At 70.7% G+C, this 55,313-nt stretch carries 51 protein-coding genes, 1 tRNA gene and 1 pseudogene (2 of these 53 cut by a window edge); 27 read left to right on the top strand and 26 right to left on the bottom strand.

Going from position 1 to position 55,313, the window contains the following annotated elements; genetic code table 11:
- The 8 genes from MMB17_RS00535 to copM form a co-directional block, all read left to right on the top strand.
- Positions 1-1,484, top strand: the 3' portion of a protein-coding gene (locus MMB17_RS00535) for a sensor histidine kinase (protein ID WP_241100692.1). 376 nt of this gene lie to the left of the window's left edge; only the last 1,484 of its 1,860 coding nucleotides appear in the window; its start codon lies off the left edge, out of view; it ends in the stop codon at positions 1,482-1,484.
- On the top strand, positions 1,474-2,826 hold the full coding sequence (locus MMB17_RS00530) for a sigma-54-dependent transcriptional regulator (protein ID WP_241100691.1): 1,353 nt from the start codon (positions 1,474-1,476) through the stop codon (positions 2,824-2,826). The genes MMB17_RS00535 and MMB17_RS00530 overlap by 11 nt, the downstream gene beginning before the upstream one ends.
- 5 nt (positions 2,827-2,831) lie before the next feature.
- On the top strand, positions 2,832-3,677 hold the full coding sequence (locus MMB17_RS00525; RefSeq protein WP_241100690.1) for a beta-keto acid cleavage family enzyme: 846 nt from the start codon (positions 2,832-2,834) through the stop codon (positions 3,675-3,677).
- 43 nt (positions 3,678-3,720) lie between these two features.
- The gene (locus tag MMB17_RS00520) at positions 3,721-4,146 is read left to right on the top strand and encodes a hypothetical protein (RefSeq protein ID WP_241100689.1); all 426 of its coding nucleotides are present in this window, start codon (positions 3,721-3,723) and stop codon (positions 4,144-4,146) included.
- A gap of 180 nt (positions 4,147-4,326) precedes the next feature.
- Positions 4,327-6,021: an efflux RND transporter periplasmic adaptor subunit gene (locus MMB17_RS00515; RefSeq protein WP_241100688.1), complete on the top strand. Its 1,695-nt coding sequence runs from the start codon at positions 4,327-4,329 to the stop codon at positions 6,019-6,021.
- An 11-nt stretch (positions 6,022-6,032) separates the two neighbouring features.
- Entirely contained in the window at positions 6,033-9,161 is a 3,129-nt protein-coding gene (locus MMB17_RS00510; RefSeq protein WP_241100687.1) for an efflux RND transporter permease subunit, read from the top strand.
- A gap of 32 nt (positions 9,162-9,193) precedes the next feature.
- Entirely contained in the window at positions 9,194-9,559 is a 366-nt protein-coding gene (locus tag MMB17_RS00505; protein WP_241100686.1) for a hypothetical protein, read from the top strand.
- 23 nt (positions 9,560-9,582) lie between these two features.
- Positions 9,583-9,978 carry a CopM family metallochaperone gene (gene copM, locus MMB17_RS00500; protein ID WP_241100685.1) on the top strand — a complete coding sequence of 132 codons (396 nt, stop codon included), beginning with the start codon at positions 9,583-9,585 and terminating at the stop codon, positions 9,976-9,978.
- Between the two features lie 29 nt (positions 9,979-10,007).
- Here the strand turns inward: copM and MMB17_RS00495 are convergent, their stop codons facing one another.
- Positions 10,008-10,760, bottom strand: coding sequence for a 16S rRNA (uracil(1498)-N(3))-methyltransferase (locus tag MMB17_RS00495; RefSeq protein WP_241100684.1), 753 nt, complete (start codon positions 10,758-10,760; stop codon positions 10,008-10,010).
- 243 nt (positions 10,761-11,003) lie between these two features.
- Here MMB17_RS00495 and MMB17_RS00490 point away from each other — a divergent pair, with 243 nt between their 5' ends.
- Together MMB17_RS00490 and ubiA are read left to right on the top strand one after the other, a co-directional pair.
- A complete protein-coding gene (locus tag MMB17_RS00490; RefSeq protein ID WP_241100683.1) occupies positions 11,004-11,606 on the top strand; it encodes a hypothetical protein in 603 nt (200 codons plus the stop codon).
- A 216-nt stretch (positions 11,607-11,822) separates the two neighbouring features.
- The gene (gene ubiA / locus MMB17_RS00485) at positions 11,823-12,755 is read left to right on the top strand and encodes a 4-hydroxybenzoate octaprenyltransferase (protein WP_241100682.1); all 933 of its coding nucleotides are present in this window, start codon (positions 11,823-11,825) and stop codon (positions 12,753-12,755) included.
- A gap of 9 nt (positions 12,756-12,764) precedes the next feature.
- On the opposite strand, the gene MMB17_RS00480 is transcribed toward ubiA, so the two are convergent.
- Positions 12,765-13,283 (bottom strand): DUF6101 family protein, encoded by a 519-nt coding sequence (locus MMB17_RS00480; protein ID WP_420847310.1) that lies wholly within the window; start codon positions 13,281-13,283, stop codon positions 12,765-12,767.
- 274 nt (positions 13,284-13,557) lie between these two features.
- On the opposite strand from MMB17_RS00480, the gene MMB17_RS00475 reads away from it, so the two are divergent.
- Positions 13,558-14,382 (top strand): 3'(2'),5'-bisphosphate nucleotidase CysQ, encoded by an 825-nt coding sequence (locus tag MMB17_RS00475; protein ID WP_241100681.1) that lies wholly within the window; start codon positions 13,558-13,560, stop codon positions 14,380-14,382.
- An 18-nt stretch (positions 14,383-14,400) separates the two neighbouring features.
- Here MMB17_RS00475 and MMB17_RS00470 read toward each other — a convergent pair whose 3' ends face one another.
- Positions 14,401-14,625, bottom strand: a complete 225-nt coding sequence (locus tag MMB17_RS00470) for an AsnC family transcriptional regulator (protein WP_238309838.1) — start codon at positions 14,623-14,625, stop codon at positions 14,401-14,403.
- A gap of 183 nt (positions 14,626-14,808) precedes the next feature.
- Complete coding sequence (locus MMB17_RS00465; RefSeq protein WP_238309839.1) at positions 14,809-15,018, bottom strand: cold-shock protein; 210 nt, start codon at positions 15,016-15,018, stop codon at positions 14,809-14,811.
- A 273-nt stretch (positions 15,019-15,291) separates the two neighbouring features.
- On the opposite strand from MMB17_RS00465, the gene MMB17_RS00460 reads away from it, so the two are divergent.
- The 3 genes from MMB17_RS00460 (at position 15,292) to MMB17_RS00450 (ending at position 16,342) form a co-directional block, all read left to right on the top strand.
- Entirely contained in the window at positions 15,292-15,681 is a 390-nt protein-coding gene (locus MMB17_RS00460) for a preprotein translocase subunit SecD family protein (RefSeq protein WP_241100680.1), read from the top strand.
- Positions 15,682-15,774: 93 nt separating this feature from the next.
- Positions 15,775-16,059, top strand: coding sequence for a BrnT family toxin (locus tag MMB17_RS00455; RefSeq protein ID WP_241100679.1), 285 nt, complete (start codon positions 15,775-15,777; stop codon positions 16,057-16,059).
- Positions 16,013-16,342, top strand: a complete 330-nt coding sequence (locus tag MMB17_RS00450; protein ID WP_238309842.1) for a BrnA antitoxin family protein — start codon at positions 16,013-16,015, stop codon at positions 16,340-16,342. Before MMB17_RS00455 ends, MMB17_RS00450 begins: the two co-directional genes overlap by 47 nt.
- 68 nt (positions 16,343-16,410) lie before the next feature.
- On the opposite strand, the gene MMB17_RS00445 is transcribed toward MMB17_RS00450, so the two are convergent.
- Entirely contained in the window at positions 16,411-16,632 is a 222-nt protein-coding gene (locus MMB17_RS00445; protein ID WP_238309843.1) for a hypothetical protein, read from the bottom strand.
- Positions 16,633-16,840: 208 nt separating this feature from the next.
- Between MMB17_RS00445 and MMB17_RS00440 the strand changes: the two genes are divergently transcribed.
- The 3 genes from MMB17_RS00440 to MMB17_RS00430 are packed head-to-tail and all read left to right on the top strand — an operon-like array spanning position 16,841 to position 19,751.
- Complete coding sequence (locus MMB17_RS00440; protein WP_241100678.1) at positions 16,841-17,584, top strand: (Fe-S)-binding protein; 744 nt, start codon at positions 16,841-16,843, stop codon at positions 17,582-17,584.
- Positions 17,581-19,161, top strand: coding sequence for a lactate utilization protein B (locus MMB17_RS00435; RefSeq protein ID WP_241100677.1), 1,581 nt, complete (start codon positions 17,581-17,583; stop codon positions 19,159-19,161). Before MMB17_RS00440 ends, MMB17_RS00435 begins: the two co-directional genes overlap by 4 nt.
- Positions 19,158-19,751, top strand: a complete 594-nt coding sequence (locus MMB17_RS00430; RefSeq protein ID WP_241100676.1) for a LutC/YkgG family protein — start codon at positions 19,158-19,160, stop codon at positions 19,749-19,751. The genes MMB17_RS00435 and MMB17_RS00430 overlap by 4 nt, the downstream gene beginning before the upstream one ends.
- A 33-nt stretch (positions 19,752-19,784) precedes the next feature.
- On the opposite strand, the gene MMB17_RS00425 is transcribed toward MMB17_RS00430, so the two are convergent.
- The 3 genes from MMB17_RS00425 to MMB17_RS00415 all read right to left on the bottom strand — a co-directional run bounded on the left by MMB17_RS00425 (position 19,785) and on the right by MMB17_RS00415 (position 22,511).
- A complete protein-coding gene (locus tag MMB17_RS00425; protein WP_241100675.1) occupies positions 19,785-20,171 on the bottom strand; it encodes a response regulator in 387 nt (128 codons plus the stop codon).
- A 92-nt stretch (positions 20,172-20,263) separates the two neighbouring features.
- Positions 20,264-20,416 (bottom strand): hypothetical protein, encoded by a 153-nt coding sequence (locus MMB17_RS00420; RefSeq protein ID WP_238309848.1) that lies wholly within the window; start codon positions 20,414-20,416, stop codon positions 20,264-20,266.
- Between the two features lie 412 nt (positions 20,417-20,828).
- Entirely contained in the window at positions 20,829-22,511 is a 1,683-nt protein-coding gene (locus tag MMB17_RS00415; protein WP_241100674.1) for a porin, read from the bottom strand.
- Between the two features lie 296 nt (positions 22,512-22,807).
- Between MMB17_RS00415 and MMB17_RS00410 the strand changes: the two genes are divergently transcribed.
- Entirely contained in the window at positions 22,808-23,380 is a 573-nt protein-coding gene (locus tag MMB17_RS00410) for an NUDIX domain-containing protein (RefSeq protein ID WP_238309850.1), read from the top strand.
- 13 nt (positions 23,381-23,393) lie between these two features.
- Here the strand turns inward: MMB17_RS00410 and MMB17_RS00405 are convergent, their stop codons facing one another.
- The 6 genes from MMB17_RS00405 to MMB17_RS00380 all read right to left on the bottom strand — a co-directional run bounded on the left by MMB17_RS00405 (position 23,394) and on the right by MMB17_RS00380 (position 32,684).
- Positions 23,394-25,820 (bottom strand): hybrid sensor histidine kinase/response regulator, encoded by a 2,427-nt coding sequence (locus MMB17_RS00405; RefSeq protein ID WP_241100673.1) that lies wholly within the window; start codon positions 25,818-25,820, stop codon positions 23,394-23,396.
- A gap of 510 nt (positions 25,821-26,330) precedes the next feature.
- A complete protein-coding gene (locus tag MMB17_RS00400) occupies positions 26,331-26,558 on the bottom strand; it encodes a hypothetical protein (protein WP_241100672.1) in 228 nt (75 codons plus the stop codon).
- Between the two features lie 327 nt (positions 26,559-26,885).
- Complete coding sequence (locus MMB17_RS00395; RefSeq protein WP_241100671.1) at positions 26,886-27,752, bottom strand: WecB/TagA/CpsF family glycosyltransferase; 867 nt, start codon at positions 27,750-27,752, stop codon at positions 26,886-26,888.
- A 7-nt stretch (positions 27,753-27,759) separates the two neighbouring features.
- Positions 27,760-29,238 (bottom strand): GumC family protein, encoded by a 1,479-nt coding sequence (locus MMB17_RS00390; protein ID WP_241100670.1) that lies wholly within the window; start codon positions 29,236-29,238, stop codon positions 27,760-27,762.
- Between the two features lie 330 nt (positions 29,239-29,568).
- Positions 29,569-30,666 (bottom strand): glycosyltransferase, encoded by a 1,098-nt coding sequence (locus MMB17_RS00385; protein WP_241100669.1) that lies wholly within the window; start codon positions 30,664-30,666, stop codon positions 29,569-29,571.
- Entirely contained in the window at positions 30,663-32,684 is a 2,022-nt protein-coding gene (locus MMB17_RS00380) for a glycosyltransferase (protein ID WP_241100668.1), read from the bottom strand. The genes MMB17_RS00385 and MMB17_RS00380 overlap by 4 nt, the downstream gene beginning before the upstream one ends.
- Before the next feature lie 278 nt (positions 32,685-32,962).
- Here MMB17_RS00380 and MMB17_RS00375 point away from each other — a divergent pair, with 278 nt between their 5' ends.
- Positions 32,963-34,930, top strand: a complete 1,968-nt coding sequence (locus MMB17_RS00375) for a putative bifunctional diguanylate cyclase/phosphodiesterase (RefSeq protein WP_241100667.1) — start codon at positions 32,963-32,965, stop codon at positions 34,928-34,930.
- Between the two features lie 144 nt (positions 34,931-35,074).
- On the opposite strand, the gene recA is transcribed toward MMB17_RS00375, so the two are convergent.
- The 8 genes from recA to flgB form a co-directional block, all read right to left on the bottom strand.
- The gene (gene recA / locus MMB17_RS00370; RefSeq protein WP_238309858.1) at positions 35,075-36,166 is read right to left on the bottom strand and encodes a recombinase RecA; all 1,092 of its coding nucleotides are present in this window, start codon (positions 36,164-36,166) and stop codon (positions 35,075-35,077) included.
- Positions 36,167-36,418: 252 nt separating this feature from the next.
- A complete protein-coding gene (cckA, locus tag MMB17_RS00365; protein WP_241100666.1) occupies positions 36,419-39,100 on the bottom strand; it encodes a cell cycle histidine kinase CckA in 2,682 nt (893 codons plus the stop codon).
- Positions 39,101-39,230: 130 nt separating this feature from the next.
- The gene (gene flhB / locus MMB17_RS00360; RefSeq protein ID WP_241100665.1) at positions 39,231-40,298 is read right to left on the bottom strand and encodes a flagellar biosynthesis protein FlhB; all 1,068 of its coding nucleotides are present in this window, start codon (positions 40,296-40,298) and stop codon (positions 39,231-39,233) included.
- Positions 40,299-40,324: 26 nt separating this feature from the next.
- Positions 40,325-41,089 (bottom strand): flagellar biosynthetic protein FliR, encoded by a 765-nt coding sequence (gene fliR, locus MMB17_RS00355; RefSeq protein ID WP_241100664.1) that lies wholly within the window; start codon positions 41,087-41,089, stop codon positions 40,325-40,327.
- A gap of 29 nt (positions 41,090-41,118) precedes the next feature.
- Positions 41,119-41,385, bottom strand: a complete 267-nt coding sequence (gene fliQ / locus MMB17_RS00350) for a flagellar biosynthesis protein FliQ (protein ID WP_276518052.1) — start codon at positions 41,383-41,385, stop codon at positions 41,119-41,121.
- A gap of 11 nt (positions 41,386-41,396) precedes the next feature.
- Positions 41,397-41,711 carry a flagellar hook-basal body complex protein FliE gene (gene fliE / locus MMB17_RS00345; RefSeq protein ID WP_238309862.1) on the bottom strand — a complete coding sequence of 105 codons (315 nt, stop codon included), beginning with the start codon at positions 41,709-41,711 and terminating at the stop codon, positions 41,397-41,399.
- A 5-nt stretch (positions 41,712-41,716) separates the two neighbouring features.
- Positions 41,717-42,127, bottom strand: coding sequence for a flagellar basal body rod protein FlgC (flgC, locus tag MMB17_RS00340; RefSeq protein ID WP_238309863.1), 411 nt, complete (start codon positions 42,125-42,127; stop codon positions 41,717-41,719).
- A gap of 21 nt (positions 42,128-42,148) precedes the next feature.
- Positions 42,149-42,568 carry a flagellar basal body rod protein FlgB gene (gene flgB, locus MMB17_RS00335; protein WP_238309864.1) on the bottom strand — a complete coding sequence of 140 codons (420 nt, stop codon included), beginning with the start codon at positions 42,566-42,568 and terminating at the stop codon, positions 42,149-42,151.
- Positions 42,569-42,841: 273 nt separating this feature from the next.
- Between flgB and MMB17_RS00330 the strand changes: the two genes are divergently transcribed.
- The 3 genes from MMB17_RS00330 (at position 42,842) to MMB17_RS00320 (ending at position 45,487) form a co-directional block, all read left to right on the top strand.
- Entirely contained in the window at positions 42,842-44,134 is a 1,293-nt protein-coding gene (locus MMB17_RS00330; RefSeq protein WP_241100663.1) for a hypothetical protein, read from the top strand.
- Between the two features lie 81 nt (positions 44,135-44,215).
- A complete protein-coding gene (gene fliP / locus MMB17_RS00325) occupies positions 44,216-44,971 on the top strand; it encodes a flagellar type III secretion system pore protein FliP (RefSeq protein ID WP_238309866.1) in 756 nt (251 codons plus the stop codon).
- Positions 44,972-45,079: 108 nt separating this feature from the next.
- Entirely contained in the window at positions 45,080-45,487 is a 408-nt protein-coding gene (locus tag MMB17_RS00320; protein ID WP_238309867.1) for a DoxX family protein, read from the top strand.
- A gap of 3 nt (positions 45,488-45,490) precedes the next feature.
- Here MMB17_RS00320 and MMB17_RS00315 read toward each other — a convergent pair whose 3' ends face one another.
- Positions 45,491-48,829 carry a hypothetical protein gene (locus MMB17_RS00315; RefSeq protein WP_241100662.1) on the bottom strand — a complete coding sequence of 1,113 codons (3,339 nt, stop codon included), beginning with the start codon at positions 48,827-48,829 and terminating at the stop codon, positions 45,491-45,493.
- Positions 48,830-49,107: 278 nt separating this feature from the next.
- Between MMB17_RS00315 and MMB17_RS00310 the strand changes: the two genes are divergently transcribed.
- The 3 genes from MMB17_RS00310 (at position 49,108) to MMB17_RS00300 (ending at position 51,408) form a co-directional block, all read left to right on the top strand.
- A tRNA-Leu gene (locus tag MMB17_RS00310) sits at positions 49,108-49,193 on the top strand.
- A gap of 191 nt (positions 49,194-49,384) precedes the next feature.
- On the top strand, positions 49,385-50,038 hold the full coding sequence (locus tag MMB17_RS00305; RefSeq protein WP_241102295.1) for an ABC transporter ATP-binding protein: 654 nt from the start codon (positions 49,385-49,387) through the stop codon (positions 50,036-50,038).
- A 119-nt stretch (positions 50,039-50,157) separates the two neighbouring features.
- The gene (locus MMB17_RS00300) at positions 50,158-51,408 is read left to right on the top strand and encodes a KpsE/RkpR family capsule polysaccharide export protein (protein ID WP_241100661.1); all 1,251 of its coding nucleotides are present in this window, start codon (positions 50,158-50,160) and stop codon (positions 51,406-51,408) included.
- Positions 51,409-51,432: 24 nt separating this feature from the next.
- Here MMB17_RS00300 and MMB17_RS00295 read toward each other — a convergent pair whose 3' ends face one another.
- Both MMB17_RS00295 and MMB17_RS00290 read right to left on the bottom strand, forming a co-directional pair.
- The gene (locus tag MMB17_RS00295; RefSeq protein ID WP_241100660.1) at positions 51,433-52,179 is read right to left on the bottom strand and encodes a glycerophosphodiester phosphodiesterase family protein; all 747 of its coding nucleotides are present in this window, start codon (positions 52,177-52,179) and stop codon (positions 51,433-51,435) included.
- Between the two features lie 2 nt (positions 52,180-52,181).
- Entirely contained in the window at positions 52,182-52,655 is a 474-nt protein-coding gene (locus MMB17_RS00290; protein WP_238309871.1) for a RidA family protein, read from the bottom strand.
- A 228-nt stretch (positions 52,656-52,883) separates the two neighbouring features.
- On the opposite strand from MMB17_RS00290, the gene MMB17_RS00285 reads away from it, so the two are divergent.
- Both MMB17_RS00285 and argF read left to right on the top strand, forming a co-directional pair.
- Positions 52,884-54,074 (top strand): aspartate aminotransferase family protein, encoded by a 1,191-nt coding sequence (locus MMB17_RS00285; RefSeq protein ID WP_241100659.1) that lies wholly within the window; start codon positions 52,884-52,886, stop codon positions 54,072-54,074.
- A 138-nt stretch (positions 54,075-54,212) separates the two neighbouring features.
- Positions 54,213-55,166: an ornithine carbamoyltransferase gene (gene argF, locus MMB17_RS00280; protein WP_238309873.1), complete on the top strand. Its 954-nt coding sequence runs from the start codon at positions 54,213-54,215 to the stop codon at positions 55,164-55,166.
- A 111-nt stretch (positions 55,167-55,277) separates the two neighbouring features.
- On the opposite strand, the pseudogene MMB17_RS00275 reads toward argF, so the two are convergent.
- Positions 55,278-55,313, bottom strand: a pseudogene (locus MMB17_RS00275) (VOC family protein); it runs 387 nt beyond the window's last position.

Below are 55,313 nucleotides of genomic sequence, written 5' to 3'. Positions count from 1 at the left end.
AGAGCTATGTCGGGGTCGATTTCAACTACAGGCCCTATTTCACCGAGGCCATGCAGGGCCGCATCGGGCGCTTCTACGCCGTCGGCACCCTCACCGGCATTCCCGGCTACTTCATCGCCGCCCCCGTCGTGATCGACGGCCAGGTCCGCGGCGCGGTGGCGACCAAGGTCACCCTCGACGCCCTCGAGGCGGTCTGGCGGGAGGGGACCGATCGGGTGCTGGTGACGGATGCCAACGGCATCGTCTTCCTCGCCTCGGACCCGGCCTTCAAGTTCCGCGCGACCCGCCCCGTCGAGGCGGAGGCCCGGAAGGCCATCGCGCGGACGCGGCAATACGAGCGGGAGGACTTTGCCCGCCTGCGCCTGGGCGAGGCCGAGGCGGGCGGCGTGCCCCTGGTGACGAACTCCGACGTCGCGCCCAAGGCGCGGCTGATCGCCGAGGAGAAGGCGCTGCCCCTCTACGGCTGGCGCCTGCTGCTCTTCGCCGATGCCGCCCCCATGGCGCTGGCCGGCCGCAGCGCCCGGCTCGGCATGACCCTCGCCCTGGTCGTGCTCGGCCTGATCGGCCTGTACTGGCGCCAGCACCTGCGCCGCGCCCGGGAGAGCCGGGCGGCCCGCACCGCCCTGGAGGCGGCCCAGCGGGAGCTCGAAGCCAAGGTCGCCGCCCGCACCGCCGATCTCAGCGCCGCCAACGCGAAGCTCGCCGGCGAGATCGAGGAGCGCCGCCGGGCCGAGGGCGAGTTGCGCGCCGCTCAGGACGAGCTGGTCCAGGCCGCCAAGATGGCGACGCTTGGCCAGATGGCCGCCGGCATCACCCACGAGCTGAACCAGCCGCTTACCGCCATGCGGGGCCTCGCCGAGAATGCCGGCGCCTTCCTGCGCCAGGGGCGGACGGAGGAGGCGGAGGCCAATCTCGGCCGGATCACCACCCTGGTGGACCGGCTGGGCAAGATCACCGGGCAATTGCGCGGCTTCGCCCGGCGCTCGGCCCCGGAGAAGGTCGGCGTCGACCTCGCGGGCACCTTGAGCGAGAGCCTCGCCATCCTGGCCCCGCGCATCCGCGCCTCCGGCGCCCGGGTGACGACCGACCTCGATCCGGAGGCCGCGCGGGTCGCCTTCGAGCCGATCCGGCTCTCGCAGATCCTGGTGAATCTCGTCGGCAACGCCCTCGACGCGGTGAAGGGCCGGCCGGGGGCGGAGGTGGCGGTGCGCTCCCGGCGCGAGGGCGGGCGCGTCGTGCTCACCGTCGCGGATAACGGCCCCGGCCTGCCGCCGCCGACGCTCGCCCGGGTGTTCGACCCGTTCTTCAGCACCAAGCCGGCGGGGGAGGGGCTCGGCCTCGGCCTGCCGATCTCCCTCGCCATCGCCCGCGAATTCGGCGCGACCCTGCAGCCGCGCGTCCGGCCGGAGGGCGGCCTCGCCTTCGACCTGACCCTGGAGGCCGAGGCGCCCTCCCATCCCGAGAGGCTCCGCCATGTTTCCTGAGGAGGCCGGGCGCCTGCCGGCGCGGCCGAAGGTGGTGCTCGTCGACGACGAGGAGATGATCCGCCTCACCATGGAGCAGACGCTCCAGCTCGCCGGCCTCTCCGTCGAGACCTTCGCCAGCGCCGAGGAGGCCCTGCCCGCCATCGGTCGCGACTTCCCCGGCGTGGTGGTGAGCGACGTGCGCCTGCCCGGCCGCGACGGACTCGAACTGCTCGCCGACGTGCGCCGGCGCGACCCCGAATTGCCGGTGGTGCTCATCACCGGCCACGGCGACATCGCCATGGCGGTCTCGGCCATGCGCGAGGGCGCCTACGACTTCATCGAAAAGCCCTTCGTCGGCGAGGCCTTCGTCGAGATCGTCCGGCGCGCCCTGGAGAAGCGGGCGCTGGTGATGGAGAACCGCCGCCTGCGCACGGCCCTGGACCGGGGCGACGCCGTCGAACGCTGCCTCGTCGGCCAGTCCCCGGCCATGCGGCGCCTGCGCGACGACGTCACCTCGCTCGCCTTCACCGCCGCCGACGTGCTCGTGCTCGGCGAGACCGGGGCGGGCAAGGAGCAGGTCGCCCGCGCCCTGCACGAGGGCGGCAACCGCCGGGACAAGCCCTTCGTCGCCGTCAATTGCGGCGCCATCCCCGAGAGCATGTTCGAGAGCGAGATGTTCGGCCACGAGGCCGGCGCCTTCACCGGGGCGGGCAAGCGCCGGATCGGCAAGGTCGAGCATGCCAGCGGCGGCACGCTCTTCCTCGACGAGGTCGAGAGCATGCCGCTCTCGATGCAGGTGAAGCTCCTGCGCGTGCTCCAGGATCGGCGGGTCGAGCGCCTGGGCTCGAACACCCCCGTCCCCATCGATCTGCGGGTGGTGGCGGCCACCAAGGAGGATCTCGGCGCCCTCGCCGAGGCGGGGCGTTTCCGCAAGGACCTGTTCTTCCGCCTCGACGTGGTGAAGCTGACCCTGCCGCCGCTCCGCGAGCGGCGGGAGGACGTGCCCCTCCTGTTCGAGCTGTTCCTCGTCCAGGCGGCGGTGAAGTACCAGCGCCCGGTGATCGAGGTGCCGCCGTCGCTTCGCCGCTCCCTGATGCTCGCCGACTGGCCGGGCAACGTGCGCGAGCTCAAGAACGCCGCCGAACGCTTCATGCTCGGCTTTCTCGGCCCCGATTTTGCGGGAGGCACCGCGCCGGCCCCCGGCCTCGACGCCCTGCTCGACCGGGTGGAACGCCTCGTCATCGAGGACGCGCTCAGGGCCGCGGGCCAGCGCGTCGCCGAGGCGGCGCGGACCCTCGGCCTGCCCCGCAAGACCCTCTCCGACCGCATGAAGCGCCTCGGCCTCACCCAGAACGACTGATCGAAATGACGACCACGACGCAGAGCCCCGTTAGCTGGCAGCCCCTCATCCTGGCCAACGCCCCGAACGGCGCGAGCCGCGGCAAGGCGGACCATCCGAACCTGCCGATCACCCCGGCGGAGCTCGCCCGCACGGCCTCGGAGATCCGGGAGGCGGGTGCTTCCCTCATCCATGTCCATGTCCGCGACCGGGACGGCCGCCACCTCCTCGATGCGGAGGCCTACCGGGAGGCGAGCGCCGCCATCCGCGTCGAGGTCGGCGACCGCCTCGTCCTCCAGATCACCTCCGAGGCGGGAGGGCGCTACGCCGCCCCCGAGCAGATGGCGGTGGTGCGTGCCGTGCGGCCGGAGGCGGTCTCGCTCGCCCTGCGCGAGCTGGTGCCGGATGCCGCCTCCGAGCCGGCGGCGGCGGATTTCTTCGCCTGGACGCGGCGGGAGCGCATCTTCCTGCAGGTCATCCTCTACAGCGCCGAGGAGGTGACGCGGTACCGCGCGCTGAAGGCCCGCGGCGTTCTGGGGGAGGGGCAGGACTTTCCGCTCTTCGTGCTCGGCCGCTACACCGCCGGACAGGTCTCGCAGCCCTCCGACCTGCTGCCCTTCCTCGCGGCGGCCGGGGAGGGGACGGCGCCGCTCTGGTCGATGTGCGCCTTCGGGCCGAAGGAGAATGCCTGCGCCCTGGTGGCGGCGGGGCTCGGCGGCCATACCCGCATCGGCTTCGAGAACAACCTGTTCGCGCCGGACGGCCGCCGCGCCGAGGGCAATGCCGACCAGATCCGCCGCGCGGCAGAGGGCGCCCGCCTCCTCGGCCGGCCCCTGGCCGACGCGGATGCGGCCCGCGCGCTGATGGCGTGAAGGGCATTCCGCCCGGCCATTCCCCCGTGCTAGGCTGGCCCCGATGAGCCCGGAGCGCCCCCTCGCACGTCTGCTGGCGGCGGTGATCGTGATGATCGCCGCCTGTCTCGGCGTATCCGCGGCGCAGGCCCATGACGGGCATGTTCATCAGGGCCACGCCCATCACCCGGCCGTGGCCTCCGCGCCGCTCGCCGGTTCGACGCTCGCGGCGCAGGAGACCGTCACGCGCGCCGCGCCGCGCTTCGCCGAGGCGGCTTTGCGCGACGGCCGCGAGGCCGGCGACGATCAGCCCTGCGGCGGTCAATGCTGCAGCCGCGGCATGACCTGCTGCCATTCGGCCCTGACGCCGGGCCTCCTCGTCACCGGCCCGGCGCCGACCCCGTCCGCCCCGGTCGCCGCCCTTCAGCAGATCCAGCCTCCGGGCCTGCCGCCCGAGGCGCTGCCCAAGCCCCCCCGATCCCTCGCCTGACACCGTTTCCGGCTGCCCTGCGCGGTTGAAGCGCACGCTCCGTCATGGCGAGCGGCGCGACCGCTCCGCGCAGGGCCGTGTCCCCGCGCCCGCGGGGACTCCGCCCCACCGGAAATCCGGTGAGACCCCTGCGCGCCATCGCGTGCGGCCGTCCGCTCCTCCGGCGAGAGATCCCGTTCCATGTCCGTTTTCCTGGCCGCCCGCTGCGTGCCGGTCCTGGCCCTGGCCCTGTTCCTGGTGAGCCTCGCCCCGTCGCGTGCTCATGAGGGGCACGACCACGGCGCCCCCCCGCCGCCCCTGACCGCCAACCTCGCGCCCCGCGGCGAGGCAGCCTCGGAAGCCTTCGAGCTGGTCGCGATCCTGCGCGGCGGCGCCCTCACGCTGTTCCTCGACCGCTTCCGCACGGCCGAGCCGATCGCGGATGCGACCGTCGAGATCGACACGCCGGAGGGTCCGCGGCGGGCCGAGCCCATGGCGGAGGGCAGCTACCGGCTGCCGGCGCCCTGGCTGCGGCCCGGCCGTCACGATCTCATGGTCACGGTGACGGCGGGGGAGGACATCGACGTCCTGCCGGTGAGCCTCACCGTCCCGGAGCCCGCCGCGGAGACCGGCTCGGCCGCCTCGCCCCTGTCGCAGGGCGGCCCAAGACGAATCGCGACCCGCGACCCCGTCCTGCTCGCCGTCGCCTCGGGCAGCTTCCTGCTCGGCCTCGGCGCCATGCTGCTGGCGGTGCGCCGCCGGCGCGGCACGGCCCTGGCGCTCGTCGTCTTCGCCGGAACCGTGCTCGCCTCCGCCGCGGCCTTCGCCCATGGCGACGATGATCACGATCACGGGGCCATGCCCGCCGCCCTGAGCCGGCCGGGGGAGGGGGCGGCGGATCTCGCCCGGCGCCTGCCCGACGAGGCGGTGTTCGTGCCGAAACCCACCCAGCGCCTGCTCGCCCTGCGCACCGCGGTCACCGAGATCGGCCGCTTCCGGCGCAGCGTCGGCCTGCCGGGCCGCGTCATCCCCAACCCGAATGCCAGCGGCGTGGTCCAATCCTCCGTGGGCGGGCGGCTGTCGCCCCCGGCTTCGGGGCTGTTCCCCCGCCTCGGCAGCGTCGTCGCGAAGGGGGAGGTGCTCGCCAGCGTGACCCCGCCCGTGCAGCGGGTCGACGTTTCCGACATGCGCCAGCGCCAGGGCGAGCTCGACCAGCAGATCGCCATCGTGAAGCGCCGGGTCGAGCGCTATGCCCGCCTCGCCCAGTCCGGCGCCGTCGCCCAGGTGCAATACGAGGAGGCGCAGGACGAGCTGAAGGGATTGCAGGACCGTCGCGCCGCCCTCGACGCGATCCGTACCGAGCCCGAGCCCCTGATCGCGCCGGTGGACGGGGTGATCGCCGAGGCCTCCGCCACCGCCGGCCAGATGGCGGCGCCGGGCCAGATGGTGTTCCGCATCGTCGATCCAAAGAATCTCTGGGTCGAGGCCCTGAGCTTCGACGCCCTGATCCCGGGGCAGCAGGCCAGCGCCCGCCTGCCCGATGGGCGCAGCGTCGCCCTGACCTACCAGGGCGCGGGTCTGGCCGACCGCAACCAGGCGATTCCCGTGCAATTCGCGATTCAGGGCGATGCCGCGGGCCTGCGCCTCGGCCAGTTCCTCACGGTGCTCGCCGCCACCGATGCCGAACTCTCCGGGCTCGCCCTGCCGCGGGCGGCGGTGGTGCGCACCGGCAACGGGCAGGACGTGGTCTACGAGCATGTCGCGGCCGAGCGCTACGAAGCCCGGCCCGTGCGCGTCGATCCCCTCGACGGGGAGCGCGTGCTCGTCGCCGGCGGCCTCGGCCCGGGCCGGCGCGTGGTGGTGCAGGGCGCCGAACTCCTCGATCAGGTCCGGTAGGGGGCGCCGCGATGTTCGAAGCCATCGTCCGCCTCGCCCTGCGCAACCGCATGCTGGTGCTGGCGCTCGCCGCCGTGCTGGTCGTCGCCGGCGCCTTCTCGGTCGGCCATCTGCCCGTAGACGTGTTCCCCGACCTCAACCGGCCCACGGTCACGATCATGACGGAAGCCGAGGGCTATGCCCCCCAGGAGGTCGAGCAGCTCGTCACCTTCCCCCTGGAGACCCGCATCAACGGCCTGCCCGGGATCAGCCGGGTGCGCTCCGTCTCCGGCGTCGGCCTCTCCATCGTCACGGTGGAGTTCGACTGGGGCACCGACCTCTACCGCAATCGCCAGCAGGTGGCCGAACGGCTCGCCCTGGCCCGGGACCAGCTGCCGCCGAACGTGACCCCGCAGATGGGGCCGGTCTCCTCGATCATGGGGCAGATCCTGCTCGTCGCGGTCACGGGCGAGCAGGCGAGCCCGATGGAGGTGCGGGAGGCGGCGGATTTCGTGATCCGCCCGCGGCTCCTCACCCTCCCCGGCGTCGCGCAGGTCATCCCCATCGGCGGCGAGGTGCGCCAGTTCCGCGTGAGCCCGAATCCGCCGGCCATGCGGGCGCTCGGCGTCACCAATGCGCAGCTGGAGGCCGCCCTGCAGGCCTTCGGCACCAATGCCGGCGGCGGCTTCACCGATCTGCACGCCCGGGAATACCTGATCCGCAACATCGGCCGCACCATGAGCCTCGACGACCTGAGGAGCCTCGTCGTCGCGCAGGTCGGCGGGGCGCCGGTCTATCTGCGCCAGATCGCCGACATCGCCTTCGCCGCCAAGGTGAAGCGCGGCGAGGCCGGCAGCCAGGGCCGGCCCGCGGTGATCGTCTCGGTCGAGAAGCAGCCCGACATCGACACCGTGGCCCTGACCCGCTCCCTCGAGGCGGCGCTGAAGGATCTCTCCGCCGCCCTGCCGCACGGCATCCGCGCCGATACGGTCCTGTTCCGCCAGGCGGATTTCATCGAGACCTCGATCCGCAACGTCGAGCGCGTGCTCGCGGAGGCCATGCTCGTCGTGGCGGTGGTGCTGTTCGCCTTCCTGCTCAACGGGCGCACCACGGCGATCTCGCTGGTGGCGATCCCGGTCTCGATCCTGGCCACCGCCCTGGTCTTCCGCTTCGCCGGGCTCTCGATCAACACGATGACCCTGGGCGGCCTCGCCATCGCCATCGGCGAGCTGGTGGACGACGCCGTGGTCGACGTGGAGAACATCTTTCGGCGCCTCGGCGAGAACCGGCGGGCCGGCAGCCCGAAGAGCGTGTTCGCCGTGGTGGTGGAGGCCTCCGGCGAGGTCCGCTCCGGCATCGTCTACGCGACGGCGATCATCGTCCTCGTCTTCGTGCCGCTCTTCGCCCTCTCCGGCATCGAGGGGCGGCTCTTCGCGCCGCTCGGCCAGGCCTACATCGTCGCGATCCTGGCGAGCCTCGTCACCGCCGTCACCCTCACGCCGGTCCTGGCCTTCTGGCTGCTGCCGGGGCTGAAGAGCCTGGAGCAGCACGACAGCCGGCTCCTGATCGCGCTCAAGCGCGGCAACGCGGCCCTGCTCGGCCTCGCCTTCCGCCACCCGGGGATCCTCGTGGGAAGCGTCGCCCTCGCGGTGCTCGCCGCGGGCCTTGCCGCCTGGAGCCTGCCGCGGGCCTTCCTGCCGCCCTTCAACGAGGGCAGCTTCACCGTGAACATGACCTTCACCCCGGGCATCTCGCTGGCCGAGAGCCACCGGGTCGGCCTGATCGCGGAGCGGCTGCTCCGTGACATCCCGGAGGTCGCCAGTGTGGGCCGCCGCACCGGCCGGGCGGAGCTCGACGAGCATGCCGAGGGCGTGCACGCCTCCGAGATCGACGTGGCTTTGAAGCCCGGGGCCGCCCGCCCCAAGGATGTCCTGGTGGCCGAGATCCGGGGCCGGCTCGCGCAGCTTCCCGTCGCGGTCAATGTCGGCCAGCCGATCTCGCACCGGCTCGACCACATGCTCTCCGGCGTGCGCGCCGAGATCGCCCTGAAGGTCTTCGGCGAGGATCTCGACCAGCTCCGCGCCACCGCCGACGCCCTGCGGGAGCGGCTCGCCAAGATTCCCGGTCTCGCCGATCTCCAGGTCGAGCGGCAGGTGCGCATCCCGCAGCTCGACATCCGGGTCGATTACGCCCGGGCGGCCCTCTACGGCGTCCAGCCCGCGGCAATCATCGACCAGATCAGCCGCCTCTCGAACGGCCGCGTGGTCTCGACGGTCGTCGACGGCTATCGCCGCTTTGACGTGCTGATCCGCCTGCCGGAGGACCGGCGCACGACCACGGGCCTCGGCGACCTCCTGCTGGAGACGCCCTCCGGCTGGGTGCCGGCCCGGCAGGTCGCCGATATCCGCGAGACGGACGGCCCCAACCAGATCCTGCGGGAGAACGGCCGCCGCCGCATCGTGGTCCAGTCCAATACGGACGGCACGGCCGACACCCGCCGGATCGTCGAGGCGATTCGCGCCGGCATCGCCGCCGAGCCGCTGCCGCCGGGGGTGTTCACCAGCCTGGAGGGCACCTTCCAGGCGCAGGAGGACTCGGCCCGCACCATCGGCCTGCTCTCCGGCCTGTCCCTCGCCCTGGTCTTCGCGATCCTGTTCAGCCGCTACCGTTCCGCGGCCCTGGCGCTGATCGTGATGGGCAGCATCCCGCTCGCCCTGATCGGCGCGGTGATCGCCCTGTGGTGGGCCGGGCAGCCGCTCAGCGTCGCCTCGATGATCGGCTTCATCACCCTGACGGGGATCGCCGCGCGCAACGGCATCCTCAAGATCAGCCACATGCTGAACCTGTCGCTGCACGAGGGCGTGCCCTTCGGCCCGGATCTGGTGCTGCGCGGCAGCCAGGAGCGGCTGACCCCGGTGCTGATGACCGCGCTCTCGGCGGGCGTCGCCCTGGTGCCCTTGCTCCTCGACGCCGCGAGCCCGGGCAAGGAGATCCTGCACCCGGTCGCGGTGACGATCTTCGGCGGCCTCGTCAGCGCGACCCTGCTCGACGCGGTGCTGACGCCGCTCCTGTTCCTGCGCTTCGGCCGCACGCCCCTGGAGCGCCTGCGCGCGGCGCAGGCCGGCGAGGGCGCCGAACCGGCCGCGCGGGCCGCCTTCTGAGACTGTTTCGCCAACCGACAAGGAGACCGACCATGCGTCCCCCGCTTCCCGCCCTCGCCCTGTTGCTCGCGGCCGGCCCGGCCCTCGCCCACGAATCCGGCGGCCAGCATGGTGGCCGCATCGCCGATGCCGGGCCCTACCACCTCGAACTGGTGACCCGGGATGCCACGGTCGAGCTCTACATCCTCGACGGGCGGGCGAAGCCGCTTCCCGCGGCCGGCTTCAAGGGCCGCGCGACGCTCGTCGCCGACGGCAAGGCCGCCCGCATCCCCCTCGCGCCCAGCGAAGACGGCAGCCGGCTGACCGGCAAGGCCGAAGCCCCGCTCCCCGCCCGGCCGAAGGGCGCCGTGCAGGTCACCGCCCCGGACGGCGCCACCGCCACCGGCACCTTCAACTGATCGAGACCAGGACGATGTCACCCATGAGCACCCCGCGCCTCGCCCTCATCGCCCTCCTGGCCGCCGGCCTCGCCGGGGCCGCCCTGGCCCAAGACGCGCACGAGCACGCGCACGAGCATATGGACCATGCCGGCCGCCATCCTTTGCCCGCCGCCCAGGGCGACAGCCCGGCGACCAAGGCCTTCCGGGACATCGACGGGCAGATGCACCGGGCCATGGACATCCGCTACACGAACGACGTCGACGTCGATTTCGTGCGGGGCATGATCCCCCATCACGAGGGCGCCATCGGCATGGCCAAGGTCGCCCTGCAATATTCGAAGGATCCGGAGATCCGGAAGCTCGCCGAGGACATCGTCAAGGCGCAGGAGGCCGAGATCGCCCAGATGCAGGCCTTCCTGAAGCGCAAGGGGCCGTAACCCTTCGCAACCACCGTGGCGACGATGCGCTAGCGCGCGTCGCCGAGCACCGCCTGGACCAGGGCTAGCACCGCCACCGCGGCGGTGTCGGCCCGCAGGATGCGCGGGCCGAGCGACAGGGCGACGGTGTTCGGGCGCGCTGCGATCAGCGCGCGCTCCTCCTCGGCGAAGCCCCCCTCCGGGCCGACCAGCACGGCGAGCGGCGGCGGCGCGGCGGGGTCGGCCGCCCCGCGCAGGGCCGCCACCGGATCGGTGACGGGGGCGGCCTCGTCGCAGAAGACGAGGAGCCGGCCCGCATCGAGGGCGGCCAGAGCCTCGGACAGGCGGGCCGGCTCGGCGATCTCCGGCACCGCCAGGATGCCGCATTGCTCCGCCGCCTCGATGGCATTGGCGCGCAGGCGGTCGAGCTTGATCCGTTCCCCTTGCGTGAAGCGGGTGAAGACCGGGCGGATCGTGCCCGCGCCCATCTCCACCGCCTTCTGGGCCACGTAGTCGAGCCGCCCGGTCTTGAGCGGCGCGAACAGGTAGTGGAGGTCGGCGGGCTCCGGCTGGGCGCGCGTGCGCTCGACGAGTTCGAGATCGGCGCTCTTGCGCCCGTTCGGCCGCAGCCGCCCCCGCCACTCGCCGTCGCGGCCGTTGAACAGGAGGACCGGATCCTCCTCCGAGCGGCGCAGCACCGTGAGCAGGTAATGGGCCTGGGCCCGGTCGAGGGGCAGCACGGCGCCCTGCGCCAGGTCCGATTCGACGAAGAGGCGGGGGGCGGTGAAGTCGTAGGCGGCCATGCCGGCTCGTCGCCCGCGTCTTGTCCGCTGTCAACGCGGGAAAGGTGGTGCCTGCCTGCAACAAGGGCAAGCATTCGGGAAACTATCCGCAATCCTTGCCGATCGGAGCGGAACCGTTCGATTGACGCCACAATCCTGTGCGGACTCCCTCTGATCGAACGAACACGCCACGGTGAGCGCCACGGCCAGCCCGGATGCGGTCGCGCACCCGTCGGCAGAGCGGGCCGGGAGAGGGACTACAGGATGCCGACCAGACAGAGCCAGATTGCCGCGGCCGTGCTGAGCGCCGCCCTTCTCACCAGCGGGGCCGCCTTCGCCCAGGGCGCCTTCTCCACCGCGCCCTCGCCGACCATGTCGATTACGGCCGAGACCCCCCCGGCGCCCGCGGTGCCGGCCCCCGCCATTCCCGCGCCGGCGGCCACCGCGCCGGTGCCGCAGGCCCAGGCCGTGCCGCAGGGCGGCTCGGATTGCGGCAGCATCCAGAAGACGCTGATCGAGCGGAAGAACCTCGTCGCCAAGGCGAACGCGGCTTCGAACTCGAAGAAGAAGATGACCCCGCAGGAAGCCTGCGCCCTGTTCGGCAAGCTCCAGGCCAACGGCGCCGAGGGCGTGAAGTGGATCACCGCCAACAAGGAATGGTGCTCGATCCCCGATTCCTTCGCCGAAGGCTTCAAGGCCGACCACAGCAAGGTCGCGCAGATCCGCACCAAGGTCTGCGGCATGGCCGCCCAGGCGACCAAGATGGAAGCCCAGGCCCGCGCCCAGGCCCAGAACGGCGGCGGCGGCGGCCTCCTCGGCGGCCCCGGCCTGACCGGCTCCTTCAAGATGCCGCAGGGCGCCCTCTGAAGATTTCCGCTCGGTCCGGGGCCCTCTTCCTCCCCCATCGGGGGAGGGGGCCGCGCAGCGGACGGAGGGGCGGCACTGGAGTGGCCGGCATAAAGGCTCGCGTTCCCACGCCACCGCCTTGCGCGCGGTCCCCCTCGCCGGGGGCGAGGGGCGGCACGGCGACCGCTTCCATCGTCCGGAAACGGTATGAGACCTCGCGGTACCCCGAGTGATTCCATGAACGGCAACGTCGCCGATGCGGTGGCCGGCCACTGGGCGGACCGGATCGCGCCCGCGCGGTTGCGGCCCTATCTGCGCCTTGCGCGGATCGAGCGGCCGATCGGCTGGTGGCTGCTGCTGCTGCCCTGCTGGTGGTCGGCGGCGCTCGCGGCGGATGCGGCGGGCGGCGCCTTCCCCCATCCCGGCCATCTCGCCCTGTTCTTCGTCGGCGCCGTGGCCATGCGCGGGGCGGGCTCGACCTACAACGACATCGCCGACCGGGATCTCGACGCCAAGGTCGAGCGCACCCGCTCGCGCCCGCTGCCCTCGGGGCAGGTGAGCACCAAGGCGGCGGCTGCCTTCCTGATGCTCCAGGCGCTGATCGGCCTCGCGGTCCTCCTCCAGTTCAACGGCACGGCGATCCTCGTCGGCATGGCCTCGCTGCTGCCGGTGGCGATCTACCCCTTCATGAAGCGGGTGATGCCGCTGCCGCAGCTGGTGCTGGGGCTCGCCTTCTCCTGGGGGGCGCTGATGGGCTGGGTCGCCCTGTTCGGGCGCCTCGAAGCCCCGGCCTACTGGCTCTATGCCGGCACCATCGCCTGGGTGGTGGGCTACGACACGATCTACGCGGTGCAGGACATCGAGGACGACGAGATCGCCGGCATCCGCTCCTCGGCCCGCTTCTTCGGCGCGCGCATCCGCCTCGCGGTCGGGCTCTGCTACGGGCTTGCCGCCGCGCTGATGCTCGGGGCCCTGGTCACGGCCAAGGCCGGTCCGGTGGCGCTGGTCGGGCTCGGTCTGTTCGCGGCCCATCTCGGCCGCCAGGTCCTGCGGCTGCATCCACGTGACGGGCACGGGGCGCTCGCCCTGTTCCGCTCCAACCGCGATGCGGGGCTCATCCTGTTCGCGGGCCTCGTCCTCGACGGGCTGGTCCGCGCGGTCCTCGCGTAAGCGCCTCGTTCAGCTGCGGGCGATGATCTCGTTCTCGCCGCGGTGGATCTGCGGGCGCGCCGGGAGGCGGGCAGTCTTGCGGCGCACCAGGAAGCGGGGGCGGCGGCCGTTGAGCAGGCCGACCCGGCGGCGCTGGCGCGAGCGGCCGAGGCTGAGCCGGCCGATCTGCCGGGAAACCTCGGCGAACTGACCGTCCTCGCGCAGGATCATCCGGGGCAGACCGGTGCGGGCGGCGCAATCGCGCCAGATCGCCACCACGTCCTCCTCCGTGAAGGGCCCGAGGCGGGCGAGCACGCCGTCCTGCGCGTCAACGAGGAGCAGCGCGAAGCGGTCCTCGCCGCAGGCGTCGCTCTCGTCCTCGGCGAAGGCCAGAGCCACGCCGACGGCCTGGGCGGCCCCCGTGATTCGGCCGATCATCGGCAGCGCGGTCGCCACGAAGGAGAACCCGCGGATCTGAACGCCGTCCTGCACCGGAGCCTCCTGCGACGAAGCGGGGAAATCCGTGTTCATATTCGCGAAAGTAATCATCTGATTGACGCCCTGTTGCAAGTGGCGGCCTCTGTCGGGCCGTCCGTTATGCCAAGCAGAATTGCGTCTAGACTCCTCGTAGCGCCTTAATTGGCAGCGTTAAGCGAATCTGGATGCCGGAGATGCTCAACGGATCCTTGCCGCGATCCGTGAAAGTGCGGGATATGCCGCAGCGGCGCCGGACGCGCCGCCTTGTGGTCGTGCCCTTTCGCGCTCTACAACGGGACCTCTTCCCGCGCGTCCCCGCACGGGCGCCCAGCTTTCTCAAGAGCGCATGCCCGATCCCGTTTCACCTGCCGGCCGGCAGGGCCCCGACGCGCTGCTCGGCCCCCTACGGGAGGCGATCCGCGAGGCGGCCGCCCTGGCGATGCCCTTCTTCAATGCGGGGGATCAGACCAGCGCCCGGGTCTGGTCGAAGGCCGGCGGCTCGCCGGTGACGGAGGCCGACGTCGCCGTCGACACCTTCCTGAAGATCCGGCTGAGCGAGATCGACCCCTCCGCCGCTTGGCTCTCGGAGGAGACGAGCGACGATCCGGTGCGGCTGAACAGTGACCGGGTCTGGATCGTGGATCCGATCGACGGCACGCGCGCCTTCCTCTCGGGGCACCCGGACTGGTCGATCGCGGTGGCGCTGCTGGAACGGGGGCAGCCGCTGCTCGGCTTCGTGCATGCCCCGGCGCTCGGCATCTTCTACGAGGCGGCGTCGGGCCGCGGGGCCACGCGCAACGGCGCCGGGATCGCGGTCTCGCCGCGCACGGCTTTGCCCGGCGCCGGCATCACCGGGCCGAAGCCGATGGCCGACCGCTTCGTGCGCGGTGCCGGGCAGGACGATTTCACCCGCATCCCGCGGGTGCCCTCCCTGGCCCTGCGCGTGGCGCGGGTGGCCGAGGGGGCGATCGATATCGGATTGGTCTCGCGGGATTCGCGGGATTGGGATCTCGCTGCCGCCGACCTGATCCTGCGGGAGGCGGGCGGCACGGTCTGCACCCTCGACGGGGCGCCGGCGGTCTACAACCGGCCGGAGCCCAAGCACGGCGAGCTGATCGCCGTGCCCAATGCCTTGAAGGCCGCCACTCTGAAGGCGCTGGCGGCCGGCTGAGCCGGCCGCGTTCCGTCCTCAGGCGTGCTCGCGCACGGAGACCTTGGCCGGCGCGAGGCCGAAGCGGTCGGCGAGGTGCCAGCGCAGCTCGCGCGGCGACTGGTACTCGTAGGACGGGTCGATCAGGTGGCTGAGGTCGGAGCCCTTGCGCTCCGAAATGCCCGTCAGGCGCTTGACCCGGAAGGTGGCGGCGCCGGTCACGGGGGAAAGCGCGCCGGAACGGCGCGTGTACTCGAACTGCATCGTTTCTTGTTTCTCTGTTCTGGTCCGTGATCCCGCACGCAGCGGGGCCCGGAGTCGTTTCTGGTTGTTGTCACATCGGGCGCCGCGATCCCCGGAGACCGGGAATCGCGGCCGCCGACGCCCTCCCGGGGCGCCTGCTGGCATCGGCCGCTCCTTGGGAGAGCCGATGCTGAAAAGCGACGGTCAGGCCGTCTGCAGGTTGCCGGCGGCGTCCTTGCCGCTGCGCTTGTCCGTGAGGATGTCGTAGGTGATCTTCTGACCTTCGACGAGGTTGCGAAGCCCAGCGCGCTCGACGGCCGAGATATGGACGAACACGTCCTTGCCGCCATCGTCGGGCTGGATGAAGCCGTAGCCCTTGGTTTCGTTAAACCACTTTACGGTTCCGGTATTCACGCAATCGTCCTTAGTGCGAGTTCTCGAGGCAACAGGCATCGTTGCGGATGCCGGCCGCCTGTTCTCTTTCCGCTGATGTGACGGATCGAAGCGGGACCTTTTCGGGACGTGCGATCTATCCACGCTCCCGTCGTCTCGATGCCCGCGAATCCCTATGTAGGCCGAGGATGGGGCCGCAACAAGGCAGCCGGTTGTGTTTGTGCTGGGGCGCCCTGTGGCCTTCCGTCCTCCGGATGCGTATTAAAAGTGAAGCTCCAGGCGGTTAGGCAATCCATGGCCGGTATCTCGGTTTCTCTCGAAGGCGCCAACATCCAGCTCTCCTTCCAGAAGGACGACCAATCGACGGCCGTCGTGATGGATGCGCGTGCGGCCCGTGCCCTGGTGCGCGCGGTCGGCCAGCTGCTCACGGCGATCGACGACGGGGAGGAGCCGGACCTGGCGGAGGAGATGGGCGACGAGGACATCGCCATGCTCGACGTGACCTCCTCGGCGATCGAGGTCGGCACCGACGAGCAGGGCCAGGCGGTGGTCGCCCTCCAGGCCGGCGCGCTGCCTCCCTTCCAGCTCCGCCTCACCGACGAGGAGGCCCGCCACGTCGCCGCCTCCCTCGCCGAGATCCTCGCCTCGCCCCGGGACGTGCGCACGTCCCACGGGGGGCATTGATCCGGTCTCAGGCCGCCGCAGGGGCCGGGAGAGGGTGGCCCGTCCCCCTGAAACCGCCTTCAAAGAACCACGTTTTGTCGTTACATTCGAACCATGGGCTTCCAGTGGGATCCGGAGAAGGATGCAGCCAATCAGGCCAAGCACCTCGTCGGCTTCCGGCAGGCCGCCGAGATCTTCCGCGGGTTCCGACTGACCCGGCCGGATACGCGGCGCGATGACGGCGAGGACCGGTTCATCGCCCTGGGCGTCTACGACAACGAGGTGCTGCGGGTGGTCTACACGCTCCGCGACGGGGACATCCGCATCATCTCCGCATGGAAGGCGAGCCGACATGACCGACAAGCCTACGCGCAAGCGTGCCAAGCTCGTCCGGTTTGACAGCCTGGACGAGATGCCCCCGGCCGAGCCGCTGAGCCGGGCCTTCAAGACCCTGGGCGAGGAGGAGGCCGAGCGCCGCGCCGCGGACGATCCCGATGCGGGCCTGATTCCCGCCGGCTTCTGGGACACGGCGGAGCCCGTCGCGGCGGAGAACAAGGAGCAGATCACGCTGCGGCTCGATGCCGACGTGCTGCGCCATTTCCGCAGCGCCGGCAAAGGCTACCAGTCCCGGATCAACGCGGTGCTCAAGAGCTACGTGCGCGCGAAAGAGAACGCGGACTGAGCCCCCACAAGAAAGACACGCCCGCATCCTCTGCGGGCGTGCCGAAATCCGTCCTGGAAAAATCGATCCTAGAGCCGGATGCCCGGGTCGGTCGGGCCGCCGGGGAGGTAGTCGGGCTCCGAGCCCGGGCCCTTGGGCTCGTCGATATCGGGATCGTCGACCGGGTAGGGCGAGCGCGGGCCGGTCGGGCCGATATCCGGCAGCTCGTCCGGCTGCGGCGGGGGTGGCAGGTCGCCCGGAATGTTTCCGCCGGGCCCCGGATCGGGGTTCGGGATGCCGGGATTGGCCATGGGCCGCCTCCTTGGCTGGTTGCGGGGATGCTGGACCAACACAGCCCCGGCCGGAGTGTTCCGCTCCCGTTCCGCCTCCGGCCCGCGCCTTCCGGACGCGGGTGCGGCCGGCGTCTCGCCAAGCGGGCCGGCATTCGTTAGAGCGCGTTCAGGCTGTAGGAATTCCAGATCGCGCGGCCGCGGCCGCGCCCGCGAAAGACACGAACCGATGCGGATCGGGCTGTTCGTCCCCTGCTATGTCGACGCCTTCGAGCCGGAGGTGGGCATCGCCACCCTGGAACTGCTGGAGCGCCTGGGCCTCACGGTCGAATATCCCTACGACCAGACCTGCTGCGGCCAGCCTATGACCAATACCGGCTGCCACGCCGAGGCGGCGGCGACGGAAGCCCTGTTCGTGAAGAACTTTTCGGGCTTCGACTACGTGGTGGCCCCCTCCGGCTCCTGCGTGCACCAGGTCCGCGCCCATCTCACCGCGATCCCGCAGACGGACGAGGTCCGAAAGGTCCGCGCGAGCACCTACGAGCTCGTGGAGTTCTTGCACGACGTCCTGAAGATCGACGCGCTGCCCTGGGCGGAATTCCCGCACAAGGTCGCCTATCACTCGAACTGCAACGCCCTGCGCGGCATCCACCACGCCAAGCCCTCGGAGCTGAACGCGCCGTACTTCTCCAAGCCCCTGAACCTCCTCAAGAAGGTGAAGGGCCTGGAGCTGGTGGAGCTGGCGCGGCCCGACGAGTGCTGCGGCTTCGGCGGCACCTTCTCGGTGTTCGAGCCCGCGGTCTCGGCCAAGATGGGCTATGACAAGGTCACCGATCAGGCGAAAGCCGGCGCGGATTACGTCGTCTCGGCGGATTCCTCCTGCATGATGCACCAGAAGGGCTGTGCCGAGCGCCTCGGCCTCCCCCTCAAGTACATCCACATCGCCCAGGTGCTGAACGGAGCCGCCGCATGAGCGCCTCGGATCTGAACCAGGACCTGAACCCGCGCGAGGACCGGCTCCACCCGGAGGTGCGGCCGCCCGACGACGAGAGCGAGCGGAGCCAGGACGGGGAGCGCCTGCAGCATGCGGAGGCCGCCTCGCGGCCGATCCGCGCGCCGGCCCCCCGCGAGCCGCAGCCCCGCGGCGCCAGGATCCGCGGCGACAAGCCGATCGACCAGGCGGAGGCCGCCGAGCGCTTCATCGCCGCGCCGCTGCACCAGGCGGCCCACGATGCGAGGCTCTGGGACGTCCGGCGCAAGCGCGACGCCGCGACCCAGGCCATCCCCGAATGGGAGGTGCTGCGCGACCTCGCCTCCCGCATCAAGACGCACACGCTCAGCCATCTCGACCGCTACCTCGAGCAGTTCGAGGCGGCGGCCAGGGCGAACGGCGTGCACGTGCACTGGGCCGAGGACGGGGCCGCGCATAACCGCATCGTCCTCGACATCCTGAAGAGCCACGGCGCGAAGCGGCTGATCAAGTCGAAGTCGATGCTCACCGAGGAATGCGGCTTCCGCCACTTCATGGCCGCCCACGACATCGAGATCATCGAGACCGATCTCGGCGAGCGCATCCAGCAGCTCGACGAGGAGGAGCCGAGCCACGTGGTGATGCCCGCGGTGCACAAGACCCGGCTCGACGTGGCCGAGGTCTTCGCCCGGACGCTGGGCACCGATCCCGAGAACGACGACGCCCATTACCTCGCCGAGAGCCAGCGCGAGACCACCCGGCCGCTGATCCTCTCGGCGGATGCGGGCATGACCGGCTGCAACTTCGCCATCGCCGAGACCGGCACCGTCGTCACCTGCACCAACGAGGGCAATGCCGATCTCTCCGGCAACGTGCCCCCGCTCCAGATCCACTCGATCGGCATCGAGAAGCTGATCCCGCGCATGTCGGACCTCGGCGTGTTCCTGCGGGTGCTCGCCCGCTCGGCCCTGGGCTCGCCGATCACCCAGTACACCTCGCATTTCACCGCGCCCCGCAAGGGCTCGGAGATGCACATGGTGCTGGTCGATAACGGCCGCTCCGCCCGGCTCGGCATGGAGGCGTTCTGGACCTCGCTGAAATGCATCCGCTGCGGGGCCTGCATGAACACCTGCCCAGTCTACCGGCGCTCCGGCGGCCTCTCCTACGGGGCGACCTATTCCGGCCCGATCGGGCTCATCATCGACCCGACCTACAACAAGCGGAAATACTCGACGCTGCCCTTCTCCTCGACGATGAACGGCTCCTGCACCAATGTCTGCCCGGTGAAGATCAACATTCACGAGCAGATCTTCGCCTGGCGCAAGGTGCTGGCCGAGGAGCACCAGATCCCGCTCCTGAAGCAGGGCATGATGAAGGCCGCCGGCGCGGTGCTGAGCCGGCCCGCGGCCTATCGCGCGGCGATCGGCGCGGCGGATTCCGCCCTGAAGGTGCTGCCGCGCTTCGCCGTCTACAATCCGGCCAACACCTGGGGGAAGGGCCGCGAGATGCCCGACGCCCCGCGCCAGAGCTTCCACGCCTGGTACAAGCAGAACCGCATGAGCAAGGACGGCGCGAAATGAGCGCGCGCGAGGCGATCCTGGCCGCGATCCGGGCGAACCGCCCCGCCGGCGACTTCCCCCTGCCGGAGGTGCCGGATTTCGCTCCCCTCGTCGGGGACGACCGCGTCGAGGCCTTCGGCGAGACCCTGAAGCGCATGGGCGGGCGCATCGAGCGCCCCGCCCCGGGCGCCGACCCGCTCCTGCCGGTGCGCGAACGCATCGCGGGCGCCAGGGTGCTGGCCTCCGCCGTGCCGGAGGTGACCGGAAACCGCGACCTCTCCACCGTGGCGAACCCGCGCGACCTCGCCGATGTCGACGTGGCGGTGGTGCGGGCGGTCTTCGGCATCGCCGAGACCGGCTCGGTCCTGTTCACCCAGTCCGAGCTGATCGTGAATGCCGTGGCCTATCTCGCCCAGCACCTGATCGTGCTGCTCGACCCGGCCGACATCGTCGTGAACGTGCAGGCCGCCTATCGCCGCCCGGATTTCGGCCGGGCCGCCTATGCGGTGCTCCATACCGGCCCCTCGGCCACCGCGGATATCGAGGGCGTGCTGATCCACGGTGCGCAGGGGGTACGCTCCCTCACGGTGGTGCTGCTGCCGCGGGGATAGGGCGCCCGGCGAAGCGCTCCGCCCTGCCGGCCCCTATCCGACCCGCGGCGTCGCGCCGAGGATCCGGGCGAGGGAGCCGACGATCTGCTGGTAGTCGGCCGGCTTCTGCAGGCGTGCCACGCCCTCGAATTCGGCCGGGATCGCCTCGTCGTCGTAGCCGGTGATGAACACGAAGGGCGTGCCGCGCGCCCTCAGGATTCGCGCGAGGCCGAAGGACGGGCCGTCGCCGAGATTGATGTCGACCACGGCGGCGGTGGGCGTCGCCTGCTCCATCTCGGCGCGCGCCGCCTCCTCGCTCGGACAGGGACCCAGGATGTCGGCGCCGGCACGCTGGAGGGCGCGGGCCGTGTCGGTGGCGAGGAAGTAATCGTCCTCGACCACCAGGATGCGGTGACCGCGCAGGTCGGCTTCGCCAATCATGTCGAGCGCTCCTCTCGGGTCCCCGCGACACGGCGCGGCGTCGACCGTCCGAGGATACGCTCTCGGGCTGCGGGCGAAAACTCCGGGCGGGGTCAGCGCGGCCGGCGGCTCGGGCGCGGGTCCCAGCGCCGGGATCCCTCTCTCTCCAGCCTGTCGCGCACGGCGCCGAGGGCGGCCGCGTTGGCGAGCGAGAGGCCGAACAGCGCCAGCCCGGTATAGAGGGAGAAGGTGGTCGGAAACAGCATGGATCCTCGTGCGGGCGGGGGCGGCCGGCCTTGCGGGCGGCGCTCTGGGTCTCCGGGAAGCGGTCCGTCGCGGCGGCGGCGCCGCGGCGGGCCTGGGGTTTCGGGCCGAACTTGCGCGGGAAGCGGAGCCGGCGTCGGTTTCCTTGCGCACGAGCGGATCGGCCCGCCCGCAATCCCGGCTGTGGTCTTCGGTCGCGGCACGGGGCGGCGCGGCGAGGGCGGTGCGGCGAGGGCAGGCGGAACCATGGAAAAAGGCCCGGCGTCGCCGCCGGGCCAGTCGCTTCTGGAGTTTCCAAAAAGGCACCTGGACGCTGGGGGCTCCCCGCCGTTGGAAGGGCGCGGAGGTGGGACTCGTCCAAGCGATTCCGGATCCCGGTGCGGCGGGAGCCGGAATGGGGGTCGGGCCGCGCCGTCAGAAGTCGCGTTGCACGCGGAAGCGGGCCTGGAAGGTGTCCTCGGCGCTCACGGGATAGAGCGGGACGCTGACGCCGTTCACCGTGACGGTGCCGGTCTTGTCGGCGTTGTAGGCCTTGCCGCTCTTGAGGGCCGTGCGGATGTACTGGCCCTCCACGCCGATATCGAGGTCCTTGACCGGCGACCAGATCAGGCTGGCGCCGGTCACGATCTGGCTCGTGTCGCGCAGGGCCGCGCTGTAGCCGTAGCCCAGGGCGTTGGTCAGGTAGGAGGCCGGCGCCACGGTGTTGGCGGCGCCGATCAGGGCGGCGGTCTGGCTCACCGCCTGCCGCGCGGCCTGGCTGAAGGCGATCTCGCCGTAGCTGCCGTAGAAGGCCGAGCGCCATTCCGGCGCCCAGTAATGCAGGTAGGACGCGACCACCGTGAAGCTCGTCGAGAGTTCGAGCTTGCCGGTCAGCGGGTTCACGATCGCGTCCGACAGGTACTGGTTGAAGGCGTTGCCCGGGAAGACGGTAGCGTTGCTGAGATAGCTGCCGGTGAAGGAGGTGATGCCGGTATACATCGCCGAGCCTTCGCCATAGGCGCCCTGCAGGTAGAGGCCATCGCCGGGGGCGATGAAGGGCAGGTTCAGCTTCAAGCCGCCCTGGATCGCCCAGCCGTAATCGGTCTGCGCGCCGGAGCTGATGCCGCGGGCGGCGTAGAGCGCCGCGGCCGTGGCGCTGGAGAGGGTCGTCGCCGTGGCGTAGGTGCCGCTCGCCGAGTAGAGCGTCTGCCCGGTGAAGCCGCCGATGCTGATCGCCCGCACCGCGCCGGAGATCTGGGCCGAGCCCCAGGGGGCGTCGTAGCGCAGGGCGCCGACGAAATCCGGCATGCGCGTGCGCTCGACCGCATCGACGAAGGCGACCGCCGTGGCGTTGCCGGCGGCGTTGGTGCCGAGGATGATCGGCGTCGGCGCCGTGGTCGCCGTCAGGGCGCTCGCGGCCGAGCCGGCGGTGGTGCTCGCCGCGTAAGAGGCGGAATAGACCGGGTTCTTGCGGAAGCTCGGATCCTCCATCGACACGGTAGCCGAGAAGCCCTCGCCGAAGAGCTGCGTGTAGGCGAGCAGGTTGGTCGAGGCGACGTCGGAGCCCAGCGACGAGCCGATGATCTCGTAATCGTGGGCGTAGAAGTCGAAGAAGGACGAGGCCCGGCCGGCGGTCAGGCCGGCGAACTGCACGAAGGCCTTGTCCGGCACGATGTAGGTCTGGGTCCGGCCGTACTGGTCCTGGCCCGTGGCGGTGTAGGCGTTGCCGATGCGCAGCTGCGTGCCGGAGGCCATCTTGCTCTCGCCGGTGCGGCTCGCCGCCTCCAGGCGCAGGAAGGCGCGCAGCGTGCCGTAGCTGGTCTGGGTGCGGGCATCGAGGCTGAAGCGGGCGAGGCCGCGATACTGCGTGGTGTCGCCCGCCCCGGCGGCGTTGCGGCTGCCAGGGGATAGGTAGCCCATCTCGTAGCGGGCGCGGCCCGAGACGCGCAGGCAGGTCTCGGTGCCGGGGATGTAGAAGAAGCCGGCGCCGTAGGCGGTGCAGACCCGGACATACTCGATCGGCACGGCGGCCTTGATCGGGAGATCGGCGGCCCGCGCGACGCCCGTGGCGGCGAACAGGGCGGTGGATCCCAGAAGAACGCGCTGGATGTCGCGCATGGGTGGAAACCTCCGAAACGAGACCCTCGGGACCGGGCTCTGCCCGGGAGTCCCCGCTCGCCCCCGGCTTCGGCGAGGCCTCTCGCCGCCCGGGATGTCCGGAGGACCGGGCCGCTATGGGACGCCGGTGTTTCCCAATTTTGTGGGAATATTGCCCACATGTTGCTCCGGACGCTTCGGCCCGCCGCGGGGCGCGCTCGTGGGCCGGTGTGGTCCGCGGGGCACACTGTCCGGATCCGCCCCGGCGTGGCATGTCCCGCCGGACGCGTTCGGAACCGTGACGGCAAGGAGACCCCATGACCCAGGAGATCCGCGGCACCCGCCTCGTCCATGACGGCTGGTGCCGCCTGCTCCTGGCGGAGATCGGCCTGCCGGACGGCACGCGCATGACCCGGGAGATCGAGGATCACGGCCGCGCCGTCTGCGTGCTGCCCTACGATCCCGTGCGCCGGGTCGCCCTGCTGATCCACCAGTTCCGGGTGCCGCCCTTCTACGCCGACGGCACCCGCGACCTGATCGAGGCGCCGGCCGGCCTGCTCGACGAGGAGGACCCGGAGGAGGGCGCCCGGCGCGAGGCCTTCGAGGAGGCGGGGGTGCGGCTGTCGCGGCTGGAGCCGGTGGCGAGCGCCTGGGCCATGCCGGGCATCTCGACGGAGCGGATGGACCTCTATCTCGGCGCCTATGCGCGCGAGGACCGGCACGGTCCCGGCGGCGGCCTGGCGGAGGAGGGCGAGGACATCACGGTGCTGGAGATGCCGCTGGCCGAGCTGGCGGCCCGGTCCGATGCGGGGCAATTGCCCGACCTGAAGACCCTGACCCTGGTGCTGGCCCTGCGCCTGCGCCACCCGGCTCTGTTCCAGCCGGCCTGAGGAGAGCCGCGCCCTAGCGGGCCAGGATCTCGCGCATGCGGGCGGCGAGGGTCTCCACGCCGAAGGGCTTGGTCAGCACCGACATGCCGGGTTCGAGGCGGCCGTCCCGCAGCAGGGTGGTCTCGGCGTAGCCGGTGATGAACAGCACCTTCAGGTCCGGGCGGCCCACCCGGGCGGCGTCGGCGAGCTGGCGCCCGTTCATGCCCCCCGGCATGCCGACATCGGTGACGAGCAGATCGATCCGCGCCTCCGTCTGCAGCAGCTTGAGGCCGGCGACGCCGTCCGCGGCCTCGATCGCCCGGTAGCCGAGATCCTGCAGCACGTCCGACACCAGCATGCGCACGGTCGGCTCGTCGTCCACGATCAGGACGGTCTCCCCGGAGCCGATCGGGGCGACGGGGGCGCCCTCCGCGCCGCCGGTCTCCGTCTCGGCCGCGCCGTGGAAGCGCGGCAGGTCGATGGTCACCGTCGTGCCCCGGCCCACTTCGGAGCGGATCCAGACCTGCCCGCCGGATTGCTTGGCGAAGCCGTAGATCATCGAGAGCCCGAGACCGGTGCCCTCGCCGAGGGGCTTGGTGGTGAAGAAGGGGTCGAAGGCCTTGGCCATCACCTCGGGGGTCATGCCGGTGCCGGTGTCGCGCACGCTGAGCGACATGTAGGGCCCCTCGGCCAGCTCGCCCTGCCGGGCGGCGGCCCCGCCGATCCAGCGGTTCCGGGTCTCGATGACGATGCTGCCGCCCTCGGGCATCGCATCCCGGGCATTGATGCAGAGGTTGAGCAGGGCGTTCTCGAGCTGGGAGGTGTCGACCAGCGTGGTCCAGAGCCCCGGAGCGGCGACGCTGTCGACGCGGATCCCCGGCCCCACGGTCCGCTGGATCAGGTCGAGCATGCCGCCGACGAGGTGGTTGGTGTCGGTGGGCTTCGGGGCCAGGGTCTGCCGGCGGGAGAAGGCGAGCAGGCGGTGCGTCAGCGCGGCGGCGCGCTTCGTCGCCCCCTGCGCCGCGCGCATGTACTTGTCGATCTCGGTGACCCGCCCCTGGGCGATCCGCGTGCCGATCAGCTCCAGGCTGCCGGAGATGCCGGCGAGCAGGTTGTTGAAGTCGTGGGCGAGGCCGCCGGTAAGCTGGCCCACCGCCTCCATCTTCTGCGACTGGCGCAGGGCCTCCTCCGCCCGCTCGCGCTCGGCGATGGTGGAGGCGACGCGGCTCTCCAGGGTCTCGTTGAGTTCCCGCAGCCGCGTCTCGGCCTCGTGCTGGCGCGTCACGTCGCGGGAGACGGCCAGCAGCTTCTCGGGCTGGCCGTCGGGACCGTTGATGGGCGTCACCGCCACGTCCCACCAGCGCGGGCTGCCCTTCATCGTGCAGGCGAAGCCCTCGAAGCGGGCGATGCCGCCGGCGCGCCCCGTCTCCAGGGCGGCCAGCACCTTGCCCCGCTCATCGCCCTGCCAGAAATCCGCCCAGCAGGCGCCGGCGATGGCGCCGTAATCGTCCACCTCCATCACGCACATGCCGCCTTCCGACATGAATTCGAGGTGGCCGTCGAGGGAGATCACCTTGATGCAATCGGCGGAGCTCTCGATGATCCGCCGGCCCAGCTCCTCGCTGGCGCGCAGGGCCTGCTCCGCCCGCCGCCGCGGCGTGACGTCGTCGAACAGGATCGCCACGCGCCGGTCCTGCGGATCGCCGGTGCGGAAGGCATAGACCTCGAACCACCGGCCCAGGGCCTCGGACCCCGCCTCGAACCGCGCCGGCTCGCCCGTCAGCGCCACCCGGCCGTAGGTCTGGTACCAGTGCTCCTCCAGATTGGGCGCGAAGGTGCGCAGCCACCGGCCCCGGGCGCCGATCAGCCCGGTCTGCCGCTCGAAGGCCGGATTGGCCTCCACCACCCGGTAGTCGATCGGGTACTCCGCCGCGTCGAACTTCACCTCGACGATGCAGAAGCCGGAATCGATCGAGTCGAACAGGGTCCGGTAGCGCTCGTCGCTCTCCTGCTGCTTGATGACCTCCGCCGTGGTCTCCCGGCAGATCACGAGCACGCCGCCGATGCCGTTCGGCGCGGCCTCGTCCTCGATCGGGCTGCAACCATAGGTCCACCAGGTCGGCTGCTGCGCGCCGTGGCGGAAGACGGGCATGCACTGGTCCTGGTGCCAGGTCGCCGCGCCGCCGGCGAGGACCTGGTCGATCTGCGGGCCGATCAGCTCCCAGATCTCGGGCCAGGTGTCCTGCGCCCGCGTGCCGAGGGCGGCGGGGTGCTTCTCCGGGCCGAGGGAGGCGGCATAGGCGTCGTTGTAGAACTGGATGTGGTCCGGCCCCCACCAGATCAGCATCGGATGCCGGGTGTTGAGGAGCAGGCGGAGCGCGCCGATCAGGCTCTGCGGCCAGCGCTCCATCGGCCCCAGCGGCGTCGCCGCCCAGTCCCGGGCGCGGACGAGCGCGCCCATGGCTCCGCCGTTGCGGATCACGGGGCTCAGGCCCGGCCGCGCGGGACCGGGCTCGACCCGGGCATCGCTGGGAGGGTGCGGAGGGGCAGGCTCGACATGCGGGTCGCGCTCACACGGGGCACCGGGATTGTCAAACCGGAATGTCATCCAGGCCAGAAAGCATTCGCCCCGTGAAGGTTCCAGACGAAGAGGCCCTCTCACCAAAAAAACAGCGCCGCATGACGGCACAGGCCCGGTCCTTTACGATCACAGATGCGATAGTTGTTTATTATAAAAACTATAGGTTGCCGAAGCGATCCTGTCGGGCGACGCGTCGGGACATGATGGGAGGTGCCGGGAAGATCAGACCGAGACCCGTTCCGGTCGTATGGTAAAGAGAACCTGTCGCTGTCGCTGTCCTCGTGACGCGACAACGAGGCGATCGGCCGGACATCGTAAGAGAGGGATTGGAAGAGGCCCGGACTCGGCGTGTCCGGGCTCCCGGCATGCGCAGAGGCGGCGACGGCTCCCTCAGTTCCGGAAGAGGCTGGCGACGTTCTTCTTGAGGAAGTTGGCCACGATGGCAGGCCCCTTCGGCCGATAATCCGGCCGCTTCGGCGTTTTTCTCCTATGAGCAGCAACGTCGAAGACAGTTTCTTCAAGCTTGGACATATCGGTCCAGAAGCCGCCATTGATGACCGCGAGATCCTCGTCCTTCAGGCGGATCGGTGCAACTTGCCCGGCAGATTGGGGCGTCATAGCAAAACTCCTGGTTGATGTTTCCAGGAATGCAGATTTTGCATCCGGAACACAGGATCGATCCTGAAGAGTTTCAGGTTCCGGCCTGCGTCGGAGGGATTTCTACTGGTTATGGACGTATCGATTCCGTGTGTATCGACACGCCGTGCCGGCGGGGAGAGGTCTGCCACCTCGACGGCACCCGGCCCAATGGCACCGTGCCGGCGGCGGCTCTCGATTCGCGCGACACCGCGCCATCCTCCGACGAATCGGGGTCACTTCGCCGGAAGGCGCCCCGACAGAGCGCATATTCCGCCTCCGGCCTCGGCCCGTATGCGGGTTCCTGCGTCACGGGAGACGGTGTGCGGAAAAAATCGCCCGGCGGCGGGGGCCGGCGAGGATCCAGAGGAAACGCCAGGAGCGCAGGAAGTAGCGCGCGAAGAGCCGCCGCGGGGCACGGGCGAAGCGGAACAACCATTCGAGGCCGATAGGCTGCATCCAGGCCGGTGCGCGCGCGGCGAGCCCCGCCGCGCCGTCGAGGGCCTCCCCCACGGCGAGCACCACGGGATCGCCGAGAAGCGCCCCGTGCCGGTCGACCCAGATCTCGGATTTCGGGGCGCCGACGCCCATCACCAGAAGCGTGGTGCCATGGTCCGCGATCCGGGCGGCCAGCGCCTTGGAATAGGCCTCGTTCGCCTCGAAGCCGAAGGGTGGCACCTCCCAGGCGATCGCCTCCGGCGGCAGCCCCTTGTCGACGAAGCGGCGCGCCAGCGCCTCCGCGCCCGCCGCCGAGGCGGCGATCAGGAAGATCCGGCGGCCGGGCGCCTGGGGCTGCGCCAGGGCGCTCGCCATCAGGTCGTGCCCCGTGATCCGTTGGGCGCCGGTCGCGCCCTTCAGCCGGGCGAGCCAGACCAGGGGCATGCCGTCGAGGGTGCGCAGGGTCGCGCCGGCATAGGCCCGGCGGAAGGCCGCGTTCTCGGACAGGACGACGATGTGGTCGACATTGGCGGTCACGATCAGCCGCGGGCGGCTGCTGCGGCCGGAGGCGGCCAGGGCGAGCGCCTCTTCGGCGGAGCCGGTGAAGAAGCTCGCCCCGAAGAGAGACAGGCCCAGGCCGGCGGGGCGCCGAACAGACCAGGCCGGGGAGGCCGGCGCCGGGCCGGCCACGGCGCTCCGTTCCGGCCTCGTGCAGCCGGGGAGGGCGAAGTCGGGCATCGCCTCGTCAGACATCGGCGGCCCGCAGGCTGCGCGCCGCGGGAACCGGCCGCTTCTGCGGGCGGGCGCGGCGGCGGTCCCGGTCCGCCCCGAGCATCAGGGCGATCCCCGCGCCGAGGCCGAGGCCGAGCACCAGGGCCAGCGGCAGGATCAGCTTCGGGCTCGGCGGCCAGGAGCGCTGCCGAGCCGGGGTCGCGCTGGAGATGATGCGCACATTGGTGTTGTTGAGGCGTTCCTGCTCGCCCGCCTCGCGGGAGCGGCGCAGGAAGGTTTCGTAGACGGATCGGCGGGAATCCACCTCGCGCTCCAGTTCGCGCAGCCCGACGGTGGCGCGCTCGTTCACGGCCATATCCGTCTTCACGCGGTCAAGGTTCCGGCGGATCGCCGTCTCGCTCGCGGCGGCACGCTCGTAATCCTTCTGCGAGGTGTCGATGATGCGCTCCTTCTCCCGCTGGATCAGGCGCTGCAGGTCGCGCTGCTGCGCGTATTGCTCGGCCATGGCCGGGTGGCGGGCGCCGAGCCGGGTGGCGAGCTCGGCGGTGTTGCGCGAGAGCGTGGCGTATTGCTGCCGCAGGGCCTGCATCTCCAGGGATTGCAGCATCTCGGGCAGCGCCGTGCTGGCATCGCCCGCCCGCATCGCCCGGGCCTGGTCGAGCCGGGCCTTGGCCTCGGCGGCGCGGATCTGCGCGGCGACCAGCTGCTGGTTCAGGTCGCCGAGCTGCTGGTCGTTGAGCAGGCGGCCGCTCGAGGTGGTGAGGCGGTTCTCCTCCCGGTACTTCACGACCTTGCCCTCGGCCTCCTCGACGCCCTGGCGCAGGGCCGCGAGCCGGGAGGACAGGGCGTCGGAGGCGCGGCGGGCGGCCTCGGTGCGGGCGGCGGTCTCCTCGGCGAAATAGGCGTCGCCCACCGCATTGGCGATGTCGGCGGCCTTCTGCGGGTCCTTGGACTGGACGGAGACGTCGATCACGAAGGTGCGCTCGGGCCGGCGCACGGTCATCTTGGTGCGCAGGGTGTCGAGGGCGATGTTCACGGGGTCGCGGCTCGCCGGGGGCGGCATCATGCCGAGGGCGTGCTTGACCGCATTGGCCACCGGGTTGGTGCCGTCGGGCTTGGCGAATTCGTCGTCCTTGTCGAGGCCGAGGCGCTCGACCACCCGGCGCAGCACGTTGTCGGACTGGATCACGCGGACCTGGCTCTCGGCCAGGGACACGCCGGCATCGGCCTGGGGGGCGCGGGCGGTGACCTCGTTGTCGACGACGCGCAGGTCGGACGGGTCGATCAGCACCTGGATGCCGGAGGTGTAGGACGGGGTCATGAGCCCCAGCACCGCCACCGCGGCGGCGACCATGAACAGCGCGCCGAGGACGACGAAGCCCGCCCCCGCCCAGAGGCGGCGCAGGAGCGTGGCCGCGTTCGGGCCGGCTTCGCCCTCCACCACCTCGATCCGGACCGGCTCGCCCCGGAAGGGGCTCGCGAAGTCGAACATCTGTCTCGTCCTTCATGGCCCGAGGCCGGGCCCGGGAAACGCTCTCTCCCCGGGTCGCCGTCCCGCTCCGGCACAGCGGCGCAAGGAATGGGTAACCAACCGCAACCGCGATGCCAGATGCCGGCCCCGCGTCCTCCGACATATCCACCAAATCCGCGCGCCGTTGCATGCCGCAGATCAGGTCTCAGCCGATTTACCTCTCGGTAATCTTAATGTTCGCACCGGAGGCGGCCCCGTTCAGCGCGACTTGTTGGCGAAATCAGGACCGGAGGCGCGGTTGCGGCGGCCATCCACCGCGACCGTCGGTAGCAGAACGGGACGGCGGGGCGGTCAGCGGCGCCGGCTGTCCCGCGGCGGAACGCTCGCTGCGGGATCTTCCCCGTAGACGGAGGGGCCCCGGCTCAGGAAGGCGCGGAAGCGTTCCGCGTCGGCGGCGGCGAGCGCGTTCCAGCGGGCGACATTGGCCCGCGCCGCCCGCCCGTGGCCCGGCGCGCCGGCGAAGGCGAGGAGCGCCGCGGCGCTCGCCGCCGGGTCGCGCGGGTCGATCAGCAGGCCCGACCGGTCCAGCACCTCGGCGAAGACGGCGCCGCGGGGCGCCGCCACCGGCAATCCGCCATGCTGCACCTCGAGCAGGGGCAGGCCGAGCCCCTCCGCCTTCGAGGTCGAGAGCAGGAGATGCGACCGGGCGACCAGCGCCCGCAACGCCGCATCCGCCAGGTAGCCGTGATGGTGCAGGAAGGGCGGCGGCGCATCGAGGAAATCCGCCGCGCCCCAGCCCCGCCGCCCGACGATGTGCAGCTCCGCCTCCACGCCGCCGGCCCGGAGCGCCGCGGCGAGGGCGAGGGCGGCGGGATAGTCCTTGCGCGGCTCCACCGTGCCGATGGCGAGGAGGCGCAGGGTCTCCCCGGGCCGGTGGGGCGCGGGGTCGGGCAGGTCCGCGAGGCCGAACACGTCGCGCACCGGCGGGCGCAGCAGCGCCACCAGCGCGTCGGCCCGGCAGCGCGCCCGCAGGGCCTCGCCGGTGGTGCGCGAATTGACCAGGAAGCGCCGGCCGAACCGCATCGCGAGGGCGAAGCTCGGCGCCATATAGGCCCTGGCCCGCCAGTTCAGCTCGTCCGGCCGGTCGAGCAGGAAGGTGTCGTGGACATAGGTCAGGCAGCGCGCGCCCAGGAGCAGCGCCAGCGGCCCCGGCGGGAAGCCGGGGAAGACCAAGGCCGCCGCCCGGTCGCGCCATCCGCGGGCCGGGATCCCGATCTGCTGCTTGAGGATCATCCCCGGCAGGGAGCGGCTGCGCAGGCACCGCACGGGATGGGGCGCCAGCCGCTCCGGGGCGAACAGATCGAGGGCGACGCGCTCGAGTCCCGTCACGTGCCCGCGCACATGGCTGAGATCGAGCAGGACGGGCCGGGGCGGGAGCGCCGCGCTCATGGGGCCCCCGTCAGCCGCCGCCGCGCCAGGGCGGCGAGGTAGAGCCCGCGGCGCAGGGGCAGGGGCAGGCGTTCGCCGAACAGCCGGCGCTTGAGGCCGCGCAGGCGGCGCAGCGGGGCCGGGGAGGGGACATCGACGGTGCCGGTCGCCCCCGGATCCCGCTCCGCGGCGAAGGCGAAGCGCGCGAGCAGCTCCGGCCCGAACACGAGCCGCCCGTCCCGGGTCAAAGCCGGCCCCGCGCCCCAGTCCCGCAGGGCCTCGTGCAGGGAGAGCACGGCCGCGGCGTGGCTATGCCGGCTCTCGAACAGCAGGCGCGCCGTGGCCCCGTAGCGCGCCCGCGCCGCCCCGTCGGCGATCAGGGCGTTCAGCGCCCGCGCCAGCGCCCCGGGCAGGGGCTCGGCGCAGAGCCCCGTCACCTCGTGCAGGACGGCGGAGGTCAGCCCCGTCGCCCGGTAGGCGACGCTGGGCAGCCCGCACAGGCCGGCCTCGATCGCGGTCTGGCCGAGGGTCTCCAGCCGGCTCGCGGTGAGGTGGATGTCGCAGGCGGCCATCCATTGCGCGAGGCGGCCCTCATCCGCCACCGGCCCGGCGAGATGCAGGTTGGCGACGCCCAGCGCCGCCGGATCGTCGAGCCGGCCGAGGGCGACGAAGCCCACGCCCGGCCGGGCGCAGGCCTGCAAGGTCGCGGCGAGGTCGGCAAACCCCTTCTCCGGCGCGTCCGCGATCACGGCGCCGAACACCACCAGCACGTCGTCCGGCGGCAGGCCGAGCTTCCGGCGCAGGGCCGCCCGGTCCTGGGGGCGGAACACCCCGGTGGGCAGGGCGAGCCGCAGGGGCGCGCTCACGGCGCCGGGGGGCGCCAGCGCCTTGGCCCGGCCGAGGGTCCAGTCGGAATTGGCAAGCAGCAGCAGCCGCTCGCCCCGGGCCAGCACGGCGCGCTTGCGGGCATGGATCCCGGCGATGCGCCGCCGGCCGAGCTGCGGATACTGGTCCGGGGAGGGACAGCGCGCGTCGCAGCCCGTCGTGATCAGGCCGCATGCCTTGGGGTGGGCGCAGCGCCCGGTCAGCGCGAACAGGTCGTGCAGCACCAGGGCGGTGGGCACGCGCTCGGCCACGCGACCGAGGGCGTCGAGGCTGCGCGTCGCCCCGTGCAGGTTGCCGGCGAGGACGAGGTCGTAGGCCGGGGCGCGCCCGGCGATCCGCGCCTCGGCCCGCGGGAAGACATCCGTCCATTCCGCCGCGGCGCTCGCGGAGTCCTCGTCCAGGCGGACGGGTTCGACCGCGTGGCCGCAGAGGGCCAGCGCCTCGGCGAGGCGCCTTTGGGCGATGCCCGCCCCGCCGCGGGGGCCGGAATCGGTGAGGATGGCCAGGGCGAGGGCCGGCCCCGGCTCCTGTGGCCAGGCCGGCGTGATCCGCACCGGGCGGCCGATCCGCGTAGAGGGCGCACCGGACACGGCGAGGCGGGCGATCAGGGCCGGGAGATCGCGGGGCGCGGGCTTGTCCCCGCCGAGCGCCGAGCGGAGGGCGTGCCGGTCGACGAGGCAGCCGCTGCCGTCGCCGGGCCCGGCCAGGGCCGGCTCCGCCAGCAGGCAGAGGGCGCGCGGCGCCGTGTCCGCGTGCAGGGTCAGGCCGAAGGTCAGGGCGGCCCCGGTCATCGCCCGCGCGAGCGCCAGGGCCGCGAGCGCCCCCGGCACCAGGGATTCCCCGGCCTCGAGCAGCAGGAGGGCCTCGGCCCGCTCGTCCGCCAGCAGCGCGGAAAGCTGCGGCGCGTCGCCGGGGGCGAGCCTGAGAAGGCGCAGCTCCGGATAGGCCTCGGCGGCGACCGAGGCGGCGGCCGCCTCGCCGCCGGGACCGGCCGGGACGAGGACGGCGAGGCAGGGCCAGGCGCGTCCGCCCGGCAGGCGATCGGGCCGGGGATCGCGGTGGACGGCCTCGGTCCAGGGCCAGCCGCCGAGGCCATGGCCCGACCGCCCGTGCTGGCCGTCCGGACCGATCGAGGAGGAGGAAGGGATCTGCAAGGAGCGCCGCCGTGACCGCCTGGGACCACGCCACGATTTCTCGTGACGGCGCAAGCCGTCGCGCGCGACGCCCCGTGACCGCCCGCGACGCGCCCCGATCCGCACAGCAACGAGATCGGAAAAACAGGAATTTTAGATCTAAGTAACAGAGAGCGATTAGCGTTCCTATTCAGTGAAAAAGAAAAGAGCCTGATAAGAACAGGCTCCATACCTCACCCGTGCAATGGCATTAGATTGCTCACCTTAAGTTGTGTCGAACCGATCCGGTACTTCGTCCGATGAGCAAGACTACCCTCGGCCATCGACTTCTGAGCGGGCTTCGCGCCCCCAGGCCCGGCGACCGGATCGCCGCCCAGCAGCTGGCGGGGCTGCAGAAGCAGGTTCAGTCGCTCTACGCCCTGCTCTGCATCAACGCCCTCGTCCTGGCCTTCACCCATCGAGACGTCGCGCCGACGATGCTGACCCTCTGGGTTCCGGTCGCGCTCGTGATGTTCTGTGGCCTGCGCGCCTTCAAGTGGTGGCGCCTGCGCCCCGAAACGCTGACCGAGGCGGAGGCCGTGCGTCACCTGCGCCACACGAGCCTGCTGAGCGTCGTGATGGCGCTCGCCTTCGTGAGCTGGGCCCTGCTCCTCGACGTCTATGGCGGTCCCTACGAGCGCTCGCACGTGACGATCTTCGCGGCCGTCACGATCATGGCCTGCATCTTCTGCCTGACGCACCTGCCGATCGCCGCATTCGCCGCCACCGGGATCGTCGTCAGCATCTACTTGATCCATTGCTTCGCGAGCGAGAACGAAGTGTTCATCGCCATGGGCCTGAACATCGCCTTCGTGACGGGGGTGATGGTGCGCGTGCTCACCACCAACTTCCTGGTTTTCATTCGCCTGATCGAATCGCAGGCCGAGACGCAGCGGCTCCTGGAAGAGAACGCCCATCTCGCCCATACCGACAGCCTGACCGGCCTGCCCAACCGCCGCTTCTTCTTTCAGCGCCTCGACACGCTGATCGCGGCCTCCGCCCGGGACGGCAGCACCTTCGCGCTAGCCATCTTCGATCTCGATCGGTTCAAGCCGATCAACGACACCTACGGCCACAATATCGGCGACCGGGTGCTGGCCGAGACCGGCCGCCGGCTCGCCACGTTCGCCGGGCCCGAGGCGATCGTGACGCGGCTCGGCGGCGACGAGTTCGGCCTCCTCCTCCGCAAGTGCGGATCGGCCGCCCAGGTCACCGGCTTCTGCAACCGCATCTGCGAGGCGCTGCATGCGCCGATCCGTCTCGGGGAGATCCAGGTCTTCACGGGCTGCTCCGGTGGCCTCGCCCTCTATCCGAGCGGGGGGCACCAGGCCGATGCCCTGTTCGACCGGGCCGATTACGCGCTCTATCACTCCAAGGAGCATCAGCGCGGGGTCACGACCCTGTTCTCGCACGAGCACGAGGACGCGATCCGCGCCGAACGCGCGGTGGAGACCACGCTTCAGAGCGCCGATCTCGAGGCCGAGATGAGCGTGCACTACCAGCCGATCCTGGACGCGGCGAACGGCACGGTCGCCCTGGTGGAGGGGCTCGCCCGCTGGACGAGCCCGTCCCTCGGCCCGGTGCCGCCCGACCGCTTCATCGCCGCCGCGGAACGCTGCGGCATGATTCACACCCTGACCACCCTGCTCCTGCGCAAGGCGCTGCGCGAGGCCGCGCGACTGCCGCCGGGCGTCGGCCTGTCGTTCAACCTGTCCTCGCAGGATCTCGTCTCACCCGAGACGGTGCTCGCGATCCTCGCCATCGTGCGCAACAGCGGGATCGATCCGCAGCGATTGACCCTGGAACTGACCGAGACGGCGGTGATGGCCGATTTCGAGCGGGCCCGGCAATCGATCGCCACGCTGCGGACGCTCGGCATCAAGATCGCACTCGACGATTTCGGAACCGGCTATTCCAGCCTCGGCTACGTGCATCGCCTGCCGCTGGACAAGATCAAGATCGACCGCAGCTTCATGGCGGACCTCGATTCCGAGCTCGGCCGCAGCGTGGTCACCACGATCATCGACCTGTGCCAGAATCTCGGGGTCGACGGCATCGCCGAGGGGATCGAGACACAGGATCAGTTCCAGGCGGTGCGCCGCTACGGCTGCCGCTACATCCAGGGCTACCTGATCGGCGCCCCGATGCCGATCGACGCGCTGCTCGAGCGGATCGAGGCGATCACCGCCGCGCCCCCCCAGCGCGCGGCGCTCGGTGGAATCCTCTGAGGCGCCACCCGACGAAGGGGGCCGGTTCGTCGAAAGAGCCCTTGCCGAAAGGCGGGCCTGGAGGTGCCGGCCCAGCAGCCGGGGCGGACACGGCGCGGCGCCCCGCCCCGGTTTCCGGGACGAGGGGCCGGGCTTTCGTTGCGATCAGGCCTCGCCGGGCTCGAGATCGTCCTCGGTGGGCTGCGCGTTCTCCAGGATCCGGTCGGCGACGAGGCCGGAATTCTGGCGGATCGAGGCCTCGATCTTGGCCGCGATGTCCGGGTTGTCGCGCAGGAAGCCCTTGGCGTTCTCGCGGCCCTGGCCGAGACGCTGGCTCGAATAGGAGAACCAGGCGCCCGACTTCTCGACGATGCCGGCCTTGACGCCGAGATCGATCAGCTCGCCGACCTTGGACACGCCCTCGCCGAACATGATGTCGAACTCGACCTGCTTGAAGGGCGGCGCGACCTTGTTCTTGACGACCTTGACGCGGACCTGGTTGCCGATGGCCTCGTCCCGGTCCTTGAGCGTCGAGACGCGGCGGATGTCGAGGCGCACCGAGGCGTAGAACTTGAGCGCGTTGCCGCCGGTGGTCGTCTCCGGGCTGCCATACATCACGCCGATCTTCATCCGGATCTGGTTGATGAAGATCACCATGCAGTTCGAGCGGGAGATCGAGCCGGTGAGCTTGCGCAGGGCCTGGCTCATCAGCCGGGCCTGGAGGCCGGGCTGGCTCTCGCCCATCTCGCCCTCGATCTCGGCCCGGGGCGTCAGCGCCGCCACGGAATCGACCACGAGCACGTCGATCGCGCCGGAGCGGACCAGGGTGTCGGTGATCTCGAGGGCCTGCTCGCCGGTATCGGGCTGGGAGATCAGCAGATCGTCGAGATTGACGCCGAGCTTGCGCGCATAGACCGGGTCGAGGGCGTGCTCCGCATCGACGAAGGCGCAGACGCCGCCCTTCTTCTGCGCTTCCGCGATGGTGTGGAGCGCGAGCGTGGTCTTGCCGGAGGATTCGGGGCCGTAGATCTCGATGACGCGGCCGCGGGGCAGGCCGCCGACGCCGAGGGCGATGTCGAGGCCGAGCGAGCCGGTCGAGATCGTCTCGACCTCTTGCACCTTGTCGGCCTTGCCGAGGCGCATGATCGAGCCCTTGCCGAAGGCCCGCTCGATCTGCGTCAGCGCCGCTTCGATCGCCTTCGACTTGTCCTTGTCCATGGTCGAAGGTTCCACCATCTTGAGCGCGGCCTGGGCCATCCGGGGCTCCTTATGCATGGGGTGGGCGCCGTTCTCAACGCCCCTGTCTCCGGATTTTTGTACGCCTTTTGTTCTCGTTTTGCAAGCGTTCCGTTCGCCTTTTCCGTTGTGGCTCGACTCCTCAAGCCGCCTCGAAGCCTTCGGCCCGGGGCTTCGGAGCCGGAGGCCGGCGGCCTCGGAGCCCCGCGGTGGGGACAGCCGCCCGCCTTTCCCGGAGAGAGGCGCGGAACGGCCCGGATCAGCCGGCCCGGATCAGCCGGCCATGGTCTTCTTCACGGTCTCGACGAGCTGCTTCAGGCTGAAGGGCTTGGGCAGGAAGTTGAAGGTCTCGCCCTCGGGCAGGTTCTTGCGGAACGCGTCTTCCGCATAGCCGGAGACGAAGATCATCTTCAGGTCGGGCCGGCTCTTGCGCATCTCGCGAAGCAGAGTCGGGCCGTCCATCTCGGGCATGACCACATCCGACACGACGACATCGATGACGACGTCCTCCTGTTGGATCAGCTTCAGCGCCTCTATTCCGGAGGCCGCCTCGAGAACCGTGTAGCCGCGGGCGGACAACGCACGGGAATTGACCGCGCGCACCGGATCCTCGTCCTCCACCAGCAGCACGGTGGCCTGGCCGGTATGGTCGGCTCCGACCTTGACCGGAGGCGGGGCGGGGGGCGCCGGGGCGGCCTCGGCCCCTGCGGGCGTAAGCGCTTGATCCGGAACGGCTTCCAGCGCCGGATCGGCCCGCAGCAGCACCGCCTGGGCCGGCTTCTGCGCCGACCGGCCGGCCTCGCCGGCAGGCTCCTCCGCCGGCTCGTGCCGGGGCAGGTAGATGCGGAAGGCCGTGCCTTCGCCGACCTTGGACTGGACGTCGATGGTGCCGCCCGACTGCTTGACGATGCCGAACACCGTCGAGAGCCCGAGTCCGGTGCCTTTGCCGATTTCTTTCGTCGTAAAGAACGGCTCGAAGATCTTCTCCATGACGTCCGGCGGAATGCCTTCGCCGGTGTCGAGGACTTCGATCAGCACGTGATCCCCTTCGGGCACGCCGACCGGGCGCTCGCTCCCCTTGGCGACATTGGCGGTGCGGATCACCAGGCGGCCGCCCGAGGGCATCGCGTCCCGGGCATTGACCGCGAGGTTCACGATCACCTGCTCGAACTGGTTCACGTCGGCCTTGATCGGCCAGATGTCGCGCCCGTGCTTCAGGTCGAGATCGACCCGCTCGCCGAGCAGCCGCTTCAGGAGCAGGGTCAGGTCGGAGAGCGCCTCCCCGACATTCATCACCTCCGGTCGCAGGGTCTGGCGCCGGGAGAAGGCGAGCAGCTGGCGCACCAGGCCCGCGGCCCGGTTCGCGTTCTGCTTGATCTGCATGATGTCCTGGAAGACGTGGTCCGTCGGCTTGTGGCTCGCGATGAGCAGGTCCGAATAGCCGATGATCGCCTGCAGCACGTTGTTGAAATCGTGGGCGATTCCGCCGGCGAGCTGGCCGACCGTGTCCATCTTCTGGGTCTGGGCGATCTGCTGCTCGAGCTGGCGCTGGGCGGTGGTGTCCAGGGCGTAGAGGATCACCCGCTCGCGGTCGCCGAGCCCGTCCTCGGCGGAGCCGGAGGAGCCCTCCGAACCGGCGGCGCTCAGCCAGACCCGGGCGGAGCGGTTGCCGGCCCCGACGAGGCCGACCTCGATCGGCTCGGCCTCGCCGAAGCCCCCCGTCGCCCGGGCGAGGGCCGCGTCCACGGTGCCCCGGTCGCGCTCGATCACCGCCTCGCGCATCACCGGCTCGGCGAAGCCGTCGCCGCCCTCCGTGGGCTGGCGCGGCATGCCGCCGAACAGGCGCACGAAGGAGGCGTTGGCCCGGGCGATCCGCCCGGTCTGGTCGAGGGTGGCGATGGCGATCGGGCTGTTGTTGAGGAAGCGCGCGAGCCGCACCTCGGCCGCCCGCTGCGGCTCGTCGCTCTCGGCGCCGGCGGAGCGGTTGAGCACGAAGGTGCGCGACGGCCCGGGCTTGCCGTCCTGGCCGAAGGCGACCCGGTGATAGAGCCGTGCGGGGAGGGGATGGCCGTTGCGCCGGCGCAGGTCGACGTCGAAGCGGTCGGTGCGCACCTCGCCCGCAAGCCCGGCGGCGCCGATGAACACGTCGGCGCCGGGCGCGATCTCGGTGAGGCGCAGGCCGCCGGAGCCCACCGTGGCGAGGTCGTAGCCGAGCCAGGAGGCCAGCGTCGCGTTCATGTAGACGATCGATCCGGCCGGATCGATCGAGAGGAAGCCGGCCGGCGCGTGGTCGAGATAGTCGATCGCGTGCTGGAGCTCCTGGAAGACGTTTTCCTGGCGCTCGCGCTCGTGGGTGATGTCGCTCACCGTCCAGAGCACCGCCGGCCGCCGCGTCCGGGCGATCGGGCGGACGGAGATGCGGTACCAGGCGAAGTCGCGCTCCGGCGCGCCGCCCGGCGGGGGCGACATCCGGATCTCCTCCGTATGCGCGCGGTCGTCCCGGGCGGCCTGGGCGAGGCGATAGACCGCCTCCGACACCTCCGGCGCGCCCACGAAGATGCGCTCCACCGAGCGCAGGGTGCTGAAGCTGTCGCCGCCGGAGAGGCGCATATAGGCCTCGTTGGCGTAGATCAGCCGGCCGCCCTCCTCGACGACGACGGTGCCCTCCGGGGCCGCGTCGACGATGCCGCGGGTGATGTCGTCGCGGGCCGAGGGGCCGGCGAGCTGGAGCGCGCCGATCGCCAGGGCGAAGAGGAAGAACACGCCCGCCATGGCGAGCAGCGCCAGAAGCCCCAGGATGAGGGGCTGCGCCTGCTCGTTGGCGACGAAGGACAGGCCGACGGCGGCGCCGACCAGCAGCCCGGCCAGCATCAGCAGCAGGCCGACCCGGCCCGGCCGCTCGGATCGATCGATAGAGCCCACCGCCGGAACCGGCGCTCCGCCCGCCTCAGCCATCAGTCATCATCCATCCGGCGCGCCGTCCGGCCGGCCCGCACCCTGTCGCGTCCCGGCCCGAGGGGGGCAAAGCGCCCGATATCGCTCGCAAAAAAAGGTGCATAAACCGTGGCGTCCGGCCGTTCCGGCCTCACGCGGCCCGGCGACGCAGGCGAAGCACGAAACCAATCACCTCCGCAACCGCACGGTAGTGTTCCGCCGGGATCTCCTCGCCGACCTCGACGGTGGCATGCAGGGCGCGGGCGAGGGGCGGGTTCTCCATCACCGGCACGTCGTGGTCCTTGGCGAGGGCCCGGATGCGCAGCGCCAGGGAATCGACGCCCTTGGCGACGCAGATCGGCGCGGGCATGCCGGGCTCGTAGCGCAGGGCCACGGCGAAGTGGGTCGGGTTGGTCACGACCACGGTGGCGGTCGGCACGGCGGCCATCATCCGCTTCTTCACCCGCGCATTGCGCAGCTGCCGCAGGCGTCCCTTCACCTCGGGATTGCCCTCGCTCTCCTTGTGCTCCTGCTTCAACTCCTCCTTGGACATGCGCAGGCGCTGGCGCCAGCGGTAGCGCTGGTAGAAGGCATCCCCGAGCACGATCGCGAGATAGGCCGCGAGCATGCCGCCCATCATCCGCAGGCTCAAGGACAGGACCGCCTGGAGCAGGCCGCCGGGTTCGAGATGGGCGAAGGATTCGAGCCGGTCCCGCTCACTCCAGAGCAGCGTCCCGGCCACCGCGCCGACGACGATGAGCTTGGCGAGGCCCTTGCCGAACTGGAACCAGGCCTCCATCCCGAAGATGCGCTTGAGCCCCGAGAGCGGCGAGATCCGCTCGAATTTCGGCATCAGGGTCTCGGCGGTGAAGACCGGGCGATGCTGGAGGAAACCCGCCGCCAGCGCCGCCACGCCGGCCACGCCCGCCGGGATCGCCAGCGCCTGCAGCACGATCAGGAAGGTGCGGCCGGCGATGCCGGCATAGGCATGCTCGTCCGAGGGCACGGCATGGGCATTGGCCAGGAAACCCCGCATGTCGAAGAGCAGCCGCCGCGCCACGGGCGAGGCGGCGATCAGCAGCACCAGGGTGAAGGCGCCGAGGATCGCGAAGGTGTTGATCTCGACGCTGGTGGCGACGTCGCCGCGCTCGATCGCCTGTTCCAGACGCCGCGGGGTCGGGTCTTCGGTCTTGTCTTCCTGCTCGGCGCCCTCGGCCACGACTCATGCCTCCCCGACGGGGCGTGTCAGCGCCCGAGGAAATCGCCGAGATAGCGGCCGAGATCGTCCAGGAAAACGCCCATCACCACCCCGAGCGCCCCGAGCAGGATCAGCATGCCGATCAGGATCGAGGCGGGGACGGCGACGAAGAACACCTGCAATTGCGGCATCAGCCGCGACAGCACGCCGAGCCCGAGATTGAACAGGATCGCGAAGGCGATGAAGGGCGCCGAGATCTGCAGGGCGAGGGCGAAGCCCCGCGCCATGGCCCTGAGGGCGAGCTGCGCCGCCTCCCCCAAGCCCGGAACCCCCTCGGGCGGAAGCAGGGCGTAGCTGCGCCCGACCGCCTCCAGGGCGAGATGGTGCAGGTCGGTGGCGAAGATCAGCGTCACCCCGAGCAGCGTCAGGAAGTTGCCGAGCGCCGCCTGCTGGCCGCCCATGGTCGGGTCGACGGTCATGGCATAGGAGAGGCCGAGCGCCTGCGAGATTACGATGCCCGCCGTCTGCAGGGCGGCGAGCACCATGCGCACCGCGAGCCCCAGCACGAGCCCGACCACCAGCTCGCCGAAGAGCAGCGCGATCAGCCCGGGGCCCGCCAGGGCGCCGTTCGTCTCCGGCAGGAGCGGCCGGACCATGGGGAAGAGCAGGAGCGCCACCAGCAGGGCGAAGGCGAGCCGGATCCGCGCCGAGACGAGCTGCTCGCCGATTCCCGGCATCAGCATGATGAGGGTGCCGACCCGCGCGAAGGTGAGCAGGTAGGCCGCCGCGATTCCCGGCAGGAGCAGGTTCATGGCCCGTCATAGCAGGGGACCGGCCAAGGTTAACCGCCGGATGCGATCCGGGCGGCGATGCGGGTCATGTAGCCGGCCAGCGCGTCGCCCATGAACGGCAGCATCAGCAGCATGGCGCCGAACACCGCGACGATCTTGGGCACGTAGATCAGCGTCTGTTCCTGGATCTGGGTGAGCGCCTGGAACAGGGAGACGGCGAGGCCCACGAGGAGGGCCACGATCATGAGCGGTCCGGCGACCTTCAGGAAGGTGAAGATGCCGTCGCGGGCGATGTCGAGGATGGCGAGGCCGGTCACGGGCGAAGTCCTCAGATCGGCATCCGCATGATCTCTTCGTAAGCCGAGATCACGCGGTCGCGCACGGCGACGAGGGTCTGGAGGGCGGTCTCGCTCTCCGCGACGGCGGTGACGACGTCGACGACGTTCGCCTTGCCCCCGGCGACGGCGAGCGCCTGCCCGTCCGCCTTGGCGCCGGCCTGGGCGATGTTGTCGAGGGTCTGGGTCAGGAGGGCCGAGAAGCCGCCGTCCGAGCCGCTGGTCTGAAGCGGCTTCTGGACGGCGCCCGTGCGCCCGACGGACTGGGCGGCGGCGTAGGCGCCGGCAGCGAAAGCGGAGGTGGCCATGCGCGTCACGCCTTCAGGATTTCGAGGGTGCGGGAGATCATCCGCCGCGTCGCGGTGACCATATTCAGGTTCGCCTCGTAGGAGCGCTGGGCCTCGCGCATGTCCATGTTCTCGACGAGCGCGTTCACGTTGGGCAGGCGCACCTCGCCGCGGGCGTCGGCGGAGGGGTTGTTGGGATCGTACTTCGTGCGGAACGGGCTCTGGTCGCGGCGCACGCGGCCGGTCTCGAGCACGTTCGCGCCGAGCTCACGGTCGAAATGCTGGCTGAAGGTCGGGATCTTGCGCCGATAGGGCTCGCCGCCGGCATTCGGGGAGACCGAATCCGCATTGGCGATGTTCTCGGCGATGACCCGCATGCGGCCGGACTGGGCCTTGAGGCCCGAGGCGGCGATCGCCAGCGTCTTGATGAAATCCATGGCCGCCTCGCGTCAGGATCGTCAGCGCTTGCCGACGGCGATCTTCAGGGCCTCGAGGCTCTTCTGGTAGAGCGAGGCGGCGAGCTGATAGTCCGACTGGTTGTCGCCGGCCTTCAGCATCTCCTCCTCGAGATTCACGCCGTTCCCGCTCGGCCGCACCTCGAAGCCCTGAAAGCGGCGGGGATCGGCCCCCGCGCCGGAGGCCGCCGCCAACCCGATATGGTTCGGGCTCGTCCGGGCGAGGCCGTCGCTGCCGATCTCGGCGGAGGCGGGCGCGGCGAGCCCGCGGATCTCGTTGGGACTCGGCATCGACAGGTCGCGGGGCTTGAAGCCCGGCATGTCGGCATTCGCCACGTTCTCGGCGAGGAGCGACTGGCGCGCCTGGTGCCAGTGCATCTTGGTGCGCAGCATCCCGAGGATGGGCAGGTCGGTCAGAGACATCGGATCCAGAGCCCTCGGCGCGGTCAGGGCCGCTCCCCGCCGGCCGCCCCCTCGGGGAGCGGGGCCGGTGGGCAAAATCTGCCGCCTGCATGGTTAATGGAGCGTTAAGCGATCCGATCGCGGGACGCGTCTCGGCGTGCCGGCCGCTGGGGCTCCCGGGGAAACTGTTAACGAAATCCTTCCCTTGATTGCCCAGGCCGCTTCGGGCGGCGATACTGTTCCAGGTGTAATGCGTAGGGCCTTTCTGCGGCCCTGAACCGAGAGTGTCGGGTCTTGCAGTCCTTTTTCAGTTCGGACGGCTCGTTCCTCCTTCAGTTTCTGGTCGTCTTCCTCGTCATTCTCGTCCTGTTGATGGGCGCGGTCTTCCTGTTCCGGCGGCTCATCGGGCGGGGGATGTCGCTCTCGTCCAAGACGACCCAGCGCGGGCGCCAGCCGCGGCTCGGCATCGTCGACATCTACGAGCTCGACCGGGCCCGCCAGCTCATCCTGTTGCGCCGGGACAATGTCGAGCACCTGCTCCTCGTCGGCGGCCCGAACGACGTGGTGATCGAGCGCAACATCCAGCGGGGCGCCGGCACCCGGCTCGGCCCGGAGCTGATACGGCCCGAACTCGCCCCCGACGCCGCGCCCGGCGCGGAGGGAGAAGGGCCGAGCCTGGATTCGCCGCAGGCGGAACAGTCGCTGTTCGCGGAGCCGGTCTTCGCGATGCCGACCGTCGTGGAGACCCCGCCGCCTTCGCTCGCGCCGAAGGCTGCGCAACCCGAGCCGCCACTGCCGGATCAGGGGCTCTTCGTTCCCGAGCCTCCCGCGGAGGAGGCGTCGACGCCGCAGAGCCGCACCAGGGCCGCCCTCTCGACGGCGAGCCGGGTCGTGATGCGGCGGACCCCGCCGCCCCTGGTCACGCCCAAGCTCGAACCGGCCTCCGAGCGCCAGCGCGACAAGCCCGACCTGTCCGCCGCGGACTCGTTCGGACCGCCCCCCGTGCTGCCGCCGGGCGAGAAGCGCCCGGTCGACCCGGCGGTGCTCTCGGACATGGCGCGCCAACTCCAGGATGCCCTGCGCCGGCCGTCCTCCGCCGTGACCCCGGCTCCGGCACGGCAGGTCGGGCTCGGACCCGCCCTCCCCACCGGCATTCCGCCCGCGCCGGACTCCAGCGCCTCCGCCTCGCTCCCCGGACCGGATCCGATCGCGGCCGGCATGGCGGCCTCCCAGGCTCTGAACCCGACGCCATCGCCCGAGGACGCGCCCGCCCGTCCGAACGCACCGGAGAGCACGGAGAATCCGGCGGCGCCCGTCGCCGCTTCGAAGCCGGCACCGCCTCTGCCTCCGAAGCCGGCGCCCCTGGCTTCGAAGCCGGAGCCGGGGGCGCTTCGAAGCCCCGCGATCCCCGTTCCGCCGCCGGCCGCCGTCGCCGGGCCGGAAAAGCCCGCCGAGCTTGCCGCCGATCCGAAGCCCGCCGCCCCCCAGCCCGGCGCGGCGCCGGCCTCGCCCAATCCCTTCTCGGTGGAGGAGATCGAGGCCGAATTCGCGCGTCTGCTGGGGCGTCCGATCGACAAGAAGAACTGAGACCTGCGGGCGCATTCGGCGGAGGGGCGTGGCTTCGCGCCGCTTGCCGGAGGCGGAGCCCCGACGCAGGTTGCCCGCGCCATGAGCCGGCCGAATCACTTCCTTTCCAGACGTCTCGCCGGCCTCGGCCTGGGCTTCCTGCTCCTGGTGGGCGGTCCGAGCCTCGCCGTCGCGCAGAGCCTGACCGTCGATCTCGGCACGGGCGGAGCGACCGAGCGGGCGCTCCAGCTCGTCGCGCTGATCACGGTGCTGGCGCTCGCGCCCTCCGTGCTGGTGATGGCCACCTCCTTCACGCGGATCGTGGTGGTGCTGTCGATCCTGCGCTCGGCGCTCGGCACGCAGACCGCGCCGCCCAATGCCGTCATCGTGAGCCTGGCGCTGTTCCTCACCGCCTTCGTCATGGCCCCGACGGGCCGGGAGGCCTACCGCGCGGGAATCGAGCCCCTGGTGGCGGGGCAGATCAGCCAGTCGCAGGCCTTCGAGCGGGCCTCGGCCCCCTTCAAGACCTTCATGCTGCGCAATGTGCGGGAGAAGGACCTGAAGCTCTTCCTCGACATGGCGAAGGTGCCCACGCCCTCCGGGCCGGAGGCGGTGGGGCTGGAGATCGTGACGCCCGCCTTTATGATCTCGGAGCTGCGCCGTGCCTTCGAGATCGGCTTCCTCCTGTTCATCCCCTTCCTGATCATCGATCTGGTGGTCGCCTCGGTGCTGATGGCGGTCGGCATGATGATGGTGCCGCCCGCCACCGTGGCGCTCCCGTTCAAGCTGATCTTCTTCGTGCTCGTCGACGGCTGGACGCTGGTGGCGGGCTCGCTGATCCAGAGCTACGGCGCCTGAGCGCCGCGGCCCTGCCCAACCAGGAATTGACTCCGCCGCGCCGTTGCAGGCGCAGTGACGCTGCGGCGCGACAATCGGCGGCCGCGGGAAGACGAGGACGATGGCATCATGGGCGTCGAGACGATCACTGCGACCTGGGGTCCGCGCATGCTCAGCATCCTGCGGATCGTCTCGGGGCTCGTCTTCATGGCGCACGGCACCCAGAAGATCCTGGGCTTCCCGGCGAGCGCCATGAACCCGCCGATCCTGTCGATGCCGGGCATCGCTGGCCTGCTCGAGCTTGTCGGCGGCGCCCTGCTGATCGTCGGCTTCCTCAGCCGCCCGGTCGCCTTCATCCTGTCGGGCGAGATGGCGGTCGCCTATTTCCTCGCCCATGCGCCGAAGAGCTTCTTCCCGGCGCTGAACGGGGGCGATGCCGCGATCCTGTTCTGCTTCGTCTTCCTCTACATCGCAGTGGCCGGCCCCGGCCCCTGGAGCGTCGATGCGCAGCTGCGGCGCGGCACCGCTGCCGTCTGATCGTCAGCCCGGCGGCGGGGGCTGGGGCGCCTCGGCTCTGGTCTCCGGCGCAGGCTGCGCCGGAGACCCGGCGCCCGCCTCGGGCTTGCCGCGCTCGGGCACGGCACTGTCCGGATAGCGCTTGCGGTACTCGGCCAGGAAGGAGGCCAGCGTCTCGGCCGAGGTGGCGCGGCGGGCGATGTCCCGGAAGGCGGTGGTACGCGGTGCGTCGCTCCGGGTCAGGAGAGTGAAGGTTCGCGCATCCGACGTCTCCGCCATGCCGGCCGAGAACTTCGCCTTCAGGCGCTCGAGCCCGAGGCTTTCACCGGACAGGCCGTAGGCGATCGCCGCGCGGATCACGTCGCCCCGGGCCGCGTCGTCGAGGGGACGGCCGCTGCGCCAAGCCTCGCCGAGGAGCCCCTCATGCGCCTCGCCCGCCTCACGCCAGCGCCGGGCGGACCACAGGATGTCGGCGCGCAGGCGGTCGATATCCGGCCCCGTCTCCCCTTCGATGGATTCCAGGGCGAGGTCCGTCCGCGTCAGATCGGAGAGGGCACGGGCGCGCAGCAGGGAGCGGGCCCGGCGCAGATCCTCCGGCAATTCGGGGAGATAGGTTGCATCCAGCGTCTGAAGGGCATCGAGGGGCTTGCCCTCCATCAGCCGCACCGTCGCGAGACGCGCGGCGACGCTCGACCGGGCAGGGCCGGTCAGACGATGGTTGACCTGATGGTCCAGGAGCTCGTCGGCGGAATCGAGCAGGTCGAGGGAGACGAGCCGGTCGGCCAGGCGGCGTACGATCTCGTCCGCCCGGCGGCCGGCGGGGGCGAAGTCCTTGAAATCGAAGTAGAGAGACAGCGCCTCGATGGCGCCGAGCTTGTCGGCGCGTTCTCCGAGATAGAGATCCTCGAAAAGCTTCAAGGCGGCATCGTTGAGGGTCCTCGTCGCCGGCGCGTCCGGCGCGAGGGCATTGGCCCGCCGCGTCATGGTGAAGACGGCGCGCCACCGCCCGACCTCGGTATAGAGGCGGCCGAGCGCCCCCATGGTCTCGATCTCGGTATTGCCCCCGTGCCAGGTCAGGACCAGCACCTCCAGCCGCTCGATCACCTCGGCGGCCGCCATTTTGCCCATGGCATTGGCGACGAGCGCCGCACGCAGGGCGGCGGCGGCGGCGACCGGCCGCACGGCGTTCGCACTCAGGGCTTCGTAGGATTCCAAGGCCGCCGCCGTACGGCCGGTCGCCTCGTCGACCTTGGCGCGCAGATAGGCCATCCGATCGCGGATCTCCGGGGTGGCTTCGCGGAGGGCGGCTTCGGAGGCCTGGGCGGCGGCGTCCCAATCGGCGATCTCGACCGCCGCCTCCGCCGCCGACGCCTGCAGAACGGAAACCAGATCCTCGGGATAGCGGGCGAGGACGGATTCGCCGGCGCGCAGATCCGCGTCCGCATCCTTCCAGCGGGACGCCTGAACCTCCGCGAAGCCGCGCCAGAGACGCGCTTCCGGGTTGATGACGAGGGACGGTTGCGACAGCAGCTTCACCGCTTCCTCGGCGCGCCCGAGGCGCGCGGCGAGGATACCGCGCATCAGCGCAGTCATCTTGTCGTTGTCGAGAACGGGGTCTTCGGCCGTTGCGGCCGCGAGGACGCCGACCGCCTCGGCATCGAGCCCATTGGCCATCATCGCCTTCGCAAGGGCGACCCGCGCCGCCGGCCGGTCCGTGCGCTCCGCCGCCACTACGGTCGCGAACCGCTCGCGCAGGGTGCTGCGCACGGCGCCGCGGCGCGCAGCGTTCCAGGCGGCGCTGTCGATCACCAGATCGGCAACGGGCCCGACGGCCGCGTCAGCCGGGCGCGAGACCGAGGACAGGGCGAGGCCACCGATCCGCCCGATCGTGACCCCGTCGAGATCCGGCCGCACGTTGAGATCATCGGCAACAGCCAGGACCGCGAGCCCGACACGGCTCGGGAGCAGCTCGAAATCGACGAAGCGCTGCGCCTTCGGGATCCCCATCTGCCGGCCTGCACCGGCGGTCACGACCGCGACACGCTCGCCATCGAGCGTGAGCCAGTGGGCCCCTCCGGGAGCCAGCAGGGGCACGGTGATGCCCATGCGTCCTCCGGAGCCGGCCTGACGCTCCGGGATCAGTGATTCGCTGGGCGTCAGGTCGTCTCCCGCCACGATCTCCCAGCCGTCTGGCTCGCGCACGGGAACGAGATCGACCAGTCTCCCGGGCTGTTTGGCGTAGCGCACCAGGGCGAAACGGCCCGATCGTTCGACGCCGCCGATCGCCGACAATCCGGCCAGCTGCTTCTGCGGCGCGATGACGGGCTCGTCCGTCTCGAAAACCGCCGTGAGAATGCCCGCCCGCTCGAAGAAAGCCGCTTTGACCGGGGCTTTGAAGGGAAAGACGAGGCCCGTCCCGGCGCGCCGTCGCGGCGTCGCCGAGACAGGCGGTTCGGCGGTTCTGACGATAGGAGGGGAGCCTTTGGTACTCGGGTTCGGCGGTGATCGTCCCGCAGCGCCGGCGGGGTCCGCGGCCGCCTCGTTCTTCGTCGCCTTGTCGAGGATGGTCTGGGCAAGCGTCTCGGCGGCCTTTTCGGGGGCCGGACCGGGCGGCTTGGTCAGCAGGTCGATCGCCAGATCGGCCTCATCCCGCACGACTTTCGCGGAGACGCCTTGAGCCGGCGTCGCGACGAGGCGAGCCCCCTTCTCGTCGTTCTCGACCGATATCTTTCCGATCTTGGCATCGAGGCGCCCGCGGATCGCACGATCGTCGATGTGCCAGGCGCCGGGCAGGGAGAGGCTCGTCGCGCCGCCGTTCTCCGTGACGTTCGGTACGGCTTCCGGAGGCAGCTTCAGGCTGAGTCGAGCCCGGCCGGGCGTCAGGGCGAGTTCGACGGCGAGCGTCTTCGGTGGCGGAGCGGCGTTCCGCGCCTTCAGGGCGGCCTCGGCGCGCTCGGCACGGCGGGCCAGCTCGGCGACGACCTCGGGGGGCAGGGGCGGCGGAAAACCGGTCCAGCTTTCCGGAAGCAGATCGATATAGACCTGCTCACCGGCCTCCTTGACGCTGATGCGATAGGGTTTCTGCAGGGCGAGCCGCAGCGCCGATCCGTCCGGGTCTCGGCGGACCGCTGTGACGAAGTCGGGCATGCCCGTGGCGATCCGCTCGGGCCCGGCGGAGACGCGCTCCCCGTAACTGAGCACCAGCACCGTGCCGGAGATTCGTCCCTTGACCGGGACCGGTGTGTCGAAGGTCAGGATGATCCGGCCGAAGCCTTGGGGCTGACTTCCGATGGCGGAGAGGAGCTTCGCGGCTTGCGCGGAAATAGGAGCGGCGACCATGCCGGCCGCCAGAAGAACGAGCATACGCGCGGCCCGTCGGACGCGCCGTAGCGGCTTCCCTGTCTCGGCCCCGACTTTCATCGCGCCCGTTCGAACCTCCTGCCGCCGAGATCGGGGCGGCATCGGCCCCACGCCTCATCAGGCGCCGAGTCTTGCAGAATGGGGTGAACGTGGATTTAACCTCCTCTCCCCCAGTTCAGCGACGCGTGCGCCGATGCGCCATGCCTCCGATCGCCTCTGGCGAGCCCGCGGCATATCAGGTTGCTTCTGTGGATCGGTTCCCTTACTGCCGCATTCCAGCGGCGCGACTGGTGAAATGGTAGCCACGCGAGACTCAAAATCTCGTGCTCGTGAGAGCGTCCCGGTTCGAGTCCGGGGTCGCGCACCAGTTCGGAGCAGGCTGCCTGCTTGGTCCACGGACCGGTTTCGCTCCGTCGTCCGGACGAGATCGGCGGAGGCTATCAGCGCGATCCTCAGATTCGCCTCTTTTCTAAGGCTCGAAAGGGCCGTGCCCGCCCGTGCAGCGGTCGGGCATGGGGCGGCGTGGCACTCACCATCCATGGCACGGGGCAGCGGTTCTTGATCCGGTTCGAGAACGTCACGAAGATCTATCGGGTCATGGGCCAGCGCCGCACGGTGCTGGAGCGGGTATCCTTCACCCTCAGGCCGGGCATCAGCTACGGCATCCTCGGCATCAACGGTGCCGGCAAATCCACGACGATGCGGATCATCGCCGGCACCGAGGAGGCGACCCGTGGGCGCGTTCATCGCGGCCTTCGGGTGTCCTGGCCCCTCGGCTTCGGCGGCGGCTTCAACCCCAAGATGACCGGCCGCGACAACGTCGTCTTCGTCGCGCGGATCTACGGCGAGGATCCCCGCCGGGTTCTCGATTTCGTCGCCGACTTCTCCGAGCTCGGCAGCTATCTCGACATGCCGGTGGGCACCTACTCCTCCGGCATGGGCGCGCGGCTTGCCTACGGCATGAGCATGGCGATCCCCTTCGACACCTACCTGATCGACGAGACGCTGGCTGTGGGCGATGCGCGTTTCGCCAAGCGCTGCCGGGACGTGTTCGACAAGCGGCGCGAGAATGCCGACGTGATCCTGATCTCCCACTCGATGGAGACGATCCGGGAATATTGCAGCCAGGCGATCATCCTCGTGAACGGCCACGCCATCGTCTACGAGCAGGTCGACGAGGCGATCGAGGCCTATCGCCGCCTGAATCAGTGAGACGCGCGTCGGTCCGGTCCTGATCGGACACGCTTTTGCCGCGCGAACAGGCGAGAGAAAGGGCAGCACGGACGATCGGGCATGGCCGAACGTCCTGACCGAACGGAACCGCGGACAGCATGTCGATCGAGACCCCCGTTCCCCAGGGACAGCCGCTGACCACGGCGGATCGCTCCAGTGCCGTCGCGGAATCCTTGCGGCAGATCGCGCGCGTGACGCGCTACGTCGACCGCAAGAAGGGCATCCGCTCCTACCAGACACACGTGAAGCGGGACCCCTGGATCGGGATCCTCTTCGCCCTGCTGTTTGTGCTGCCCTCGGCGACGAGCCTCGTCTATTTCGGCCTGATCGCCTCCGACCGCTACGTGACCGAGTTCCGTTTCGCGATCCGCCCGGCGATCGGCGGCGCGGACAAGGCGGCCGGCGGCGACAAGGAGGATGTCGGCACGAATTCCGGCGTGTCCCAGGCCATGCTGACGCAGGATACCCTGATCGCTTCGGAGTATATCAGCAGCCGACCGATGATCGAGGCGCTCGAGAAGCAGATGCCGGTGCGGGAGATGTTCTCGCGCTCCGACATCGACTGGTTCTCGCGCTTCAACCCGGAAAAGCCGATGGAGCGCTTCGTCAAGTATTGGCGCTGGCGCATCAAGCCGACCATCGACAGCAGCTCGGGCATCATCGCGGTGACGGTCGAGGCCTTCACTCCCGAGGAATCCTACGCCCTGGCCAAGGCGATCCTCGCCGAGGCCGAGCGCATGACCAATGACCTGAGCATGCGTTCCCGCGAGGATGCCCTGGCCGAGAGCCGGCGAGAACTCGGATACGCCGAGGAGCGGATGGCGAAGGCCCGCGTGGCGATGCGGGATCTGCGCAACCGCGAGGGCGTCCTCGATGCCGACAAGGCGAACGAGGCCAATCTCACCGTCATCAGCAAGCTGCGCGAGACCAAGATCAATCTCGTCGTCCAGCTGAACCTGATCGCGAAGGACCTCTCCCCGGACAATCGCCGGATCCTCGATCTGAAGGCTCAGATCCGGGATCTCGACGAGAACATCGACCGGCTCGAGCACGAACTGGCGAGCCAGACGCCGGAGCGCCGCAAGGTGCTGGCCAATGCGATGACCCAGTTCGAGGCGCTGACCAACGAGCGCAAGGACGCCGAACTCTACTACGTGAAGGTGCTGGCGGCCTCCGAGAAGGCGCGCATCATCGCAGCCCGCAACATCGAGTTCTTCAGCCCGATCGTGGTGCCGATCATGCCGAACTCGGCGGATCAGCCGAAGAGTCTGCTCTGGATCAGCGCGACGATCGGCGGCTCGGCTCTCGCTTTCGCCCTGGCCTACGCGCTGCGCAAATTCTCGACCTGATCCGGGGCGCGTGGCCTCCCGGCCCTAAGGCCGGAAGCCCTCGAACACCATCTGATCCGCATGCGCGGCCGCGAGGGCCCGCTGCGCCTCCGTGCGCACGGTCCAGGTCATCACCGGCATCTTGCCGAGATGGCGGCACAGATACGGGACGGCTCCGGGCAGATCGTCCACCCGCCAGGACAGGAAGGTCGGCCGGCTCTCGTGCAGATGCAGCAGGTCCGAGAGCGCAAGCCGCTCGCTGGGTGGCAGCTTGGCGTAGGACGGGTCGTCCTGCCGCTTCTCGGCGACGATCCCCCGGGGGAGCTCCGGTGCGAGATCGGCCAGCGCAGCGACGATCCCGGGATCGAAGGACTTCAGCGCGATCGGCCCTCGATAGGCGTTCGCGATCTCGGCGACGCGCCGCGTCAGTGTGAGGTCCCCGCTGAACTGCGTCTTGATCTCGACGATCAACGGCGTGCGTCCGGCGATGCACGCCAGGAACGCCGACAGGGTCGGGATCCGCTCCTGCGTCCCGGCGACCTGCAGGGCGGTCAGCTCGGCGGTGGTCCGCGAGGCGGTCGGCTCGCTGCGCTCGGTCAGCCGGCCGAGGGCCTCGTCGTGGAACACCAGCGCCTCGCCCTCGGCGCTCGGCTGCACGTCGCACTCGATGGCGTAGCCCCCGGCGATCGCCGCCTCCGCGGCGGCGATCGTGTTCTCCGGGATGCCGGCCGCACGGTCGTGCAGCCCGCGATGGGCGATCGGCCGGGCGGTGAGCCAGCCCGGGACGCCCACCCTCAGCGCACCTCGAACATAGCTTCGACCTCGACCGCCGCGTCGAGGGGAAGCTCGGCGACGCCCACGGTGGAGCGGGCATGGCGGCCGCGATTGCCGAGGATCTCGACCATCAGGTCGGACGCGCCGTTCATGATGGGCGCGAGGCCGGCGAAGCTCGGCACCGCATTGATGAATCCGCCCAGGCGCAGGCAGCGCTCGACGCCATGATCGAGATCGCCCACCGCGGCCTCGACCTGGGCGAGCACGTTGAGGGCACAGAGGCGGGCCGCCTCGATGCCTGCTTCGTTGGAAACCTCGGCGCCGAGCTTGCCCTTGTGGCGCTCGGCGAGCTTGCCGTCCGCCCCGAAGCAGATCTGGCCGGAGATGATGACGAGATTGCCCGCGCGGACGAAGGGCACGTAATTGGCCACGGGCGCGGCCGCCTTCGGCAGGCTGAGCCCGAGGGCCTGGAGCCGCTCCTTCACCGAACTCATCGCATACTCCCCTGATTGGCCTCGACGGGCGGCCTCAGAGCATGCCGAGGGGAGTCGTGCAAGCGGCGCAGGGGCGCCAGCCCGGCCCAGATTGACAGGGCAGCGGCAATCCATGGTAATCGCGCGCATGCCGCCCGACGCAATCGAGGCGGCACTTTCGTTTCTGGCAGGCGCGAAGGGAAGCCGGCTTCCTTTTTCGCCGCCGCACTTGAAGGGATCGCGCCCGCCGTGACCTCAGCTCTTCTGCCGACCTACGCCCGTGCCCCGCTCTCCTTCGAGCGCGGCGAGGGTGCTTGGCTCGTCGCGAGCGACGGGCAGCGATATCTCGATTTCGGCGCCGGCATCGCCGTGAACGCCCTCGGTCACGCGCATCCGCATCTCGTCTCGGCGCTGACCGAGCAGGCGGGCAAGCTCTGGCACACCTCGAACCTGTTCCAGATCCCGGAGGGCGAGCGGCTCGGACGTCGGCTCGTGGACGCGACCTTCGCCGACGTCGCCTTCTTCGCCAATTCCGGCGCCGAGGCGAACGAGGCCGCGATCAAGATGGCGCGCAAGTACCATGCGGCCGGCGGCCAGCCGGAGCGCTACCGGATCGTGACCTTCGAGGGCGCCTTCCACGGACGCACCCTCGCGACGATCGCGGCCGGCGGCCAGCAGAAATACATCGAGGGCTTCGGCCCGAAGGTCGACGGCTTCGATCAGGTGCCGGTGGGCGACTTCGAGGCGCTGGAGAAGGCGATCACGTCCGAGACCGCGGCCTTGATGATCGAGCCGATCCAGGGAGAGGGCGGCATCCGCATCATCCCCGGCGAGATTCTGCGGCGCCTGCGCGCGATCTGCGACGAGAAGGGGCTCCTCCTGATCATGGACGAGATCCAGACCGGGGTCGGGCGCACCGGCAAGCTGTTCGCGCATGAATGGTCGGGTATCGCGCCCGACATCCTGAGCGCGGCCAAGGGGATCGGCGGGGGCTTCCCCCTGGGCGTCTGCCTGGCCACGGCCGAGGCCGCCCGGGGCATGACCGCAGGCACCCATGGCACGACCTTCGGCGGCAACCCCCTCGCCATGGCGGTGGGCAATGCCGTGCTCGACGTGGTGCTCGCCGACGGCTTCCTGGAGCATGTCCAGAAGGTCGCCCTGGTGCTGCGTCAGAAGCTCGCCGAACTCGTCGACCGCCATCCCGGCGTCTTCGTGGAACTGCGCGGGCAGGGTCTGATGCTCGGCCTGAAGCTCAACGTGCCGAACACCGACTTCGTCGCTGCCGCACGGGGCGAGCATCTCATCGTGATTCCGGCGGGCGATAACGTGATCCGCCTGCTGCCGCCGCTGATCGCGAGCGAGGCGGAGGCGGCGCAGGCCGTGGACCGCCTCGACGCCACCGCCTCGGCGCTCGAAGCGCAGATCCGCGGAGCGGCCTGAGCCCGCGCGACCCGCTATCCGGGCGGGTCCGCGAAATGTGTCGTAAAGTCTTGTCGCGGCGCGATTTGTTCAGGACGAACTGTTGCTACCTCGCTGGAAATTGCCCTAAGCCACAAGATAATTGCAAAGTAAGAATCGATGACGGTGACAGCCAACGGTGCCGGCCCGGGTGTTCGGCATTTTCTCGATCTGAAGGATTTCTCCGGCGAGCAGCTGCGCCGCGTGCTGGACTCCGCCGCCGCGATCAAGGCGCGCCGCGTGAAGGGTCAGCTCGCATCCGAGCGTCCGCTGACCGGCAAGATGCTGGCGATGGTGTTCGACCGGCCCTCCACCCGCACCCGCGTCTCCTTCGACGTGGCTATGCGCGAGCTCGGCGGCGAGACGCTGATGCTGACCGGCAAGGAGATGCAGCTCGGACGCGGCGAGACGGTCGGCGACACCGCGAAGGTCCTGTCGCGCTACGTCGATGCGATCATGATCCGCATCCTCGACCATCAGCTCATGCTGGATCTCGCGCAGAGCGCCGAGATCCCGGTGATCAACGCGCTGACCAAGGTCTCGCATCCCTGCCAGATCATGGCCGACATCATGACCTTCGAGGAGCATCGCGGGCCGATCCGGGGCCGTACGGTGGCTTGGTCGGGTGACGCGAACAACGTCCTGGCGAGCTGGGTGCACGCAGCCGCGAAGTTCGATTTCACCCTCAACGTCGCCGCCCCCCGCGAACTTTCCATGCCGCCCTATCTCGTCGACTGGGCCGCGCGCGAGGGCGCACGCGTCAACGCCACCACGGATGCCTATGCGGCCGTGGAAGGCGCGGACGTGGTGGTGACGGATTGCTGGGTCTCGATGGGCGACGACGACGAGCATTACCGTCACAACCTGCTCTCGCCCTATCGGGTCGATTCCAAGCTGATGAAGGCCGCCGCCAAGGACGCGATCTTCATGCATTGCCTGCCCGCACACCGCGGCGAGGAGGTCACGGCGGAGGTGATCGACGGGCCCCAGTCGGTGGTGTTCGACGAGGCGGAGAACCGCCTGCATGCCCAGAAGGGCATTCTCGCCTGGTGCCTCGGCGCCGAGGCCGCTTGAGGCCGCACCAACCCGCTCGTCTCGAAGCGTTTTCGCCAGGGCTGCGCGCTGCGCGATGCAGACTCGCAGCCCTGGATCAGAGCCCGTGACCTCCTGGGGGCTGCGGTGGCCTCAGGCCTCGCTCAGCGACTGGTTCATCGCCCAGAG

It is taken from the genome of Methylobacterium organophilum (assembly GCF_022533465.1).
In the GTDB taxonomy this organism is placed as follows: Bacteria; Pseudomonadota; Alphaproteobacteria; order Rhizobiales; family Beijerinckiaceae; genus Methylobacterium; species Methylobacterium organophilum.
Note: the sequence above shows the minus strand (reverse complement) of the source record. Positions and strands in the feature narration are given on the sequence as shown.

Excerpts from the sequence above, each read along its gene's own strand:
- MMB17_RS00530 (WP_241100691.1), top strand. The coding sequence starts at position 1,474 with ATGTTTCCTGAGGAGGCCGGGCGCCTGCCGGCGCGGCCGAAGGTGGTG.
- MMB17_RS00525 (WP_241100690.1), top strand. The coding sequence starts at position 2,832 with ATGACGACCACGACGCAGAGCCCCGTTAGCTGGCAGCCCCTCATCCTG.
- MMB17_RS00520 (WP_241100689.1), top strand. The coding sequence starts at position 3,721 with ATGAGCCCGGAGCGCCCCCTCGCACGTCTGCTGGCGGCGGTGATCGTG.
- MMB17_RS00515 (WP_241100688.1), top strand. The coding sequence starts at position 4,327 with ATGTCCGTTTTCCTGGCCGCCCGCTGCGTGCCGGTCCTGGCCCTGGCC.
- MMB17_RS00510 (WP_241100687.1), top strand. The coding sequence starts at position 6,033 with ATGTTCGAAGCCATCGTCCGCCTCGCCCTGCGCAACCGCATGCTGGTG.
- MMB17_RS00505 (WP_241100686.1), top strand. The coding sequence starts at position 9,194 with ATGCGTCCCCCGCTTCCCGCCCTCGCCCTGTTGCTCGCGGCCGGCCCG.
- copM (WP_241100685.1), top strand. The coding sequence starts at position 9,583 with ATGAGCACCCCGCGCCTCGCCCTCATCGCCCTCCTGGCCGCCGGCCTC.
- MMB17_RS00495 (WP_241100684.1), bottom strand. The coding sequence starts at position 10,760 with ATGGCCGCCTACGACTTCACCGCCCCCCGCCTCTTCGTCGAATCGGAC.
- MMB17_RS00490 (WP_241100683.1), top strand. The coding sequence starts at position 11,004 with ATGCCGACCAGACAGAGCCAGATTGCCGCGGCCGTGCTGAGCGCCGCC.
- ubiA (WP_241100682.1), top strand. The coding sequence starts at position 11,823 with ATGAACGGCAACGTCGCCGATGCGGTGGCCGGCCACTGGGCGGACCGG.
- MMB17_RS00480 (WP_420847310.1), bottom strand. The coding sequence starts at position 13,283 with ATGATTACTTTCGCGAATATGAACACGGATTTCCCCGCTTCGTCGCAG.
- MMB17_RS00475 (WP_241100681.1), top strand. The coding sequence starts at position 13,558 with ATGCCCGATCCCGTTTCACCTGCCGGCCGGCAGGGCCCCGACGCGCTG.
- MMB17_RS00470 (WP_238309838.1), bottom strand. The coding sequence starts at position 14,625 with ATGCAGTTCGAGTACACGCGCCGTTCCGGCGCGCTTTCCCCCGTGACC.
- MMB17_RS00460 (WP_241100680.1), top strand. The coding sequence starts at position 15,292 with ATGGCCGGTATCTCGGTTTCTCTCGAAGGCGCCAACATCCAGCTCTCC.
- MMB17_RS00455 (WP_241100679.1), top strand. The coding sequence starts at position 15,775 with ATGGGCTTCCAGTGGGATCCGGAGAAGGATGCAGCCAATCAGGCCAAG.
- MMB17_RS00450 (WP_238309842.1), top strand. The coding sequence starts at position 16,013 with ATGACCGACAAGCCTACGCGCAAGCGTGCCAAGCTCGTCCGGTTTGAC.
- MMB17_RS00445 (WP_238309843.1), bottom strand. The coding sequence starts at position 16,632 with ATGGCCAATCCCGGCATCCCGAACCCCGATCCGGGGCCCGGCGGAAAC.
- MMB17_RS00440 (WP_241100678.1), top strand. The coding sequence starts at position 16,841 with ATGCGGATCGGGCTGTTCGTCCCCTGCTATGTCGACGCCTTCGAGCCG.
- MMB17_RS00435 (WP_241100677.1), top strand. The coding sequence starts at position 17,581 with ATGAGCGCCTCGGATCTGAACCAGGACCTGAACCCGCGCGAGGACCGG.
- MMB17_RS00430 (WP_241100676.1), top strand. The coding sequence starts at position 19,158 with ATGAGCGCGCGCGAGGCGATCCTGGCCGCGATCCGGGCGAACCGCCCC.
- MMB17_RS00425 (WP_241100675.1), bottom strand. The coding sequence starts at position 20,171 with ATGATTGGCGAAGCCGACCTGCGCGGTCACCGCATCCTGGTGGTCGAG.
- MMB17_RS00420 (WP_238309848.1), bottom strand. The coding sequence starts at position 20,416 with ATGCTGTTTCCGACCACCTTCTCCCTCTATACCGGGCTGGCGCTGTTC.
- MMB17_RS00415 (WP_241100674.1), bottom strand. The coding sequence starts at position 22,511 with ATGCGCGACATCCAGCGCGTTCTTCTGGGATCCACCGCCCTGTTCGCC.
- MMB17_RS00410 (WP_238309850.1), top strand. The coding sequence starts at position 22,808 with ATGACCCAGGAGATCCGCGGCACCCGCCTCGTCCATGACGGCTGGTGC.
- MMB17_RS00405 (WP_241100673.1), bottom strand. The coding sequence starts at position 25,820 with ATGGGCGCGCTCGTCCGCGCCCGGGACTGGGCGGCGACGCCGCTGGGG.
- MMB17_RS00400 (WP_241100672.1), bottom strand. The coding sequence starts at position 26,558 with ATGACGCCCCAATCTGCCGGGCAAGTTGCACCGATCCGCCTGAAGGAC.
- MMB17_RS00395 (WP_241100671.1), bottom strand. The coding sequence starts at position 27,752 with ATGCCCGACTTCGCCCTCCCCGGCTGCACGAGGCCGGAACGGAGCGCC.
- MMB17_RS00390 (WP_241100670.1), bottom strand. The coding sequence starts at position 29,238 with ATGTTCGACTTCGCGAGCCCCTTCCGGGGCGAGCCGGTCCGGATCGAG.
- MMB17_RS00385 (WP_241100669.1), bottom strand. The coding sequence starts at position 30,666 with ATGAGCGCGGCGCTCCCGCCCCGGCCCGTCCTGCTCGATCTCAGCCAT.
- MMB17_RS00375 (WP_241100667.1), top strand. The coding sequence starts at position 32,963 with ATGAGCAAGACTACCCTCGGCCATCGACTTCTGAGCGGGCTTCGCGCC.
- recA (WP_238309858.1), bottom strand. The coding sequence starts at position 36,166 with ATGGCCCAGGCCGCGCTCAAGATGGTGGAACCTTCGACCATGGACAAG.
- cckA (WP_241100666.1), bottom strand. The coding sequence starts at position 39,100 with ATGGCTGAGGCGGGCGGAGCGCCGGTTCCGGCGGTGGGCTCTATCGAT.
- fliR (WP_241100664.1), bottom strand. The coding sequence starts at position 41,089 with ATGAACCTGCTCCTGCCGGGAATCGCGGCGGCCTACCTGCTCACCTTC.
- fliE (WP_238309862.1), bottom strand. The coding sequence starts at position 41,711 with ATGGCCACCTCCGCTTTCGCTGCCGGCGCCTACGCCGCCGCCCAGTCC.
- flgC (WP_238309863.1), bottom strand. The coding sequence starts at position 42,127 with ATGGATTTCATCAAGACGCTGGCGATCGCCGCCTCGGGCCTCAAGGCC.
- flgB (WP_238309864.1), bottom strand. The coding sequence starts at position 42,568 with ATGTCTCTGACCGACCTGCCCATCCTCGGGATGCTGCGCACCAAGATG.
- fliP (WP_238309866.1), top strand. The coding sequence starts at position 44,216 with ATGAGCCGGCCGAATCACTTCCTTTCCAGACGTCTCGCCGGCCTCGGC.
- MMB17_RS00320 (WP_238309867.1), top strand. The coding sequence starts at position 45,080 with ATGGGCGTCGAGACGATCACTGCGACCTGGGGTCCGCGCATGCTCAGC.
- MMB17_RS00315 (WP_241100662.1), bottom strand. The coding sequence starts at position 48,829 with ATGCTCGTTCTTCTGGCGGCCGGCATGGTCGCCGCTCCTATTTCCGCG.
- MMB17_RS00300 (WP_241100661.1), top strand. The coding sequence starts at position 50,158 with ATGTCGATCGAGACCCCCGTTCCCCAGGGACAGCCGCTGACCACGGCG.
- MMB17_RS00290 (WP_238309871.1), bottom strand. The coding sequence starts at position 52,655 with ATGAGTTCGGTGAAGGAGCGGCTCCAGGCCCTCGGGCTCAGCCTGCCG.
- argF (WP_238309873.1), top strand. The coding sequence starts at position 54,213 with ATGACGGTGACAGCCAACGGTGCCGGCCCGGGTGTTCGGCATTTTCTC.